Raw genomic sequence first — 57,671 nt, 5'->3', positions numbered from 1 at the left:
GAGATACCGGCCGCGTGGGACAACCTGCCGGTGCGGATCGTCGCGCTCGCCTACGCGATTCCCGCCCTGCGGCTGTACATGAACATCTTCGCGGACATGACCCCGCATTCGGCGATCCGCCGGCGGGGATGGACGGGCGTACGCACCGCGGCGGCCTCGTTCATGATGAGGGGCACGGCGATCTTCCCCACCGTGTACATCCTGCTGCCGACACTGGTGCAGCGGCGGTGGTGGGTGATCTTCAGCCCCATCGGGATCATCACGGTGGCGACGATGATCTCGGCGTGCCTGTGGTTCGCGCTCGACGCGAACCGGCGGGCCCGCGCCTGGCACAACGGGAAAGGTCTCTCCACCGTCCCCAAGAGAGACATCATGACGCTGCAGCGCTTGGAGTCCTGGCAGCCCGCGGCCTGGCTCTACGCCCTGCCGGTGGTCATCATCGGGATCTTCCTCTACAACGACCGGCTGCAGGACGAGCTCATGTACGCGATCGCGATCGCGCTCATCAACATCGGCATCTGGACCTTCAAGAACACCGGCTCCGACGCGCCGTACGTGCGGGCCGGGCTGACGCGGGCGATCCTCGCGGCCGAACGGCTCGACGTGCTCGAGGCGAGGGACGAGAAGCGGAAGGCGCCGCAGCCCCGCGCCGACGAGCCGGTGAAGACGGCCGAGACCGGGGCGGTCGCCTAGACCGCGTCCTCGCCGTGCGTCATGATCCAGCAGTCCGAGAACCCCCGGGCGTAGTCCCAGGTCACGTAATGGGCCGGATCGGGGTCGAAGGCCGGTTCGTGGACCTGCGCGCAGTTCGCCTCCAGGAGGCCGCGCAGGTTCGCCATGAGCAGGCCCCACGTGAAGTAGTGCGGTTCGTCGCAGTCGGCGCAGTCGACGACGACGCCCCGGTAGCCCTGCGGGTGCAGGACCTTCTCGAACAGCTCCAGTTCGTGGAGGTCTTCGAGGAGGTCCGCGCGGTCGTCCTCGTCCAGTTCGGGCTCGAACGGGGCGAGCGCGTCCGCGTGGTCGGGATCGTCGGCGAACGGGTCGCGTGGCTCCTCATACACATTTCCCAGCCTAACCCTTGGCAACGACCTTGCCGGGCGTGCGCGGTGGCGGGGTGGTGACTCCCGGATGCGTGCCAGCCTCGCCTCCGCGTGCTGACAGTGCGCGTCCCGCTCGTTAGCATGGGCCGCAAGTCAACCCGCAACACTGAGGAGACGGCCATGGACGGCTTCGGCGAGAACGTAGAAGAGATCTTCGACGATGTGGTGGACGGTGTCGCGGACACCGTGACCGACATCGACGCCACCGAGGTCTGGGAGGACGTCAGCGAGAGCGCCGGCGACGCCTGGGACTCCGTCTCGGAGTCCGACGCCTTCGAGACCGCCTCCGATGCGGTCACCGACGCCGTGGAAGACGTCTTCTAGGGCATACCGGCATATTCCGCAACGAGTCTGACGGTGCGGCGGGTGAGCGGGGCGACGCCCCGCTCACACCCGTCCGGTCATCCCCTGAATCCGCCGCGTTTCCGCTGCGAATCACACCTCAAGGGGACGTGTGCGCTTCGGAGCGACGCACGTTACGGCTCTACGATTGACCCATGGCGTTCTCAGGGGATTTCGGAATTCAGGGGCACGAGGGTGCCACCGGTGGGCGAGTCGGCGGCACGACGGTGCCGATGGGCGCGGCCGGTGCGATCCCGCTCGGTCTGACGTTCGACGACGTACTGCTCTTGCCCGGTGAATCCGATGTGATCCCGTCCGAGGTCGACACCTCGACCCAGCTCACCCGCAACGTCCGCATCTCGCTGCCGCTGCTCACGGCCGCGATGGACACCGTCACCGAAGCCCGCATGGCCATCGCCATGGCCCGCCTCGGCGGCCTCGGGATCCTGCACCGCAACATGTCCGCTGAAGAGCAGGCCCAGCAGGTCGACCTCGTCAAGCGCTCCGAGTCCGGCATGGTCGCCGACCCGGTCACGTGTTCGCCCGAGGACACCCTCGAGCAGGTCGACAAGCTCTGCGGCAAGTACCGCATCTCCGGCCTCCCCGTCACCGACGAGGACGGCAAGCTCATCGGCATCGTCACGAACCGCGACATGCGCTTCGAGAGCGACATGTCCGTGACCGTGGCCTCCGTCATGACCTCCCGCAACCTGGTGACCGCCCCCGAGGGCGTCTCCAGCGAAGAGGCCCTTGAGCTGCTCAAGCGCAACAAGATCGAGAAGCTCCCGATCGTCGACGCCGACGGCCGCCTGCGCGGCCTCATCACCGTCAAGGACTTCTCCAAGCGCGAAGAGTTCCCGAACGCCTCCAAGGACGACGTCGGGCGCCTCCGCGTCGGCGGCGCCATCGGCGTCGGCGACGACCAGTACGCGCGCGCCGGGCAGCTCGTCGAGGCCGGGATCGACATCCTCTCCGTCGACTCCGCGCACGGCCACTCCCGCGGCGTGCTCGACATGATCGCCCGCGTCTCCAAGGACTTCGGCGACAAGGTCGACATCATCGGCGGCAACATCGTCACCGCCGAGGCCGCGAACGCGATGATCGACGCGGGCGCCGACGGCGTCAAGGTCGGCGTCGGTCCCGGCGCCATCTGCACCACCCGCGTCGTCGCCGGCGTCGGCGCGCCGCAGGTCTCCGCGATCATGGACACCGTCCGCGTCGCCCGCGAACGCGGCGTCCCGGTCATCGCCGACGGCGGCATCCAGTACTCCGGCGACATCGCCAAGGCCATCGTCGCCGGCGCCTCCACCGTCATGATGGGCCAGCTGTTCGCCGGCTGCGCCGAGAGCCCCGGCGACCTCATCTACATGAACGGCAAGCAGTTCAAGCAGTACCGCGGCATGGGCTCGCTCGGGGCCATGCAGTCCCGCGGCGAGGCCAAGTCCTACTCCAAGGACCGCTACTTCCAGGGCGGCGTCGAGTCCAACGACAAGCTCGTCCCCGAGGGCGTCGAAGGTCAGGTCCCCTATCGCGGCACCCTCGCACAGGTGGTCTACCAGCTCGTGGGCGGACTGCGCAGCGCGATGGGCTACACCGGGGCCGGTACCATCGAAGGGATGCATGAACGTGGCCGTCTGGTCCGGATCACCGCTGCGGGCCTCAAGGAGAGCCACCCGCACGACATCCAGATGACCGTGGAAGCACCCAACTACCACACGCGGTAGTCCGGGCCCTGTAGGAGGAGTGACTGTGCGGGAATTGGTCGAGATCGGCCCCGGCAAGATCGTGGCGCGCGGCTGGCGGCTGTCCGAAGTGGCGCTCGTGCCGACCCGGCGGACCCGGGACATCGACGACGTCTCCACCGAATGGCAGCTCGACGCCTACCGGTTCGAGATCCCGGCCGTGGGGCACCCGTCCGACGCGACGATGAGCCCGACGTCCGTGATCGAGATGGGCCGCCTCGGCGGCCTCGGCGTGCTCAACGGCGAAGGGCTGTGGTGCCGCTACGTCGACCCCAACTCGCTGCTGAAGGAGCTCGCGGACACGCCCGCCGAGAACGCCATCGAGCGGCTCCAGGAGATCTACGCCGAGCCGGTGAAGCCCGAGCTCATCGCCGAGCGGATCGCCGAACTGCGCGCCGGCGGCATCACCACCGCCATCCGCTTCAGCCCCCAGCACACCGCCGAACTCGCGCCGCTCGCGGTCGAGGCCGGGGTGGACCTGCTGGTCATCCAGGGCACCATCGTCTCCGCGGAGCACGTCTCCTCCGGCGGCGACGTCCTGAACCTGAAGCAGTTCATCGCGGACCTGGACGTCCCCGTCGTCGTCGGCGGGGCCACCAACTACAAGACCGCGATGCACCTGATGCGCACCGGCGCGGCCGGCGTCATCGTCGGCGTCGGCTCCGACGACTGGTCCACCACGGACACCGTCCTCGGCATCGACGTCCCGATGGCCTCCGCGATCGTCGAAGCCGCGGCCGCGCGCCGCGACTACCTCGACGAGACCGGCGGGCGCTACGTGCACCTCATCGCCGACGGCGAGATGACCAACTCCGGCGCGATCGCCAAGGCCATCGCCTGCGGCGCCGACTCGGTCATGCTCGGCTCGATCCTCGCGGACGCCGCCGAGTCCCCGGCCGCCGGCGCCTGGTGGCACTCCGCCGCCTCCCACCCGAAGCTGCCCCGCGGCCGCTTCCGCCCGGGAGACTCCGGTGACGTCGAGGTCCCCGACCTCGAGGCGATCCTCTACGGCCCCAGCAATTCCTCCGACGGCTCCCAGAACCTCTTCGGAGGCCTGCGCCGGGCCATGGCCAAGACCGGCTACACGACGGTCAAGGAATTCCAGAAGGCCAGCCTGGTCACCGCGTAACCAGCAGAGAAGGGCCCGGAGCGCTGCCGCGTTCCGGGCCCTTTGTGCTGCAAGGACTTCCGTGAACGCCCCGGCTTGTGGGAGTATCTCCCGATGCTGAAACTCACCGATTTCATCATCGACTGCCCCGAGCCCATGAAGCTCGCCGCGTTCTACGCCGAGGTCACCGGCCGCCCCGTCAATGACAACAGCACCGACTGGGTCAGCATCACCTTCGGCGAGATCGAACTCGCCTTCCAGCGCGTCGACGACTACCGCGCGCCCTCCTGGCCCGACGACGAGCACCCCAAGCAGTTCCACCTCGACTTCGAAGTCGACGAGTTCGAACCCGAACACGAACGCCTCACCGCCCTCGGCGCCACCCTCCAGAAACGCTTCAGCAAAGGCGAAGGCTACGGCTGGCACATCTACACCGACCCCATCGGCCACCCCTTCTGCCTCTGCCGCAACAAGGGAGTCGTCTGGAAAGACGGCAACCCCATCCACCCCTCGTAACCCCGCCGCCGAGCAGACCGGGTTCAGCGCATCTCACGGACGGACGCCGTACGCTTGAATCCGACCACGCAAAGGGAGGTGTCGACATGACGAGCAAGGAACTGCTGCACCGTCTGGTCGAGGATCTCGGCGAGCCGCAGGCCGCCGAGGCGCTCACCTGGATTCGGGCACGCTACGCCATGCCCGATCCGGCCCGGAACGAAGCAGCTCTGCCCGACTGGATCGGGTCCTTCTCCTCCGGCCGCGGCGACCTCGCCGAGCGGCACGAGGAGATCCTGCGAGACGAGGGCGAAGCGCGTTGATCGTCGTCGACACCGGCCCGCTGGTGGCGCTGATGGACAACGATGACGATCACCATGCAAGATGCGTGGAGTGGTTTCGCACGGTGCGGGTACCGCTGTTGATTCCGGCGCCGGTGCTCACCGAGGTCTGCTGGCTCCTTGACCGGAACCGCGGTTCCAAGGCCGAGGCGCTGTTCCTGCGGGCGCTCGCCGATCCTCGCGGACCGCTGACGCTCAGCCCGACCACTGACGAGGAGCTGCTCCGCATCGCCGAACTGGTCGAGCGGTACGCCGACCTCCCGCTCGGGGCAGTGGACGCTTCAGTCGTCGCGCTCGCCGAGCGCCTGGGTATCGGTGAGGTGGCCACGATCGACCACCGTCACTTCAACATCGTCCGGCCCGCTCACGTCGGAGCTTTCACCCTTCTGCCTTGAACCGGTCGAGGAAGCCGGGCCGGGGCGGGGTCGTGATGCTTTTCGGCCATCCGTCTCAACGCTTCCCGGGGCCGTGTCGAGCAGGGTGTCGGCAAGGCCGCGCCAGTCCTCTCGATTTCCCCACCAGCAGGTGTCAGCACCCGGCGGCGCCTGCCGTCAGTGGCGACCTCGTAGATCCGGGCGTCGTGGGTGTTGCTCGGTGGCAGGGGGGTTCACTGCGCTCGCTCCTGGATGAGGTCGGTGAATCGCTTCCAGTCCTTGGGGTTCATGGCCCATTTCGGGATGAGGCTGTATCGCCTGCCGTCGGCGCGGACTTGGTAGAGGTTGCCGAGGCGCGTCGAGTATGGCGGGGCTTTCAGTTGTGGAGCCGCGGTGGGGGTGCTCGGCTCTGGTGGGGTGATTCTATCGAGGATGGTGGGCTGCGTGGGTTCTGAGCTGGTGTCCTGTTCGGGGGTGAGCGGGCTCGTACTTTCGGGCCAGGGACGGGTCGTGCTCTTGGGGAATTGTGCCTCTGCACACAGGTATCTGTCAGCTAGGCCACGTATCCTTGCGAGCGTGAAGCGCAAGAACCACCCCATTCCCACAAGGAGTGGGGAACAACACACCCTGCCCTCGGCGTTGGTGCTGCTGTGACCTGCCCATTCTGCTCCGTGCCCACCGTGCCCGGCGCGCGCTACTGCCATAACTGCGGAGCGCCCCTCTCCCCGGAGGCGACCGCCCCGCAGACCGAGCGCCGGTATGTGACGGTGCTGTTCGCCGACCTCTCCGACTTCACGACCTGGTCTGAAAGTCTCGACCCCGAGCGGGTCTCGTCGGTCACCGACCGGCTGCTCGCCGAGTGCGTGTCCGCGGTGAACGAGTTCGGCGGGCACGTCGACAAGCTCATGGGCGACGGCCTCATGGCCGTCTTCGGCGCTCCGCTCTCCCATGAAGACGACGCCGAGCGGGCCGTTCGTGCCGCTCAGGCGATGCAGAAACGGGTGCGTCGTCTCCTCAAAGCCGAGTCCGGTGGTGGTCTTCCCATCGGACTTCGCATTGGGCTGCGCTCCGGCCTCGTGGTCGCCGGCATGCAGGCGAACCTCGAGTACACCGTCATCGGCGACACCGTGAACACCGCTTCACGCATCTGCGCGATCGCCTCGGTCGGCACCATCTGGGCCGGCGAGGAGACCATGCGCTCCACCAAGCACGCCGCCGCCTGGCGCCGCCTCACGCCCGTGCGCCTCAAGGGCAAGCGTGAGCCCGTCGAAGTGTTCCAGCTCCTGGGTCTCGAGGACGAGCCCGGGACGCGCGCGAGCCTCGGCGACACCGCGCCGTTCATCGGCCGCGACGCCGAGATCGGCCGCGTGAACGGCCGCCTCGAAGCCGTCATCGACCGCGGCGAGCCGCTGGTCCTCATCCACACCGCCGAAGCCGGCATGGGCAAGACCCGCTTCGCCCGCGAAGTGCGGACCGTCGCCTCCGAACGCGGCGCGCGGGTCCTGACCGTGCGCGTCGCGCCCTACGGCGAAGGCCGCCGGTTCGGGCCGCTCGCGGACCTGGTGCGCAAGGCCGCCGGTCTGCGTTTCGACGACGACCGCGCGACCGCTGAAGCGAAGCTCCGGCGCATCGCGGACGGGCACGCCGACCACGGCGAGTGCCGACTGAACATCACGCTTCTCCTCGGGCTCCTGGGGCATGGGCGTCCTGGGGCGGCGGACCGCGTCGGCGGGTTCACCGGCCAGCAGTCCGACGCCTACACGATCCCCGAGGCCGTCGCCGAGCTCATCACGCACATGGCGACCCAGGGCCCGCTCGTGCTCAACATCGACGACCTGCACACTGCTTCCGCAGCAGGTATCGATGCTCTCGGCGTCGCGCTCTCGAAGATCCACGGGCCGGTGCTCGTACTGCTCTACGGCCGTCCCGAACTCACCCGCTCTTCCGGTGTGCTCACCCGCATCTCCGAAGCCGAAGTGCACCCCCTGCCGCCGCTCGCCGGCGCCGACGCCGCGCGCCTCCTGCGCGAATTCCTCGGCGGCGGGCGCATGCCCAAGCCCGACGAGGACCGACTCCTCGGCTTCGCGCAAGGCAACCCGTACTACCTCGCCGAGCTCGTCACCCTCCTCACCGAGCAGGGCCTGCTCTCCGGCGACGGCGACCACTGGCGCCTCGCCGCCGGGTCGCTCACCGGCCGCGTGCTCTCGCGCGACCTCGCGCAGGTCCTCGGCGCCCGCATCGACGCCCTGACGCCCTCGGCCCGCGCGCTGCTGCGCGCCGCCTCGATCTTCGGCGACGCCGTGCCCCCCGAGGCCGCGCAGCTCCTCGAGAAGGAGGTCCCCGGCGAGTTCGACACCGCGCTCCAGGAACTCCTCGACCGCCGCATGCTGCGCCGCCGCTCCTACGGCGGCTACCGCTTCGTAACCCCGCTGCTGCGCCAGGCCGCCTACGCGCCCATCGGGAAAGCCGACGCCGCGCACGCGCACGCCGAGATCGCCCGCTGGGCCGCCGACACCGAACTCGAAGGCCAGAGCGCCGACGACCTCGTCGTCTTCCACGCCGAGCAGGCCGTCACCCTCGCCAAGGAAGTCGAGATCGAAGCGCTCGACGAGGTCTGGAACGTCCTCCCGCTCGCGGTCGAGGCCGTCCGCAAGCAGGCCGCCCGCGCCATGGACGCCTCCGAGCCCGAGCGCGCCGTCGCCCTCCTCAACGGCGTGGAACGCCTCGCGCCCCTCTCCTACGACGACCGCCTGCTCCGCGGCCGGGCCCTCACCCGCCTGGGCCGCACCGAAGAAGCCGAGTCCGAGATCGAAGGCCTCGCCATCGACATCGGCCTCATCGTCCCCGCCGACGAGCCCGGCGAGCACGAGGAGCACCCGTCCGGGCGCCTCTTCGGCGACGACTTCGCCGAGGACGAGGCCGAACTCGTCGCCCAGCTCCTGCTGCTGCGTGGCCGCCTCCACCGCTACAAGGGCGAACTCCAGGACGCCCGCACCGCCTGGACCGCCGCCCTCGCGCTCTCCCGCCGCGAAGGCCTCGCCGGCCCCCGCTGCGACGCGCAGTGCCGCATCGGCCTGCTCGACTTCCTCGCCGGCCACCTCAGCGAAGCCGAGACCCGCTTCCTCGACGCCTACGACACCGCGTTCGGCGTGGGCGACGACAAGCGCCTCGCCTGGGCCCTCCAGCACCGCGCGTGGGTCCTCGTGGCCCGCGGCGACTTCGACGGCGCCGACGACGTGCTCCGCGAGGCCGCGAAAGCCTTTGCGCGCCAGATGGACCTGGTCGGCCGGGCCTGGGTGCGCGGCGTCTCCGCGTTCGCGCTCCTCATGGCCGGGCGCTTCACCGAGGCCAAGCGACTGTCCGATGTGTTCATGCCGATCGGCGAGCGCTCGGGCGACGTGTTCGCCGTCGGGCTCCTGCGCGCCATCGGCGCCGCCGCACAGGTCTCGCTCGGCCACCCCGAAGGCGCCGACGCGGCCGCCCGCAAGTCCTTCCGCGACTTCGAACGCATCGACGACGACTGGGGCCGCGGCTTCGCCAAGTACGTGCGGGCCCTCGCGGCCCGCTCGATCGGCGCGCTCGACCACGCCCTCGACCTCGCCCAAGGCGCCGAGGAATACGGCACCCAGACCGGCCACCCGCTCCTGATCTCCTTGGCGCACAACCTCAGAGGCCAATGCGCCCTCGAACTCGGCGACACGGCCACGGCCGAGGCCGCCGCGGAGGAGGCGCTGGCGCTCGTCACCGACGACGTGCTCGAGCCGGGCCGCGCGGCCAACACCGCGCTCCTGGCCGACGTGCGCGCCGCCAAGGGCGACCGCGCCGGAGCCCTCGCGATGCTCGAACCCCTTGCGGCGCACTACGACGAGCCCGCGCTCGGCCGTCCGCGCCGGGCGATCGTGGCCCGCTACGCGCGCCTCCTCGACGAGGAGGGCCGGCTCGAAGCGGCCCGCCAGTGGGCCGGCACGGCCCTGAAGTCGTTCGGAGAGGACCCGGCGTCCACCGCCTGGGCCGAGGGCTACCTCGAGGCCGCAAGGGTCTCATGAGCAACGCCGCCTCGTGAGGAGCGCCTCTCGTGAGAAAGACCGTCTCGTGAGGACGCACACCCTGTACGCCGGCCCCGCCCTCGACGCTGCGATGCTTGACGCGGTGGGGGAGACGCAGCGGGTGGACGGGCGGCCCTTTCAGGCCGGAGCCTTGCGGCACGGGGCCCGTTCCAGTCGGACCGCCCGTCCTCCCGCGCGCCACACGGGGGATGCATTCACTATGGGCTACCGACAGTTCGCCCAGTGGAAGCGACATATCAGCCGTTCGGCCAGTTATCGCTGGCTCTTCGTCCAGGGGTATACAGAATCGTGGGCGCGTTGCCGTAACGTTATGCGTCAAAGGTCCCATGACTCGGATCCCCCAGGCCCGAGCACTATGACCTAGGTTCGGTACGTCCCCCACGCGCAGATCGCCCCGATCCGCGCACCGACCTGCATCAGCACCGACGCCCGGCCAGCGCATGGCCGCAGGCGCCGCCGAGAACGGAGGCTGTATCAAAGTGGACACCATCTCGTCCTACGGTGCTCCAACCGGTCCCCACCTCGCAACGACCGTCCCCGCCGAGCCCCTGAACAGCACCGATCCCGAAGCACTCTTCCAGGGCATCGAGCGCCTCACCGGCTTCCGCGAGATCGACCGCGGCGCCTTCTCCATCGTCTACAGCGCCACCCGCTACGACGACGGCTCCGAAGTCGCCGTCAAGGTCGAGGCCCGGCCGCTGACCGACGACGCCGCCCGAGAGCGCTTCCGCCGCGAGGTGCAGACCGCCGGGCGCCTCTCCGACCACCCGTGCGTGGTCAAGATGCTCTCCGCCGGCCTCACCCACCAGGCGAACCCGTACGTCGTCATGGAGCGCTGCCGCGGCACCGTGGCCGACCTCCTCGACCGGCACACCACGATCCCCCCGCACCGGACCATCGAGATCGGCATCCGCATCGCCGACGCGCTGGCCGCCGCGCACGAGGCCGGCATCGTCCACCGGGACGTCAAGCCCGCGAACCTCCTCGTCGACCACCACGGCCACGCCGTCCTCGGCGACTTCGGCCTCTCGAGCCTCATCGCCGCGCCCCGCCCGGGCGAGCCCGTGTCGACCATGGCGACGCCCGCGTACGCGCCCCTGGAGGTCTTCCAGATGCGCGAGGTCGGCCCGAGCGCCGACGTGTACTCGCTCGCGGCGACGCTCTACACGATGCTCTCCGGCACGCCGCCGCGGTTCCCCGTGGACGGGGTGCTCGACATCAACGACGTTGCGGCCCTGTTCGATCAGCCGATCCCGGCGATCCCCGGCATATCGCCGCTCCTGCTCGAGATGCTTCGCACGGCGCTCATCAACAACCCGGACGGGCGCCCGACCGCGGTCGAGTTCCGCGAGTTCCTCGCGAGCATCCCCGAGGCCTCCACCGGCATCCTGCCCCGCGTCACGGACGACCCGCCGCCGAGTTCCCCTGCGCCCCAAGGCGTCGGCGTCTTCGGCGCGTACTCGTCCCCGCCGCAGGAGGCGGTCCGTTCGGCCTCGCCTCCCGGTTACGCGCAGCTCGACCCGGCCTCGTTCCCGGACACGCCTTCGACGCTGCGGCTCGCGCCGAGCAAGCGCCGCGGCCGCGCCCAGGAGCCGCCGCAGCCGTTCACGTCCCCGGTCGTGCCGGATGTGAACTCGCGCATGCCGAGTCCGCCGGTCAGCCCGGCCGTCACCCCGGTGACCCCGGCCGCCCCGGCCGAGCAGGACTTCGGCTCCGAGACCACCGCCTGGAAGTCCTTCGCCTCCGGCGGCTCCCGCGACGACCACGATTCGCGCCTCCCGGTTCCCGTGCCGCGCAATGAGACCGGCCTGACCCGCCGCGAGCGCCGCCTCAAGGAGGGCGACACCGGCTCGAGCATGGGCCGCCTCGTCGGCATGGGCGCCGCCGCCCTGGTGATCCTCGGTCTCCTCGTGGGCGGCGCGATCTGGCTGTTCAGCGGTGAAGAGGCCCCCGACCTCGCGGAGCAGTCCGCCGCCGCCGATTACGTCGGCGAGTGCAAGCTCCAGACCGACGGGGTCCGGTGCGTGACCGAGCCCGCGTGCTTCGACGCCTCGTTCGCCGCCACCGATTGCGATGCGGCGCACCAGTGGGAGGCGTACGCGACCGGTGAGCTCCCCGAGGGCGTCTCGGACGCCGACGGGGCCCGCGCCGACGCGACCGTGGCGGGCGCGTGCGTGGACGCGCAGGTCGAAGGCGGCCCGCTCTCGCAGCTCATCGGCAGCGACTCGCTCGACTGGGTCACGGACGTCTACGTCTCGGGCGACGGCACGTTCCAGTGCGTCGCGTCGTTGGAGGACGGCGCCCAGGCGGAGGGTTCCACCTTCGCCCGCGCCGGCTAGCAGGCATAGGGGAAGGGCCCGGCGCCATCAGGTGCCGGGCCCTTTACCGCGCATGACTGGACACATTCACGGCTCGCAAGCTTCGCCGTGTACATTGCGCGGCTTCAGATCAGAACTCCTCGTCGAGGTCGACCTTGCCTTCCACGGCCACTTGGTAGGCGGTCGGGCGACGTTCGAAGAAGTTCGTCAGCTCTTGCACGTCCTGGAGCGCCATGAACGGGAACGGGTTCTCCGAGCCCCACTTCTTGGGCATGCCGAGGCGCACGAGGCGCTGGTCGGCGGCGTACTCCAGGTACGACTTCATGTCCTTGACGGTCATGCCGGGCATGCCGTCGCCGATGAGGTCCTCGGCGAACTGGAGCTCGGCCTCGACGGCCTCCTCCAGCATGTCCGTCACTTCCTGGCGCATCTGCTCGTCGAACAGCTCGGGCTCCTCCTGGCGCACGATGTCGACCACGCTGAACGCGAAGTTCATGTGGCAGGACTCGTCGCGGAACACCCAGTTCGTGCCGGTCGCGAGGCCGTCGAGCAGGCCGCGGCTGCGCAGCCAGTACACGTACGCGAAGGCGCCGTAGAAGAACAGGCCCTCGATGCACGCGGCGAAGCAGATGAGGTTGAGCAGGAACTTGCGGCGGTGGTCCGCCGTCGTCAGCTCCTGCATATCGAAGACCTCGTCGATCCACTTGTAGCAGAAGTCGGCCTTGCGCTTGATCGAGGGAATGTTGTTGACCGCGTCGAAGGCCTTGGTGCGCTCCTCCGGGTCGGGCAGGTAGGTGTCGAGCAGCGTCAGGTAGAACTGGACGTGCACGGCCTCCTCGAACAGCTGCCGCGACAGGTACAGCCGGCCCTCGGGGGAGTTGACGTGCTGGTACAGGTTGAGCACCAGGTTGTTCGCGACGATCGTGTCGCCGGTGGCGAAGAACGCCACGAGGCGGTGGATGAGGTGCTGCTCCTGGGGCGTGAACGAGGCCAGGTCGGTCAGGTCGGACGCGAGGTCGACCTCCTCGACGGTCCACGTGTTCTTGATGGCGGCCCGGTACTGGTCGTAGAAGTCCGGGTACTTCATCGGTCGCAGGGTCAGGTTCATGCCCGGGTCGAGCAGCATGGGCGGTCCTCTCTCGTCGTCAAGTGTTGCGATGGAGCGCAAGGGGTGTAGAAGGCGGGGTCCCGGAGGACCCCGCCTCACAGGGTCTTACTGGCAGGCCTCGCAGGTCTCCGGGTTCTCCAGGGAGCACGCGATGTCGGCCGGGATGACCTCGAGCTCGGTCGGGACGACGGCCAGCTCGGCCGGCTTCTCGGCGGCGCCCGCCGCACTGACCGTGGTCTGGTTGATGCGCGTGGCCGGGCGGCTGCGCAGGTAGTACGTGGTCTTCAGGCCGGACTTCCAGGCGTACCGGTACATCGACGAGAGCTTGCCGATGGTCGGCGCGGCCTGGAACAGGTTGAGCGACTGGGCCTGGTCGATGAACGGCGTGCGGGCCGCGGCCAGGTCGATGAGCGCGCGCTGCGGCAGCTCCCAGGCGGTGCGGTACCGCTCCTGGAGGTCGGCCGGGATCGCGGCGATGCCCTGCACGGAGCCCTCGGCGACCACGATCGCCTGGCGCACCTGCTCGTTCCAGATCCCGCGCTCCTTCAGCTCGGTGATCAGGTGGCGGTTGACCTGCAGGAACTCGCCCGAGAGGGTCTCGCGCTTGAAGACGTTCGAGACGACCGGCTCGATGCACTCGGCGCAGCCGGCGATCGAGGCGATGGTCGCGGTCGGCGCGATCGCGATCATCAGCGAGTTGCGCAGGCCGTGCTCGCCGATCAGCGCCCGCACCGCGTCCCACCGCTCGCCCAGGGTGAGCCGGGCGTCCGCGTAGTGGTCGATGTGGAGCACGCCGTCGGCCGCGCGGGTCTCGGAGTAGTTCGGGTGCGCCCCGAGCTCGGCCGCGAGCTTCGCGGACGTCTCGTACGCCACGATCGAGATCCGCTCGGCGATCGCCGTGGAGAGCGCCAGCGCCTCCTCGGAGTCGAACGCGAGCTTCAGCTTGAAGAACACGTCGGCGAGGCCCATGCAGCCCAAGCCGATCGGGCGCCACTTGCGGTTGGCCTTCTCGGCCTCCGCGGTCGGGTAGAAGCCGAGGTCGATGGTCCGGTCGAGGAACTTGACCGCCGTGCGGACGGTCTCCTCGAGGCGCTCGAAGTCGAAGCCCGCGGGCGTGGTGTGCTCGGCCAGGTTCACCGAGCCGAGGTTGCACACGGCCGTCTCGGAGTCGTTGGTGACCTCGAGGATCTCGGTGCACAGGTTCGAGAGGTGGATGACGTTCTCTTTGCGCGCCGTCTGGTTCGAGGTGCGGTTCGCGGTGTCGGAGAAGGTCATCCAGCCGTTCCCGGTCTGTGCGAGCGTGCGCATCATGCGCCCGTACAGCTCTCGCGCCGCGACGGCCTTCTTGGCCTTGCCCGCGGCCTCGGCGGCCCGGTACGCCTGGTCGAAGTCGTCGCCCCACAGGTCGACGAGCTCGGGCGTCTCCTTCGGGTCGAACAGCGACCACTGCTCGTCGTTCTCGACGCGGCGCATGAACTCGTCGGGGATCCAGTTGGCGAGGTTCAGGTTGTGCGTGCGGCGCTCGTTGTCGCCGGTGTTGTCGCGCAGCTCGAGGAACTCCTCGATGTCCGCGTGCCACGACGCGAGGTACACGCACGCGGCGCCCTTGCGGCGCCCGCCCTGGTTCACGGCCGCCACGGACGAGTCGAGGGTCCGCAGCCACGGCACGATGCCGTTCGAGTGCCCGTTCGTGCCCCGGATCAGCGACCCGCGCGAACGCACCCGCGACCACGCGATGCCGATGCCGCCGGCGTACTTCGAGAGGCGCGCGACCTGGCTGTACCGCTCGTAGATCGAGTCGAGCTCGTCCTTCGGGGAGTCCAGGAGGAAGCACGAGGAGAGCTGCGCGCGCTTGGTGCCCGAGTTGAACAGGGTCGGCGACGACGGCAGGTACGAGAGCGTCGAGAGCAGGCGGTAGAGTTCGGCGGCCTCCTCGACCGACTGGCTCAGCCCGCACGCGACGCGGAGCATGAAGTACTGGGGGCGCTCGAGCACGGAGCGGTGCTCGGGGTGGCGCAGCAGGTACCGGTCGTAGACGGTGCGCAGGCCGAAGTACTCGAACCGGTCGTCCGCGGCCTCGTCGATCACGGCGTCGAGGGCCGCGGCGTTGGCGTCCACGAACGCCACCAGGTCGTCCGCGAGGAGCCCGTTCGCGTTGCAGGCCGCGATGGACGACGTGAACGAGGTGACGCCCTCGCCCGCGGTCTCGTCGGCGATGTGCTCGGCGAGGAGCCGCGCCGCGAGCTTCGAGTACGTGGGCTCGGAGGCGACGGTGGCCGAGGTGATCTCGATGGCCCGCTCGCGCAGGGCCGACTCGGTCGCGCCGGGCCAGAGGCCGGCCTCGATCTGGGCGATGACCTTCTCGGCGTCCACATCGGGCAGGCCGGCGGCGTGAGCGCGGAGGCGCTCGGCGATGAGGGCGGCGGGACCCTGCTCGGGTTCCCGCTGCTGCGGTGCGGTGCTGGTGGCGGATGGCGTGGTGGCGAGCCCGGTCATCTCTGCATCCCCTCGGTCTGTGTCTTTGAAAGACGCGCGATCTGCTGCGGATCGCGCTGGCGGCGCGGCGGCGCCGCCCTCCCCACGCAGTGGGAACGGGAGCTGACAGCACCGACCTGACAGAGCAGAATCATACATGTAGTGGTCGGTCGTTGGGGTCGCCCCAAGATGTTGCGGTTTTCCGGTGTTTCGGACACCGAACCCCCAGCGTGTCAGCTAGGCTCGGGGGTTTCCGCCGGGTCAGCCTAGACCCGTCGGCCGACATTCCTCCCGCGAAACGGCGGCACTCGCCCGGGTGTGATCCTCACCGGCCAAACCGCCTGCGACCCCGCGCCCGGAGACTGGTAGCATCGTCCCGTCCGACGCATCGGACAGCGCCTCCGTAGCTCAGTGGATAGAGCACTGGTTTCCGGGACCAGGTGTCGCAGGTTCGAATCCTGCCGGGGGCACAGCAGGGGATCCGCCCGAGTCGATCGACTCGGGCGGATCCTTTTTTGTGCCCTGGGTCAGGTGGCGAGCAGGTACACGATCGCCACCGTCCCGATGGCGGCGATGGCCCCGCGGAGTACGGGTGCGGGGAGTCGCCGTCCGATGCGGGCGCCCACCAGGCCGCCGAGGGCGGATCCGACCGCGATGAGGGCGACGACGAGCCAGTCGATGCTGGCGGGGGAGATCACTAGGAACGCAACGGCCGCGATCAGGTTCACGGCCATGACCAGCAGGTTCTTCACGCCGTTGAGTGACTGCAGGGTCTCGACGGTGAGCAGACTGAGCAGGCCGACGATGAGGATGCCTTGAGCGGCACCGAAATAGCCGCCGTAGACGCCCAGCGCGAACATGCCCGCGAGCGTGACGGCGGTTTTCCACAGCGGTGTCCCAGACGGCCCGGTCCGTCCGGCCGCCCGCCGGGCCGCGTTCCGCTGCACGAGCGGCCCCACCAGCACCATCGCGATGCCGACGGCGATGAGCACCGGCACGATCAACTCGAACGCCGCCGCCGGCAGCAGGAACAGCAGCGAGGCGCCCAGGATTCCCCCGGCCATCGAGGCGGGCACCAGCATCCGCGCCAGACGCCCGTTCGCTTGCAGCTCACGGCGATAGCCGATGGTCCCTGAGAGGCTGCCGGGGACGAGCCCGAGCGTGTTCGAGACGTTCGCGACCACCGGCGGATACCCGAACAGGAGCAGCACCGGGAACGAGATCAGGGTCCCCGAGCCGACGATGACGTTGATCATGCCCGCGCCGAACCCGGCGGCCAGGATCGCGGCCGCCTCGAGCCAGCCCACCGACCCCACCGCCGCTAGGCCGGCTGCGCGGCGCGCTCGGCCGCCAGGAACTCGTCCTTCTTCGCGTGGTGGAAGAAGAACGGCGCCAACGGCACCACCGAGCAGATCAGCGCGACGAGCGTCGTGCCGAAGCCCCAGTCGAGGCGGCGGCGGATCAGGAACGTGCTGAGGACCAGCAGCACGAACAGGGCGCCGTGCAGCGCCCCGAGCGGCATCACCAGGTCGATCTCCGAGATCCGGCTCAGAAGCGAGCCGAACACGAGGAGCAGCACGAACGACCAGCCCTCGGCGAGCGTCAGCATGCGGTAGCGGAAGACGGGGTTTGCGAGCACGGCGGCGTGTCCCTTCGACGGTGTTCCACGGGGTGAGACGGGGTTTCCTGCGGTCGACCTTAACGACGACGCCCCCGGGTCGGCAATGGGCGCCGCCACTGCCGACCCGAGGCCCGCTGTGATCCTCGCCGGACCCGAAGCGCCGCCGCGGAGCCCGGCGGCCCCGGCCGTGTCGAGGACTCCGGCGGGTGTCCGCGACGGCATAGGATCGGGCCATGCGAACGACACCCCTCGTGGCCACCGCCGCGCTCGCCCTGCTCGCGGCCGCCGCCTGCTCCGGCAGCGGGGACCTGCCCGCCGCCGACGAGATGCTCCCCGACGCCGCCTCCGCCATGCGCGACGTCGAGAGCGTCCGCTTCGACCTCGCCGTCGACGGCGACGTCCCCGGGCTCGACATCAAAGCCGCCGACGGCACCGTCACCGCCGACGGCTCCGCCGAAGGCACCGGCACCCTCACCGCGTTCGGCATGGACATCGAAGCCGAGTACGTCATCATCGGCGAGGACGCCTGGGTCAAAGGCCCCACCGGCGGCTTCCAGCAGATCCCCGTCGGCGACGACATGCTGCCCTACGACCCCACCCTCCTGCTCGACCCCGACGCCGGCGTCGCCGCCCTCCTCGAAGCCGCCGACTCGGCCGAAGCCGAGGACACCGAGAAGGTCGACGGCGTCGAGACCTACCGCTACACCGTCGAATTCGACCCCGCCGCCTTCGCCACCCTCATCCCCGCCGAAGGGGACTGGAACGCCGCCACCGTCTGGTTCGACCAGGACACCTCCCGCGTCGTCAAAGCCGAGTTCTCCCAAGGCGACGCCACGGTCACCCTCCTGCTCTCCGACTACGACGAATCGGTGACGATTGAGGCGCCCTGACCTGAAGCAGGCCGACCCGGGCCGCCGCAGGCTCGCCATCGGCGCCGCCGGGGCCGCCGTCCTCATCGGGTCGATCGACGCGTACGTCCTCGTCACGGTTCTCGTCGACATGATCGGCGAGTTCGACATCCCCGTCAACCACCTCGAACGCGCCACACCCCTCGTCACCGGCTACCTCCTCGGCTACACCGCCGGGATGCCGCTCCTCGGGCGCCTCTCCGACCGCTTCGGCCGCAAAGCCCTCATCCACGCCTGCCTCGCCGCCTTCGCCATCGGCTCCGTCATCAGCGCGCTCGCCACCGACCTGTGGCCCCTCGCCGCCGGACGCACCCTCCAAGGCCTCGCCGGCGGCGCCCTCCTGCCCGTCACCATGGCCCTCGCCGCCGACCTCTTCACCGCCCGCCGCCGCCCCGCCGTCCTCGGATGGGTCGGCGCCGCACAGGAACTCGGCGCCGTCCTCGGCCCCCTCTTCGGCGCCGCCGTCGCCGCCCTCGTCGGATGGCGCGGCATCTTCTGGATCAACGTGCCGCTCGCGCTCCTCGCGGCGCTGGCGATCCAGTTCGCCCTGCCGAAGACGGAGGCGCGGCGCGACGCGGGCCGCATCGACTTCCTCGGCGGACTGCTCCTCGCGCTCGCCCTGGGACTCTTCACAGTCGGGCTCTACAACCCCGACTCCGCGGCCGCCGTCCTGCCCTCCTGGGGGCTGCCCACGGTCATCGCCGGAGCCGTGGTCCTCGTCGTCTTCGGCCTCCAGCAGCGGTACTCGGCCACCCGCCTCCTCGACCCCGCCGGGGTCGCCTGGCGGCCCTTCGCCGCCGGACTCGCCGCGAGCCTCGCCGCCGGCGCGGCCCTCATGGTCACCCTCGTCGACGTGCAGCTCCTCGCCCAGACCCTCCGCGGCCTCGACGCCACGGGAGGCGCACTCCTCCTCCTGTGGTTCCTCGCCGGCCTCCCGGCCGGCGCGCTCCTCGGCGGCTTCATCGCCTCCCGCTACGGCGAACGCCTCCCGGCCGCGATCGGCTTCGCCGCCGCGGCCGCCGCCTACTTCTGGATCGCCCGCACCGTCCCCGACATCGAACCCGGCCTCGCCCTCGCCGGAGCCGCCCTCGGCGCCACCATCGCCCCGCTCTCCTCCGCCGCCCTCCGCACCACCCCCGAGGACAGCCACGGCACCGCCTCCGCCGCCGTCGTCGTCGCCCGCATGATGGGCATGCTCATCGGCGTCGCCGCCCTCACCTCCTGGAGCCTCCACCGCTTCCAGCAGGCCACCGCCGACCTCGACACGCCCCTCCCGTTCGGCATCTCCGAAGCCGAATACCTTGCGCTCCAAGCGGACTACCTCAAAGCCCTCAACGCCGCCCTCGCCAACCAATACGCCGAAGTCTTCACCGCCGCAGCCTGCATCTGCGCCGCCGCCGCCCTCGTCTCCCTCGCTATTCCCGGACGTGTGCGAGCACGCACTCATTCGCTGATCAGGGGCTTACCTGGATAGGGTTGGCCGCATGGCGGATCTTTCTGTGGTCGAGAATGTCGACGAGAACCGGTACGAGCTGCGCGACGACGCCGGAGGCGTGCTCGGCTACCTGGAGTACCTCACCCGCGAGGACTTCGTCGTGCTGCCCCACACCGAAGTGGACCGCTCGCTGCGCGGCCAGGGCTGGGGCGACCGGCTCGTGCGCCACGCCCTCGACGACCTGCGGGAGAAGGGCGCGAAGGCGTACCCGACCTGCCCGTTCGTCGACCGGTGGATGCAGCGCCACGAGGAGTACGAGGACCTCCGCTACCAGCCGTAGACAGCTCACAGGTCGCGAGCTTCGCCGAGGGCGACGGCTCCGCCGCGGACTGTTCACCCCCGGTTCACCTTCGGCTTCATCCACAGTTCACTCAAGGATGAAGCATCTTCAATATGCGTCTCCCGGTTGCCGTGCCCCGGCCCTCGTCCCGCCTCCGCGCGAACGGGGGCCGCTGATGCTCTCAGCGCTCATCCTCCTGCGGCACGTCGCCCTCCCCGCGACCGCACCGGCGCCCCTCACCGACGAGCAGTCCCGCCGCGCCTGGGCGCTCGCCGACTTCCTGCAGCTCTACAACCCCACCAACCTCCTCAGCGGCCCCGCCCGCGCCTGCGCCGACACCCTCGCGCCCCTCGCCAGCCGCCTCGACCTCCGCGTCACCGTCGCCGACGACCTGAGCGCCCACGCCCCCGAACTGCCCGGCCCGGCCCACACCGCGGTCTGGCTGGCCGCCAAGGCGATCCGCGCCCTCCCCGACCCCCGCCGCACCACCGTCGTCTGCGCCGAAGGCATCGTCCTCGCCGCGCTCCTCGTCGCCGTCGCCGCCCGCGACGGCCACGACCTCGCCGGCCACGACCTCACCCTCCCCCTCGACACCCCCGACACCGCCCCGCCCGGCACCGGCTGGGTCCTCCACCGCGACGACGGCCGCCTCGTGGACGTCAAACCCCTCGCCGCCCGGTAAATCGATTGCTCCCGCAGGTCAAGGTTCAGTAAGCTCGACGGCTCGTCTGCTTCAATCCTGTACAAATCCACCGGGAGACAAGCTGTGTCCGAAACCGAGCTCCAAGCCGAACTCCAGCACCACGAGCACGCCCGCGCCCAGATGGCCGCCATGCGCGACCTCACCGAGGGCATCCACAACATCTACTCCGGCGACTTCGACGAGTCCACCAAGAACCTCGGCCTCGGCGACGTCCGGTCCGACCACCTCTTCGGCTGGGCCATGGCCAACTACACCGTCCCCCGCCTCGCCGACCTCGCCGACCGCGACATCGCCCTCTTCTTCGGCCGCATCTGGATGGACGACGGCGAGGACTTCCACATCGGCCGCCGCCACATCCGCGACGAGCACAACGACCCCATCGTCCTCGACTGGCGCGCCCCGCTCTCCGAGCAGTACTACCGCGCCTCCGCCCACGACCGCCGCGACGTCGCCAAACGCCGCCGCTTCGGCTTCCAAGGCGCCCGCATCACCGGCTTCGAAGACGAGAACCTCCTCCTCGGCGAAGAGGTCGCCTCCGACATCCTCACCGAAGAGATCGAACGCCCCCGCACCGGACCGATGCGCGACATCGTCGCCACCATCCAGCCCGAGCAGGACGAGCTCATCCGCCGCGAAGCCGCCGTCAACCTCTGCGTCCAAGGCGCCCCCGGCACCGGCAAGACCGCCGTCGGCCTCCACCGCGCCGCCTGGCTCCTCTACAACTACACCGAGAAGCTCGACAAGGCCGGCGTCCTCGTCGTCGGCCCCAACGAAGGCTTCCTCTCCTACATCTCGGGCGTCCTCCCCACCCTCGGCGAATCCTCCGTCTGGCAGGTCACCGTCCAGCAGCTCACCGGCGCCCACACCGCCCTCGCCGCCGACACCCACGCGGCCGCCCTCGTCAAACACGACGCCCGCATGGCCCTCGTCTGCGAACGCGCCGTCTGGGGCCACGTCGGCACCGCCGTCGACGGCGGTATCACCCCCGACGAAGGCCTCCTCATCACCGACGGCGGCTGGCGCTGGCGTCTCGGCCTCAGGTACCTCGACGAGGCGATCACGAACGCCCGCAAGCACACCCGCACCTACACCGCCGGACGCAAAGCCGTCGAGGACGCCATCGTGCAGGGCGCCCGCCGCCAAGCCGAGATCCGCTCCGGCCACTCCCCGGACAACAAATGGGCCACCAAGCTCAAGCGCACCGAGTCCGTGCGGGCCTTCCTCGACGCGGTCTGGCCCAAGCTCAACACCAAGACCGTCATGAAGAAGCTCCTCACCGACGCGGCCTTCCGCGCCGACGCCACCCGGGGCATCCTCACCGAAGAAGAGGCCGCGCTGCTCGCCGGGAAGCCCGCCAAGCCGACCGCCGGGGACCTCCTCATCGCCGACGAGATCGAGTCGCACATGAAGCTCCGCGAACCCTCGGAGTCCTTCGGCCACATCGTGATCGACGAAGCCCAGGACCTCTCCCCGATGCAGTGCCGCGTGATCGCCCGCCGCTCCGGCAAAGGCTCCGTGACCGTCCTCGGCGACCTCGCGCAGGGCACCACCCCCTGGGCCGCCGCCTCCTGGACCGACCAGATGCGCCACCTCGGCAAAGAGCAGGTCGAGCACACCGAGCTCACCACCGGCTTCCGCGTCCCGGCCGTCATCATCGCCCTCGCCAACCGGGTCCTCCCGCACCTCGGCGTCGACGTCGCGCCCGCGCGATCCATCCGCTCCGACGGCTCCTGCGACCGGATCGAGACCGCCGACCTCCAAGCGGGCGTGCGGGAGGCCGTCACCAAGGCGCTGGCGGAGGAAGGCCTCGTCGGCGTCATCGCCGCCGACGACCTCGCCGCCGAACTCAAGACCCTGCTCGACGGCACCGGACGCGTCGAAGTCGTCGCCGCCAGCCTCGCCAAGGGCCTCGAGTACGACCACGTCGTCGTCGTGGAGCCCGCCGAGATCGTCGCGGCCCCCGCGACCGGAGGCGCCACCATCGACGGCGTCGGCCTGCGCCACCTCTACGTCGCCCTCACCCGCGCCGTCTCCCGCCTCACCGTCGTCCACTCCCGACCGCTCCCCGCCGAGATGGAGGAGTGACGCCCCGCCGTTTGTCCCGAACTTCCCGAAACCGGCCCTTCCAGGTGTAACGATGATCCCGGGCCCTCGGGCCCCACAGTGGAATCGGACACGGGGGAGTGGTCATATGCGACCTGCAACAGCGAGGACCTGGGCCCTCGCCGGAACGGCGCTGCTGGCCGCCGGGGCGCTCGCCGCCTGCGGCGGCGGGAGCGATTCGGGCGGCGGGGACACCGACGTCACCTGGGCGATCAGCTCGGGCTGGGAGTCGTGGAACGAGAACACGGCCGACGGCAACACGTCCTACCTGCACCAGGCCCTGTACCCGGGCACCACTGCGCTCGGCGACTTCAACCAGGACGCCGAGTGGGTCTACAACGACGCGCTCCTCGCCAAGGCCCCCGAGCTCACGGGCGAATCGCCGATGACCGTGGCCTACACGCTCAACGAGAACGCCCAGTGGTCCGACGGCGAGCCCTTCGGCGTCGACGACTTCGTCTACGTCTGGCACCAGATGTCGGGCAAGGCCGAGCACTGCGACCAGACCCAGTGCCTGCCCGCCTCCACCGACTGGGGCGCCAACGTCGCCTCGATCACCCAGGAGGGCGACGTCGTCACCATGACTTATGTGGACGGCTACCTCGACCCCGAATGGCAGTTCTTCCAGACGCCGATGTACCCGGCCCACATCGCCGCGGACAACGGCTTCCCGAACTGGGAGACCGACCCGGCCCAGATGGGCGGCAGCGCCACCTGGTTCACCCAGAACCCGCCCACCTGGGCCACCGGGCCCTACAAGCCGGTCGACGCCGTCGCCGGCGATTACGTCACCTTCGAGCCCAACGAGAACTACCAGGGCTCCACCAAGCCCGCCCTCGAGAAGCTCCAGATGAAGGTCGTCGAAGGCACCGAGGCGATCATCACCGAACTGCGCCAGGGCTCCATCGACGGCTCCTGGCCCTCCGAGTTCAGCCAGGAGGAGCTCGACAAGGTCGCCGACGACGACGCCGTCACCACCGAGGTCTACGACGGCTCGATCTGGCTCCACATCGACACGAACACGAACAACGAGTTCCTGTCCGACCGGGTGCTGCGCCAAGCGGTCTTCGCCGCGATCGACAACGCGGACATCATCGCCAAGGCCTACCCGGACACCGATGTCACGCCGCGCACCAACCACTTCTTCAACAAGGAGTCCCAGTACTTCGAGGACCTGCTGGCGGCCTCCAAGCCGGTGCAGGGCTCAGGCGCCGCGGACGCGGCCAACCAACTGCTCAAGGGTGCCGGGTACACCACCGGCGACACGCTGATGACGCCCGACGGCAAGCCCGTCAAGTTCAACTTCCGCTACGGCGAAGGGGACGCGACCCGCACGCTCGCCGGTGAACTCGTGCAGTCCTATCTGGCCGAGATCGGCATCGACGTCTCGCTCGACGCCATCCCGGACGGCGAGCTCGGCACCGTGCTCTCCGAGGGCGACTTCGACCTCGTGATCTACGGCTGGTCCGGCACGCCCGCGTTCACGACCGCGCCCGCGCAGTACTTCGGGTCCGACTCGTCCTCGAACTTCGGCAAGTACCGGCTCGACGGCCTCGACGAGGCGATCGCCAAGGTGCGCTCCACGACCGACATCGGCGAGGCCGCGGGCTTCGCGAACGACGTCGGCGCGATGGTGGTGCCGCAGGCGTTCACGCTGCCGATCTTCGACGAGCCGCAGTCCGTGGTCTACCTGAACGGCGCGCTCGACGGGATCGTCGCCAACGGCAACAGCCAGGCCGGTCCCATGTGGAACATCCAGGAGTGGAAGCCCGCGTAGTCCGGCGGCATTCGCGAGGGGACGGCCCGTTTCGGGCCGTCCCCTCCGCGTATCGGTCCGGTAACAATGATCCGGCAACTTCGTACCGATGCGTTCCCTTCACCCCCCATGCATGGCACTGTGGCTCCCAGCACTGCCGAGCGGCCGCCTGGCCCCTCCGCGACCCCCGTGACGGCGACGAAGCCCCCCGCGGCGCATCGGGCGAACCCCTCGGCCGGAACACCCTATGGAGGAGACACAGCAATGGCTCTGACACGTAGAGCACTCGGCGGCCTCACGATCGGCGGTTCCTCCGCCCTCATGCTGGCGGCCTGCGGCGGCAACGAAGACGGCGGCGGCGCCCAGAACGACGAGCTCGTGTGGGCGGTCTCCTGGCCGTGGGAGGCCTGGAACCAGACCACCGCGCTCGGCAACACCAGCTCCTGCAACGAGGCCACCGCCCCGATGAACCCGGTCGGCGGCGGCGGCACCAACGCCGGCTACGACTTCGACCCCGAGGGCAACGTCTTCTACGACACCAACCTGTTCTCGGGCCCGCCGGAGCTGGTCTCCGAGGAGCCGCTGGCCGTGAAGGTCCTCCTCAAGGAGGGCGTCAAGTGGTCGGACGGCAAGCCGGTCCGCCTGGAGGACTTCATCTTCCTGTGGCACGCGATGTCGGGCCTGCCCGAGCACGCGAACCAGGAGAAGGCCACCCCGACCAGCACCGACTGGGGCTCGAACGTCGAGTCGATCACCCAGGAGGAGGACGGCTCGATCGTCACCACCTACAAGGCCGGGTACAGCACCGCCGAGTGGGCCTTCTCCGGCGGCGTCTACCTCCCCAGCCACGTCGCGGAGGCGAACGGCTTCCCGGACTGGGCGACCGACGCGGAGCAGATGGGCGACGCCATCCTGTTCTTCAACAACGACCTGTGCCCGGTGGGCCTCGGCCCGTACAAGCCGGTCGACTCCAAGCTCGGCGAGTTCGTCATCTACGAGCCCAACGAGCACTACCAGGGCGACAAGAAGCCGGTCTTCAAGAAGCTCACCATGCAGATGGTCGACGGCCTCGAGGCGATCGTCACCGAGATGCGCCAGGGCACCGTCGCGGGCTCGCGCCCCAGCGACTTCGACGTCGAGATCCTCGCGCAGCTCGACGACGACCCGAAGATGAAGTACGAGGTCTACTCCGGTGCGACCTGGTCGCACGTGGACATCAACATGAACTCGGCCTTCTTCAAGGACATCGCCCTGCGCAAGGCGTTCTTCACGCTCGTGAACATCAAGGACATCACCTCGAAGATGTTCCCGGGCATCGAGGTCCCGTGGAAGGGCAACCACTTCTTCTCGGAGTCGAGCCCGTACTACGCGGACTACACCACCGACGCCGGGTACGGCTCCGGCGACGCCGACGCCGCCAAGGCGCTCCTCACGGCCGCGAACTACACCTGGAACGGCGACGGCAAGCTCGTCAGCCCCGACGGCGACGTCGTGACGACGGACTTCCTGTTCTCCGCCGACAACGTCGTGCGCAAGGACACCGCCTCGCTGCTCCAGGCGTACGCGGCCGAGATCGGCTGGGACATCACGCTCAACGGCGTCGTCGGCGACGACCTGTTCTCGAAGATCGAGGCCGGCGAGTGGGACACCTGCATCTTCAGCTGGGTGGGCAACCCGGCCTTCACCGGCTCGCCGCAGCAGTTCTTCGGCTCCGACTCGTCCTCGAACTACGGCAAGTTCAACGACCCGGCCGTGGACGCGCTCATCGACCAGGTGAACAGCACCCTGGAGCTCGACGAGGCGGCCGAGTTCGCCAACCAGATCTCGAAGGCGGTCGTCGACGCGGCCTACACCCTGCCGATCTACGACAGCCCGCTGTCGTACGCGTACAACACCACGATGGTCGGCAACCTCCAGGCGAACGGCATGGCGCAGCTCGGCCCGGAGTACAACCTCGTGGAGTGGACGGCCGGCGAAGAGGGCTAGCCGCCTCATGCCGAGACCGAATGGAGCCGCTACGGTTTCGATACCATCCGTCCAGATAATTCACTGAATTCCCCCGTGGGGCCGATGCCATATCGGCCCCACGGTCCATGCTGGGCACTGCTTTCGAGGCGCAAAGTCACGAATACATCACGAATAAACTCCAGTTGGTGCCTCGGCCATGTCAATCCCCTCACGTCTGTGCAAGTGTTTGTCACAACACCGCCGAGGGCACCTGACGCCTTCCCCACCCCGCTCACACGGACGCGAGGCATCGGCGCCTTCGCGAAGGCCCCTCGGCATCGACACCTGGAGGAGAACACTCATGGCTCTGACCCGTAGAGCTCTCGGCGGCCTGACCATCGGCGGAACGGCCGCCTTCACCCTCGCCGCGTGCGGCGGCAACGAAGGCAACGGCGGCTCCGGCGCCACCGAGCTCACCTGGGCGATCCCCTCGGCGTGGGAGTCGTGGAACGAGAACACCCAGGCGGGCAACAACTCGTACGGCCACCAGGCGATGTACCCGATGCGCTACGGCCTCGACGGCAACACCTCGGGCGACTGGGACGAGAACGGCGAGTTCCACCTGAACGACGCCGTGTTCGCCGACGCGAAGATCGTCAGCGACGCCCCCCTCAAGGTCGAATACACCGTCCAGGAGAACGCGCAGTGGTCGGACGGCAACCCGATCCGCGTGGAGGACTTCATCTTCCAGTGGTACAGCATCTCCGGCCTCGAGGAGCACGCCGACCAGACCAAGGCGCTCCCGGCCTCGACCAGCTACGGCCCCAACATCGCCTCGATCGAGGCGTCCGACGCCGGCTTCGTGGTGACCTTCAAGGACGGTTACCTCGACCCCGAGTGGCTGTACAGCCCCACCATCTACCTGCCCTCGCACGTCGCCGAGGCCGAGGGCTTCGCGACCTGGCAGACCGACCCGGCCGTCATGGGCCAGGCCATCGAGTGGTTCGAGAAGAACCTCAGCGACGTCGTCTGCGGCCCGTACAAGCCCGTCGACTTCAAGATGGGCGAGTACATCAAGTACGAGCTCAACGACAAGTGGAACGGCTCGGTCAAGCCGACCGTCAAGAAGCTCACGATGACGGTCGTCGAGGGCACCGAGGCGGTCGTCACCGAGCTGCGCCAGGGCACCATCGCCGGCGCGTGGCCGAGCGAGTTCTCCCAGGAGGAGTTCGACAAGGCCGCTGAGGACCAGGCCCTCGCCCAGGAGATCTACGAGGGCGGCGTCTGGCTCCACATCGACACCAACCTGAACTCCGAGCCGCTGAAGGATGTGGCGCTGCGCCAGGCGATCTTCACCGCCATCAACGTCGCCGACGCCATCTCGCGCGTCTACCCGGACACCGAGGTCTCCCAGCGCCTCAACCACTTCTTCGGGCAGAAGAGCGAGTACTTCACCGACCTCCTCACCCCGACCAAGCAGGGCTCGGGCGACACCGCCGCGGCCGCCGCGATCCTCACCGAGGCCGGCTACACCGGTGCGGCCGAGGGCCAGGCGCTGACCAAGGACGGCGCCGCGGTGCCGAACCTGGTCTTCCGCTACGGCGACGGCGACGCGACCCGCACGACCATCGCCGAGCTCGCGCAGGCGCAGCTCGCCCTGATCGGCATCACCGTCGAGCTCCAGGCCATCCCCGACGGCGAGCTCGGCACCGTGCTCTCCGAGGGCCAGTTCGACCTGGTCATCTTCGGCTGGTCCGGCAGCCCGACCTTCGTGGCGGCGCCGAACCAGTACTTCGAGACCGGCGTCAACTACGGCAACTACTCCTTCCCGGAGGTCGACGAGGCCATCGCGAAGATCAAGTCGACCACCGACGTCGCCGAGGCGGCCCAGTTCGCCAACGACGTCGAGGCGATCGTCGTGCCGCTGGCGCTGACCCTCCCGCTGTTCGACGAGCCGCAGGGCATCCTGTGGAACAAGAACCTCATCGAAGGCGTCAAGGGCAACGGCAACAGCCAGGGCGGCCCGATCTTCAACTGCGCCGAGTGGAAGTCCCTGTAGGCTCCACCGGTTCGAGCGGCGAGGCCTTCCGAGGCCTCGCCGCTTCCCTGCTTTTCAGGGCCCAGGTTTCGGCGGTGTCGCTCCCGTGTGAACGGCCGTCGACACCGGTGGGACCTGAGTTAGTGCAGGCAGACGGTGAATTTTCCACTTATCGCCTTCATTCACGGAATGAACGTCACGGGAACATAACGAACGAAACTCATCTCGTGTTCGGTCGTCCGAAACCCGGGATTCCCGTGGAAGGCTGTACCTCGCGTCACCAGACCGCCGCCCCGGCCGCGCCATGGGAACTGCGCCCGCGAGCGCCGTTCCGACAGCGCGGCCCGGCGGCTCGGCCCGGATCCACCGAACCCACCGCGGTGCCTCCCGCCGGACCGGTCGGTGGCGCAAACCTTCGAGAGGAACCATGAAGCGACACCACATTGCTGCCGTCGCCGCCCTCGCCTGCTCCGCCCTGGCGCTGACGGCTTGCGGCCGAGGCGACGACACGACCGCGTCGAGCCTCGACGCGTGCATCGACGACCCCGCCGGCTGCAACTCGGGCGCGCGGGCCGACGGCGGCGAGATCACCTGGGCCCTCGACAGTTCGTGGGCCTCCTGGAACCAGAACACCTCTGAAGGCAACAACGCGTACGCGGCCGTGGCGCTCGTCGGCATGTGGCCGGCCACCGGCCAGTTCAACCCCGAAGGCGAGTACATCGTCAACGAAGGCGTCTTCGCCTCCGCGCCGACGCTCGTCAAGGAAGACCCCGTCACCGTCGAGTACACCCTCCAGGCGGGCGCGAACTGGGGCGACGGCACCGACATCAGCGTCGACGACTTCATCTACCACTGGTACGCGACCTCCGGCGACGCGTCGCTGTGCGAGGGCTGCGACCCCGCGAACATCACCCGCGGCTCCCAGGTCGAGTCCATCACCGGGGACGGCTCCAAGGTCACCGTGACCTACAAGGAGTCCTACCACTCCGCGGAGTGGCAGTACGAGGAAGTGCTCTCCGAGCCCGCCCACGTGGCCGAGGAGCAGGGCTTCGACTGGCAGAACGACCCGAAGGACATGGCCGCCGCCGAGGACTACTTCTCGAAGACGGTGCCCACCTGGTCCACCGGGCCGTTCAAGATCGAGGACGCGAAGGTCGGCGAGCACGTCATCTACGTGCCCAACGAGGACTGGGCCGGGGAGACCGAGGTGACCCTCGACAAGGTCACCTTCCGCGTCATCGAGGGCCTCGACAACATCACCACCGCGCTGCGCAACGGCGAGATCGACGGCGCCTCGCCGTTCTCGGTCAACGCCGAGACCGTCACGCAGCTCCAGGGCGCCGCGGGCCTCGAGTACCAGGTCGCGGGCGGGCCCTCATGGGAGCACATCGACCTGAACACGCAGAGCGAGTTCCTCTCGGACCCGGTGCTGCGCCAGGCCGTGTTCACCGCGATCGACGTGGAGAACATCATCGGCCGCACGTACGCGTACGTGCAGTCCGACATCGAGCGCAAGGGCAACCACCTCTTCCGCAACGGCTCCGAGTACTACACGGACTACCTCTCGGCCACCGGCCAGGGCACCGGCGACATCGAGCTCGCGTACGACATGCTCGACGAAGCCGGCTACAAGCTCGAGGACGGCGTGCTCCACACCCCGGACGGCGACCCGGTCGAACTCGACTTCCGCTACTCCGAGTCCAAGGAGAACCGCCGGATCACCGGCGAGCTCGTGCAGTCCAACCTCGCCGACCTCGGCATCGACGTCGAGCTCAAGTCCATTCCCGACGCCGATCTGGGCTCGGTCCTCGGCGAGGGCGAGTTCGACATGATCGACTTCGGCTGGAGCTCCGAGCCCACGTTCGTCGCCGCCGCGTCCCAGTACTGGGAGACCGGTTCCGGCTCGAACTTCGGCGGGCTCTCCGACCCGGCCCTCGACGCGCTCATCGCCGAGGTCAACGGCACCCTCGACCTCGACGAGGCCGCCGTCCGCGCCAACGTCGCGGTCCAGCAGGTCGTCCAGGACGCCTATTCACTGCCTATCGTGGACACACCGGTCGTGGTGATGGTCTCCGATAGGTTGGTGAACGTCCGCGACAATTGGGCGTCGCAGCAACGCGCCGCCTACAACATCGCCGAGTGGGGGGTCGCTGCTGAGTGATCCGAAACGGGGCAGTGATTTTTGGCAGTGCATTTGCAAGAACAAGTGCCAGGGGCTCACGAACGCAGCAATGGGGCGCCAGTGAGCCGTAGGAGAAGCCGCGTCACGACGCGGCCGGGCCGGTCGGCAGGCGAACCGGTCCACACCAGAGAAACCGTTAACGAGGCATTATGGTTGTATTCATAATCCGGCGCATCCTGCTGATGATCCCGGTGCTGCTGGGCGCCACTATCTTGTGCTTCGTCCTGGTCGACGTCGTCAACGACCCCGTCCAGGACAAGATCTTCGAGATCTCCCAGTCCACCGGCGAGCCGGTACCCCAGTCGACCATCGACGCCCTTGAGTCGTCGCTGTACTACGACCGCGGCATCCCCGAGCGCTATTGGATCTGGCTCACCGGCATCGGTGACACCAACGGCGACATCGGCCTCCTCCAGGGCAAGTGGGGTCCCTCCATCGAGGGCTCCGCCATGGACATCGGCTACGAGATCTCCACCCGCTTCTGGATCACCCTGCGGCTGGTGCTGTTCGCGACCATCGCCTCGATCGGCATCGCCATTCTCGCCGGTGTCGTCAGCGCGGTCAAGCAGTATTCGCGCACCGACTACACCCTGACGTTCCTGGGCTTCCTGTTCCTGGCCATGCCGATCTTCTGGCTCGGCTCGCTGTTCAAGGAAGGCGCGGTGCAGCTCAACAAGATCCTCGGCTCCACGGTCTTCCAGACCTACGGCTCCGGCACCACCGGCTTCAGAGGCAACGGCTGGGAGGTCTTCATCGACTCCCTGCCCTTCCTCATCGTGCCCACCCTGGTGCTCATGCTCGGCGGGTACGCCGCGATCTCGCGGTACCAGCGCGCCTCGATGCTCGAGGTCATGAACTCCGACTACGTGCGCCTCGCCCGCGCCAAGGGCGTGCGCAACCGCACCGTCATGCGCCGCCACGCCCTGCGGACCGCGCTCATCCCCGTCGCGACCTTCGCGCCCCTCGCCCTCTCCGGGGCCATGGGCGGCGCGATGGTCACCGAGAGCATCTTCGGCTGGCGCGGCCTGGGCGTGTACTCCCTGGACGCGATCAACGCCGGCGACACCTTCGCCGTCATGGCCTACGTGCTCATCTCGGGCGTCGTCGTCCTGATCGGCGTCCTGATCTCCGACATCCTGTACGGCGTGCTCGACCCGAGGATCCGCTATGAGTAACACCGCATCGCCCCGCCTCGAAGCCGAGGCCATCAGCAGCAAGGAGCGCGGCCAGTGGGAGATGGTCGGCCGCCGCTTCTTCCGCCACCGCGCCGCCGTCGTCAGCCTGGTGATCTTCATCCTCGTGGTGCTGTTCGCCTACATCGGCCCGTTCCTGTGGAAGTGGGACTACAAGATCCACTCGGAGATCCCCTCATGGGCCGCTCCGAGCCTGGACCACCCCTTCGGCACCGACAAGGCCGGGCGCGACATGCTCGGCGCGATGATGCAGGCGACCAAGCAGTCGCTGAACGTCTCGCTCGTCGTCGCCATCGGCTCGACCGTGCTCGGCGCGCTCTACGGCGCCGTCGCCGGCTTCTACCGCGGCTGGGTCGACTCCCTCATGATGCGCTTCCTCGACATCATGTTCGTGATCCCGTTCCTGGTCATCACCGGTGCCCTCGCGGGCGCGATCGACACCAGCGTCCGCTGGTACCACATGGCCATCATCCTCGCCGTCTTCGGATGGACCTCGATCGCGCGCGCCGTGCGCGCCGAGGTGCTATCCCTGAGGGAGAAGGAGTTCATCGAGGCCGCCCGCTCCGCGGGGGGCTCGGACTGGCATATCATCGTGAAGCACCTGATTCCGAACACGATGAGCGTCATCATCGTCTCGGTGACGCTGCAGATCGCCTTCGCCATCCTGTCGGAGACGACCCTGTCCTTCCTCGGTCTGGGCATCCAGAGCCCCGACACGTCCCTGGGCCTCCTCATCGAGGCGGCGGGCGCGTCGGCGTTCAACGAGCACTGGTACCTGTTCTACATCCCGGGTCTCATGATCATCCTCATCGCGCTCACCATCAACTTCATCGGTGACGGCCTGCGCGACGCGATGGACCCGCGACAGACGATGGTGAGGCGATAGCGTTGTCGAACATCTCAGTCAGCACCAACGGGGGTGCCCAGCGCGCCACCGGCGCCAGGGGCGACTCCGTCCTCCAGGTGAGCGACCTCAACGTGTCGTTCCCGACCGACGACGGGCTCGTGCACGCTGTCCGCGGCGTCTCCTACGAGCTGCGCCGCGGCCAGAGCCTCGGCATCGTCGGCGAGTCCGGCTCCGGCAAGTCCGTGACCTCCATGGCGATCATGGGCCTCCTGCCCAAGACCGCCGAGATCACCGGCTCCGCGAAGCTCGAAGGCGAAGAGCTCCTGGGCCTCGGCGACGCCGAGCTCTCCCGCATCCGCGGCAAGAAGATCTCCATGATCTTCCAGGACCCGCTCACCAGCCTCAACCCGGTGTACACGGTCGGCTTCCAGCTCGCCGAGGCCATCCGCGTCCACTACCCGGACGTGAACAAGGCGGAGGCGCGCAAGCGCTGCATCGACCTGCTCGACTCGGTCGGCATCCCGAACCCGCAGCAGCGGGTCGACGCCTACCCGCACGAGCTCTCCGGCGGCATGCGCCAGCGCGTCGTCATCGCGATCGCCATGGCCAACAACCCGGACGTCATCATCGCCGACGAGCCCACCACGGCCCTCGACGTGACGGTCCAGGCGCAGGTCCTCGAGGCGCTCGAGAAGGCCCGCGAAGAGGTCAACGCCGCGCTCATCCTCATCACCCACGACCTCGGGGTCATCGCCGGGCACACCGACGACGTCCTCGTCATGTACGCGGGCAAGCCGGTCGAGCAGGGCACCGTCGACGAGATCTTCTACGAGCCGCGCATGCCCTACACGCTCGGCCTGATCGGGTCGCTGCCGCGCATGGACGAGGACCGGGGCCACCGCCTCACCCCCGTCCACGGCACGCCGCCGTCGATGCTCAACCTGCCGCCGGGCTGCCCGTTCCGGCCGCGCTGCCCCATGCACCAGGACATCTGCTCCGAAGTCGAGCCCGACCTGCTGCCGGTCAACGCCTCGAGCCACGTGTCGGCCTGCCACTTCTCGGACCAGCTCGAGGGCAAGGCCCCCGACGACGTGTTCGCGCCCGTGGCGACCGACCTGTCCGTCGAAGCGGAAGTCGAGGCCGCCGAGGCCGAAGCCGCCGCGAGCAATGAGGAGGACGAGAAGTGAACGCCATGCTCGACACTCCGCAGACCGCGGCCAGCCCGGTCATCGCCGGGCGCAACCTGGTCAAGGAGTTCCCCGTGCGCTCCAAGGGGATCCTCCGCCGCAAGGTGGGCGCGGTCCACGCAGTCTCGGGTGTGAGCCTCGAGATCGGCCAGACCGAGACCCTCGCGCTCGTCGGCGAGTCCGGCTGCGGCAAGTCCACGACGGCGCGGCTGATGATGAACCTCATCCCGCCGACCTCGGGCGAGATCCTGTACGAGGGCCGCGACCTGACGAAGCTCTCGCGCAACCAGATGCGGCCCATCCGGCGGGACCTGCAGCTCGTGTTCCAGGACCCGATGGCGTCCCTGGACCCGCGCATGACGGTCTTCGAGATCATCGCCGAGCCGCTGCGGGTGCACAACCTGTTCAAGAACGGCGGTCGCGACCGGGTCAACAGCCTGATCGAGATCGTCGGCCTGAACCCCGAGCACCGCAACCGGTACCCGCACGAGTTCTCCGGCGGTCAGCGCCAGCGCATCGGCATCGCCCGCGCGCTCGCCCTGCAGCCGCGCGTGCTCATGCTCGACGAGCCGGTGTCGGCTCTCGACGTCTCGATCCAGGCCGGCGTCATCAACCTGCTGGAGGACCTGCAGGACGAGCTGGGGCTGTCGTACCTGTTCGTCTCGCACGACCTCTCGGTGGTGCGGCACATCGCGGACAAGGTCGCGGTCATGTACCTGGGCAAGATCGTCGAGGAGGGCACCACGGACCAGCTCTTCGCCGGTCCCGCCCACCCGTACACGCAGGCCCTCATGTCGGCGATCCCGCTGCCGGACCCGCGCAAGGAGCGGACCCGCGAGCGCATCGTCCTCCAGGGCGACGTGCCCAGCCCGTCCAACCCGCCCTCGGGCTGCCGCTTCCGCACCCGCTGCCCGCTGTTCAAGGAGCTCGGGGAGTCGGAGCAGGCCAAGTGCATCGACGTCGAACCGCTCCTGCGGTCCGACCACGCGGGCCTGACCCGCGCGGCCTGCCACTACGCGGAGCCGAAGCAGCTCGTCTAGCGAACACCGCACAGGGCCGCCCCGCTGTTCACGCAGCGGGGCGGCTCCGTCTCTTCTTGGCTCCGTCTCTTTCTCCCTTGTCGGTTCGCGCGCCCCGCCCTCCCAGTGCGAGACTTCGGCCATGACCGCATCTGCCAAGGCCACCGTCACCGCCCTGCTCGCCGAACTCGGCGACCGGTGGGAGACCCGCGAGAAGATCGCCGCCGCCCGCGAGCGCATCACCGCCGACCTCCCCGGCTGGAAGGTCCCGGCCGCGTACGGCCTCGGGATCTACGACGTCTCCGGCGAACTCGTCTTCGGCCACAAGAACACCGGGGACCATCCGCTCCCGGCGGTGGTCATGGCGGCGGTCCTCGGCCACTCCGGCGGCTCCGACTCCTACGACGTCGACGCCTCCACCCTCCAGCAGGCCATCCGCCTCCTCGAACCGGCCGGCGCCTGCCGGGCCTACGACCACCCGAACCTCGCCGACTGGAAGCGCGTCCTCAAGCTCCTCAGGGGCGACCGGCAGCTCGAGGCGAAGATGGTGTTCGTCGCCGACTTCGACGACTGGCGCGACAACGACGACGTGGACGACCTCTGCGAGGCCGTCTACTACGCCGCCAAGGACAAAGCGAAGCCGGACCGCGGCTGATTCCCGCGATCCGGCCTTCGACGGCTGTGCATTTGACGAGCGCTGTGCATTAACGACCGCTGTGCATTGAACGACGGGCCTTCAACGACCCGGCCCTCAACGACCAGGTCAGTCGACGTAATACCCCTGGAGGCAGCCGACGTGCGCGAAGCCCCACGTGTCGGCCCAGTTCACGACGATCCACACCTTCGACCAGGAGCCGCAGGTCGTGTGCTTCCCGCCGTCCGTGAACGGGGAACACCAGGTCCCGTCGACCCAGGTCCCCGCCGGAATCTTCGGCCCGATCTGCCCCGCGCTCGCGCTCGGGTACTCGCGCACCACGGTGTCCACACTGAACGCCGCACTGCAGTACACGCTCTCGGTGTCCCCGGCTGCCTGGATCGGCACCTCGGACTCGACCGTTCCCGCCGCAGCGGGAGCGGCCCACGCCGCACCGATTGCGAGAGCAGCGGCCGCACTGGCCAGAATTCGTCGCATTTGACCACCTCGTTGTAGGACGACAATGCCGCTTCATCTTGCAGCGGAGGCAGTGTCAAAGTGGACGAATCCTCTGCGCCCGTTTGTCGGATAGCCGATAGCGGGGGTCTGGCACTGCACGTGGACCGGTCTGTCGGGCCCTGCGAGTACGGTTCCTATTCGTGGCGGATCTGGAGCGTGATGTGGACGAGAAGGCCGACTTCGATCGGAGGATCGAGCCGTTTCGGGGTGAGCTCATCGCGTTCTGCTACCGGATGCTCGGGTCGGCCCATGACGCCGAGGATCTGGTCCAGGACACCTACCTTCGGGCTTGGCGTGCGCGATCGCAGTACGACGGGGCCCGGGCTTCGCTGCGCACCTGGCTTTACCGGATCGCTACGAACGTCTGCCTTACGGCCCTGGAGGTGCGCGGCCGTCGGCCTATGCCCGCCGGGTTCGTCGCCGCCTCCGATCCGCTTGGGCCGCTGGTGCAGCGCGAGCACGCGACCTGGCTCCAGCCGCTGCCGGACGCGATGCTGCGCGATCCCGCCGGGACCGTGATCGACCGGAGCAGTCTGCGGCTCGCATTCTCCGCCGCCCTTCAGCACCTGTCGGCTCGCCAGCGCGGCGCCCTGGTGTTGCGTGAAGTGCTCGGCTTCTCGGCGGCCGAGACCGCTTCGATTCTCGGCACGACCGTCGCATCGGTGAACAGCTCCCTGCAGCGGGCGCGCGCCCGCATGAAGGCGGTCGAAGGCGCTGAGGCGCAGACGATCGAGCTGACCACGGCCGAGGAGCGGGCGTGGGTGGACCGGTATGTGAAGGCGTTCGAGGTCGCCGACATCGAGGGTCTCAAGCGCCTGCTCACCCAGGACGTGATCCTGGAGATGCCGCCGATGGTCAACTGGTTCGCGGGGCGCGACAACTACGGCCAGTTCATGGGCTGGGTCTTCGACCGGGCGGGGAGCGACTGGCGCTTCCGGGCGGTCTCCGCGAACGGCGGCCAGCCCGGGTTTGCGACGTATCAGCCTGACGGCGGCGGATATCGGCTGCATCTGGTGCAGGTCTTCACCGTTACCGCCCAGGGCATCAGCCGGATCTCGGCCTTCCAGGACGCTGCGGTCTTCGAGTCGTTCGGCTTGGCGGCTCGGCTTGAAGGTCCGTCTGGAATTTCTTGACCGCGACGCGATGAGTTTCCACTTGCTCGCCGGTATGTATCCCTGAGCCCGCCGACCAGGGCGGGCCGCTTCAAAGGGAGAGAACGATGTCGAACACGCACGCGGCGGACGAGGCTGCGATCCAGGCAGTGCTGACCGATTCCTACAAGGCCTGGGACGCCGGCGACGCCGACGGGATGGTCGCCGACTACACCGAAGACGCGACCGCGATCCTGCCCGGCTCACTGCGCGACGGACGCGAAGCCATTCGCCAGAGCATGGCCGCCGCCTTCGCGGGGCCGCTCCAGGGAAGCTCGACCTGGAACCGGCAGCTGGGCATCCGGTTCGTCGGGGCCGACGGCGCGATCGTCATCAGCGAAGCCGCCATCCTCTTCGCGGGTGAGACCGAGGCCCCGGAGTCTCGCAAGGTCAACGCCACCTGGGTCTTCGAGAAGCGGGATGGGCGTTGGATGGTCGCGGCCTACCACAACAGCCCGGTGGTGGCAGGGGCTGAGTAGTCGCGCAGCAGGGGCGCGGCGCGGGTTCGGGATGGGCCGGACTCGCGCCGCGTCTTTGGCTTTCGGGACTGGTTGGGTTGCCGTTCAGGCGGGCAGCGACGAGGAGGTGGGGAGGGCGGCGGGGTGGATTGCGGGGCTTGTGTTGGGGTGGGTGCTGGTTCGGGCAGACAGCGACAGAGGGGTGGGGGTTGGGGCGGCTGGTTCTTCGGGGTTCGGGTTCGGTTGGGCCGAGCTTCAACCTGGCGGCGACAACGAGGTGGGAGCGACGCAGGGCGGCTCTTCGGAATCCGGCCCGATCGGGCCTCAACTTCAAGCCCGCAACGACAAAGGGGTAGTGGGAAGGGCGGGGTTTCGTGTTCGGAGCGGGGGCGGTTCGCCCAGAGCCGGGCCTTGGACATGGTGAGGGGCCCGGTCCCTCTTGGGGAACGGGCTGCGCTTGGTTTGACCTGCGCTCCCCTCAGCAGTCGCCCGCTGAGGGCGGGTTAAGAACGGGGGATCGCCCGGGTCTTCCTGAGGGGCGGGGACCAGTGGTTCTTCATTTGCCGTGCAGGCCTTGACTTCTGCGGCATCCTTTTCCCTGAACCGCTCTCGGGTTCTGGCGATGCTCGCTTCCATGTTCTTCTGGGCGAACCAGGTCGCGTAGTCGTCCAACTGGCGCTTCAGATTCGGGGAGAACTCCTCGGCGGACTGGCCGCTGGGGAGGTCCGCCTCCCATTCGGCATCCGTTGCGCCGGTGCGGAGGTGGCGGATGACTGCCTTGCCGGGGGCGGTCTTCGTGATCTCCCAGGTGTCCAGGTGGATCCTGCCGTGGTGGAACCGGCAGAGGAGGATCAGGTTCTCAGCGGTCGTTTCGCCGCCGTTCGCCCAATGTTCGATGTGGTGCGCCTCGGTCCAGGAGATCGGGGCCCGGCAGCCGGACCAGGCGCAGCCTTCGGGCTGCTCGAGCTCCAGCTTGTGGCGCAGGGCCACGTTGGGGAGGCGCTTGGCACGGCCCAGTTCGATCGCTTCGCCAGTGCTGTAGTCGAAGACCGAGGGGATGACCCCGGCCTCGCAGGCGAGGAGGCGGGCCTTGGAGACCGAGATCGTCTTGCCGTCGAGCTTCGGGAGCCGCCCGGTCTTGTCGCCGCGAAGGGTCTCGACATCGCAGGTGAGGTTCAGGGTCGCGGTGTGGCCGTGCCGCTTCGGGGCGTCGGGAGCAGTGCCGTAGGCGGCGACCATCTGGTGCAGGGCCTCTGCGTTGCGGCCGGAGACTCGGGGGAGCAGGCCGTCGGCGTCCTTGTCCTCTTGGCGAGGCGGGGGGACTGCGGTCCGCAGGGCGTTGCTGAGGAGCTTGCCGGTGTCGTCGGTGAGCAGGCCTTCGATGTCCCACATGCCATCGGGGCGCTGGTTGACTTCCAGCCAGGCCAGGGACTGCTGGCTCAGTTCGGTGAGGAGCGCCTGCTGGTCGAAGAGCTCGGCGCAGATGCGGTCCAGGTGCTCGGCGAGTTCGGAGCGGGTGGCGTGGACGCAGTACTCGCGGATCAGCTCTTCGGGAGTCCGGCAGGTGGCGCCATAGGGGGACTCGACCGGGGTGGGGTAGGGGACCCGGGAATAGACGGCCAGGCCTTCACGCTCGATGCGGCGCATGGCGTAGGCGATGGCGTCGATGCGGGCGGCGCCCGAGAGGGCGGCTTCGGTGAGGTGCTTGAACTTCGGGGAGAGGCGGGCAATGGAGGCGATCTGCCCGGCGCAGGCCTCGTTGAGACTGAAGGACTCTTTGATCCAGTCGCGAATGCCGGAGAAGCCGTCGCACTCTTTGTGAAGGCCTTGGGAAGTGTAAGCGATGACTGCTTGCAGGAGATTTGCCTCGACTGCGCAGAGCTGAGTGGTGAGGGAATCGATCTGGGGGCGCAGGGCGGCCGCTCGAGAGTTGTTGTCTGTGCCATTCATCCTGCTCACCCCCCTTGGGAGTTATCCGATTATCGGTGTGGCCGTTATAGGTCAATGATGACAGGTGTTCGAAGGATTGGCATCACCTGAAAGAGTGAATATAGGTCCATAGTAGAGGTGAGAAAGATTCACGCCGCACCACCGCACACCCTAAAGCCCAAGGGGGACAAGGACCCTCCACCTGCCTCTTTGTCGCCGCCGCCTGAACCTTGTGTACTGACGACCCGAACCCGAAGTGGGACAGGAGAAGCGGCATCCTTCGTCGCTGCCGCTTGAAGCGCAAGGGAACAGGACTCCGAAGTGTCGTGATCCCGACACTTCGCTGTTCTCAGAGGTGAAGGGCCACAAGGCCGCAACCGGGGGTGACCACAGGAGCCCGTTTCCCGCTAGCGTGGCAGCATACGGGCCCGAGTGGTGGAATCTGGTAGACACAGTCGGCTTAAAACCGGCCGTCGTGAGACTTGCGGGTTCAAATCCCGTCTCGGGCACGCGGGTGGTGAACGAAGTTGCGGCGCAACGAGGTCGGACGGAGGGGGGCCGTCCGGTCCGCAAGTGGTGTTCCTCGCATTCCGGTCAACACCTCCCGAACGAGTGAAGATTCACCGCCCGTAGGCGAGTGCTCACGATCGCCGCCCGGTCGCCTCCTGACCAGCCTATTCGGACCCCCGCAGAGGGGTTTTCATGCGCCAGTCCTTATGCATCGGCAGGTTGACTGCGCAGGGCCACCATGCTATCCAGGGAACTGAACGCTGATACCATTCTGTCGAAACAGCCGGTGGGGACATGGCTTTCCCTTCTGCTGCAACGACTTTGTCACTTCCCGGTATCGCGGAAGCCGATAGGCCAGTGTCGTGAGGATGGCGATGCCCGAAACACCCCGGTCCACAGCCCATACGTTTCCATCCGGGCCCCCGCCCTCGATCCAAGGTGTAGCCGCCGGCGAGGAGTCCGGCGTCCCGACCGATCTGAAAGCCCGTCTGCGGCGTATCGCCCTACTGCCGTTGGCGGCCGCCGTCGCGCTCGGCGCCGGCGTCGCCGTCTATCTCGTGCAGGCGCCCGCCGACCGCGCCGCATGGATGGACCCCGTCGTCTTCGGCGTCGTCGTGGCCATCGTGCTGCTCGTCGGCTACCTGGCGTCCAGCGCCGCCTCGGACGCCGACGCCGCGCTCAGCCGCCAGGTCGTCGCGGTCCGCCGCTCGACGGTGGAGACGCACTACAAGGTCTGGCAGATCCTCGACGATCTGCAGCGCGACCTGCCGATGGAGCAGCGCTGGTCGGTGCCGCTGCCCAACCCGAACATCAGCGCCCCTTCGTCGGTCGAGTCGCTGCGCCTCCTGGCGAGCGAGGCCCGGCACCTCCGGGCGGCCGCCGAAGCCGTCGCCGCGCGCGGCGATCGCCCTGTGCGGCAGGCGCCTCCGGCGAAGGCCCCCGTGACGATGACCTCGGGTCCGATCGACGCGGTGAACGTGAACTCGCGCGTCGGCATCTTCGTGAACCTGGCCCGCCGCCTGCAATCGTTGGTGCACCGGGAGATCGAGCAGCTCGACGAACTGGAGAACCAGGTCGAGGACCCCGATCTCCTCAAGGGCCTCTTCTCGGTCGACCACCTGGCGACGCGCATCCGCCGCCACGCCGAGAACCTCGCGGTCCTCGGCGGCGCGACCTCGCACCGGCAGTGGTCGCGACCGGTCAACGTCTACGAAGCGCTCCGCAGCGCCGTGGCCGAGGTGGAGCAGTACGCCCGCGTGAAGCTGGTGCGTCCCATCGACGGCACGCTCAAGGGCCACGCGGTCGCGGACGTCATCCACCTGGTGGCGGAGCTGGTGGAGAACGCGACGACGTTCTCGGCGCCGAACACGCAGGTGCTCATCCGGGTCGCCCGGGTCCGCACCGGCCTGGCCGTCGAGGTCGAGGACCGCGGCCTAGGCATGGAAGCCCATGAGCGCGACCGGTTCAACAAGATGCTGGCGACCCCCGACCAGGTCGACCTAGACGAGCTCCTGGCGGACGGCCGCATCGGCCTCTACGTCGTGTCCTCGCTGGCGCACCGCCACGAGCTGACGGTGCAGCTGCAGTCCAACATCTTCGGCGGCACGCAGGCGATCCTGGTGATCCCCGAGGTGCTGCTCGGCGACGACACGCCGAAGGCGCCCGAGCCCCGCGAGCTGCCCGCCCCTGCGCCGCAGGCGATGCCGGTGCGCCAGCCGGGCGCCGGTTCGCCGCACCTGCCTTCAGTGCAGTTGCGCCCCTTGCCGAGTGCGGGCACCGGACATTACGGTAATGCGATGCCGCAGCCTCGCATGGACAACCAAGGGAACGGCTACACCCCGGCGCGCTCGCGGGTCGACACCGGTGCGCTGCCGGTGACGGCCGAGCTGCAGGCGGTGGAGGCCGATCCCGAGTACGGGTACGCCCCGGGAGGCCCCGACGGCCGCCCCGAGCTGCCCAAGCGGAACAAGCAGACGCACCTGGCCCCCCAGTTGCGTGACATGCCCTCGCACGGTTCGCGCGGTTCGGACGCGGGTCACGACCCGGGTCTGATGGCCGCGTTCCAGCAGGGCCGACAGCGCGCGGACGACGCTCCGCAGATCCCCACATCCGATGGTTCCGTTTCTCCGTACAGGAATGAGGAGTAGCTAATGGCAGGCGATGAGGCAGGCGCGCAGTCGGATCTGAGCTGGCTGCTGGCCGGGCTGGTCAGGAAGGTCCCGCACACGCGGAGCGCGCTCCTGCTGTCCTCGGACGGCATCAAGAAGGCGTTCCACGGCATGGGCGTCGACCAGGCGGACCAGCTCTCGGCGATCGCCTCGGGCATGTTCTCGCTGGCGCGCAGCGCGGGCACGCAGTTCGGTTCGGCCGGCGGGGTCCGCCAGGTGGTGGCGGAGCTCGACGACACGCTCCTGTTCGTGTCGACCGCGGGCCAGGGCGCGGTACTGGCCGTGGCAGCGGGCCGGGACGCCGACGCGGGCGTACTCGGCTACGAGATGTCCATTCTCGTCAAGAGCGTGCGTCCCTATCTCGAGACGCCCGTGCGCAGGTCCCCGGCCCCCAATGGTGAAATGGTCGGCTGATGTCCAGTTTCGAGCACCCGCTGCTCGACGACGACGCGGGGCCGCTCGTGCGGCCCTATACCGTCTCGAACGGCCGCACCGCCCCGACCGCGAAGCTCGACCTGCTGTCGCTGGTCCGCTCGACGGGGCAACTGCGACCCTCGCAACTGGAGGCGGAGCACGCCGAGGCGCTGCTCCTGTGCCGGGAGCCGATCTCGGTCGCGGAGGTCTCGGCGCACCTGCGACTCCCCGCGATGGTCATCAAGGTCCTCCTCTCCGACCTCGTCGACGTCGGGGCGATCATCGCCCAAGCACCGGATCCCGCCGTCGACACCACCGACCAAACCGTATTGGAGGCACTCCTCAATGGCCTACAACGGCGACTCTGACCACTCGCCTGCACAGCAATCCCGCATGCCCACCCCGATCAAGCTGCTCGTCGCCGGCGGGTTCGGGGTCGGGAAGACCACGTTCGTCGGCTCCGTCTCGGAGATCGAGCCGCTGAGCACGGAGGAGACGATCACCGCCGCCTCGATCGGCACGGACGACCTCACCGGCGTGGGGGACAAGGTGACCACGACCGTGGCCCTCGACTTCGGCCGGATCACCCTGGACCCGCAGCACATCCTGTACCTGTTCGGCACGCCCGGCCAGGACCGCTTCTGGTTCATGTGGAACGAGCTGTCGGACGGGGCCTTCGGCGCGGTGGTGCTCGCGGACACCCGCCGCCTGGAGGACTGCTTCCCGGCGCTGGACTTCTTCGAGCGCCGCGGCACGCAGTTCATCGTGGCGGTGAACGAGTTCGACACCGGATTCCACTACGAGCCCGAGGAAGTCCGGGCCGCATTGGACCTCAAACCGAATATCCCGATCGTCTGCTGCGACGCACGCGATCCACGTTCCGCAACGTTGGTGCTGGTCACCTTGACCAAGCACCTCATGTCGGCCGCCGCTTCGAGCGTCCGGTGAAGGAGCCCAGCATGTCCAGTCCCGAGAACGAGTTCCGACTCACGATCACGCCCGAGGACCCGGGCGCCCCCGAGCGGGCCAAGCGCCTGCGCGATCTCGGGATCGGCAATCTGCCCGACCCCGAGTTCGACGAGCTGGCCAAGGAGTTGACCGAGCTCACCGGCGCGCCTTACGCGATGGTGAACTTCATCGACTCGGACCACCAGTACTTCGCGGGCCTCGCGGCGCCGGCCCCCGATGCGGCCAGCCAGGCGCTCTCGGGCGCTTCCGAGGCGCCCGAGGTCGGCCGCGAGATGGACCGCGACCACGGCTACTGCCCGCACGTCGTGGTGCGCGGCAAGGCGCTCGTGCTCGGAGACGTGTGCGACTACCCGCGGTTCGCGGGGAACCCCGTGGTCGACAAGATCGGGATCCGCTCCTACCTGGGCGCGCCGCTGATCGACGACGACGGGAACACCTTGGGGACGGTGTGCGTGGTCGACACGGAGACGCACGACTGGGGCCGGCCGGGCCTCGACATCATCAAGGGCATGGCCGAGAAGGTCATGGAACGGATCCGCGAGCGCAGCGCCGCCGACCCGCACCACCCGCTGCAGGGGTAGACGAATGAGGAGGCCGCTGACGCCGCCTCCTCACCGTCTTCTCTTCAGTGACGCGCTCGAGTCTCCGGCCGATCCTCCGGACATCGAGCGCGCTAGTGCACCTGGACCGCCTCGCCGCGGACGATGCGCTCGGACCACTGGCCCTTGGTCCGTCCCATCGCCGCCTCGGCGAGGCGCACCCGCTGCACGTCGGAGGTGCCTGCGGGAGCGTAGATGTGGTACGCGTCCCGCAGGAACCGCTCGATGGGCCGCTCGGTGGTGAGCCCGATGGCCGCGTGGATCTCCATCGACTCCCGGGCGGAGTCCAAAGAGGATTCCACGTTGACGAGCTTGGCGTTCATCAACTCGATGTCGCAGGGCAGGCCCTGGTCGAGCAGGTACGCCGCGTGGTACGCGGTGATCCTGGCCGTCATGAGCCGGGAGGTGATCTGCCCGATCTTCTGCTTGACGTTGTCGAGCTCCGCGATGGGCTTGCCGTAGAGCTCCCGCCGCGACGCGTACGCGACGGTCTCGTCGAGGATCGCCTGGTGGATGCCGAGCGACACGGCCGTCAGGTTCGCGCGGCCGTAGAGCGCCGAAGAGGAGTACGCGACGGCGAGGCCGTCACCTTCGCTGCCGAGCCGGTTGGCAGCGGGGATGCGGCAGTTCTCGAACAGCAGCTCGCCGAAGCTGAAGCCGTGCAGGCCCATCGTGGACTGCTGCGGCGCCAGCGCGAACCCGGGCCGGTCCGCCTCGACGAGGAACGCGGTGAGGCCCTTCGGGCCCAGCCCCGTCCGCACGACCACGCCGTGGAGGTCGCCGACGTGGCTGTTTCCGACGAAGACCTTGTGGCCGTTGAGGATGTAGTCGTCGCCGTCGCGGACGGCCCTGGCGCGCATGCCGAGCACGTGGCCGCCGGAGGCGGATTCGGTGACGGCGATCGTCGGGAGACAGTCGCCGTCGGCGATCTTGGGCAGCCAGGTCTTCTTCTGTGCGTCGGATCCGAAGTGGATGATCTTGGCGACGCCGAGCTGGGAGGCTTGGACCATCGCGCCCATGGCGCCGGAGACCCGGGCGAGTTCTTCGATGATGATGGTTTTCGCCAAGTGGCCCATGCCCATGCCGCCGTATTCGCGGGGGATGGTGACTCCGAGCCAGCGCTGGGCGGCGATGAGGCGGGACAGCTCGTGGTGGACGGTTCTCTGGGTCTCCATTTCGGGGACGCGCGGGCGGACCTCGCGCTCGGCGAAGGCCCTGACCTCGGCTCTGAGGGCGTCGTGCTGGTCAGTAGTGAAGTAACCGGTCGTCAACGGGTAACCCCCTGTGGGCGTCTTGCTCGTCTATGACCGCTCCGCAGCAGTCCCCACCAGTGACGAGCTGTATATGCGAGTTGTATTCGCAGTGACTGTAGCAACCGTTTACGCTCTGGGCAAGAAACTGCATTGTGGACATATTGCCGTGACCCTCGAGTAACAAGTCTTTGCCCTGCAAGCGATCACGTGCGGCTTTGCTATTCCCGTATCGCGAGAGTGAGGGTGTGCTGACTGTCGCCGTATGCTATGGCCGGGCCGCCCGCACCGTTATCAGTGCTTTGTGAAGGCGTTATGCTGCGTTGACTCCAATGCAATCGTCCCATGATTGGATCAGCTCGGGCGTCCCCGGCCCGCACGCTTCCCATCGACCCCCTACGGAGAGCCATGTTCACCATCAGACGCAAGCGGATCGCGGCGGCCGGCGCCGCCGCCGCGCTCGCCGCGACCACGCTCGCCGTCGGCGCGTGGTCGGCGAACGCCGGTCAAGAGGACCGCCACCGCGAGGTCGACCTCCAACTGCTGGCGCTCAACGACTTCCACGGCCACATCGAGGCCACCGCCGGCGACACGTACCCGGTCGACGGCGTGAACGTCCCCGCGGGCGGCGCCGAGTACCTCGCCACCCACCTCGAGCAGGCCCGCGAGGGCCAGCGCTACTCGACTACCGTGGCCGCCGGCGACCTCATCGGCGCGAGCCCGTTCATGTCCGCGATCTTCGACGACGAGCCGACCATCGAGGCGCTCAACGAGATGGGCGTCGAGGTCTCCTCGGTCGGCAACCACGAGTTCGACGCCGGCATCGACGAACTCGACCGCATCATCGAGGGTGACGACGACTTCGAGGGCGCGGACTTCCCGTACCTCGGCGCGAACGTCGTCGACGAGGCCACCGGGAAGCCCGTGCTCGACCCGTACTGGATCAAGGACTTCGGCAGGGGCGTCAAGGTCGGCTTCATCGGCATGACCCTCGAGGGCACCGGCGACATCGTCTCCAAGTCCGGCATCGAGGGCCTGGACTTCCTCGACGAGGTCGAGACCGCGAACAAGTACGCGCAGGAGCTGAAGCGCAAGGGCGTCAACTCGATCGTCGTGCTCCTCCACGAGGGCGGCGTGCCCGTCGCCGAGGACACCGGCCACGACTGCGAGTCCCTGGACGGCTCCGGCGTCGGCATGTCCGGCCCCATCGTGGACATCGCCGAGACGATGACCCCGCTCGTGGACATCCTCGTCACCGGCCACACGCACCAGGAGTACGTGTGCTCGGTGCCGGACCCGGCCGGGAACCCGCGCATGGTCACCTCCGCGTCGTCCTACGGCCGCGTGTTCACCGAGATCGACGCGACCTATGACAAGCGCACCAAGGACATCGTGCGCTCCTCGGTCACCGGCTCCAACACCGTCGTCACCCGCGACGTGGACGCCGACGAGGACCAGTCCGACATCATCGCCGAGTACGCTCCGGCCGCTGAAGAGGCGGGCGGCCGCGAGGTCGGCTACATCGCCGAGGACATCAAGCGCGGCGCGACCCGCGCCGAGGAGTTCCCGCTCGGCAGCCTCATCGCCGACGCGCAGCTGTGGAACACCGCCTCGGCGGACACCGGCGGCGCCGAGATCGCGATCATGAACCCCGGCGGCGTCCGCGACGACCTCATTTACACCGAGGGCGATCCCGGGGTGGTGAGCTACCGCGAGGTCTTCGACGTGCAGCCGTTCAACAACTACGTCGTCACCCTCGACCTGACCGGCGCGCAGCTCCTCGAGGCGCTCAAGCAGCAGCTCCCGATCCCGGGCGTGCGCTCGACGACGCTGTTCCTGCAGGTCTCCGAGGGCTTCACGTACACATGGGACAAGACGAGGACCGGCACCGACCAGATCGTGGCCGACTCGCTCATGCTCAACGGCGAGCCGATCGTCGCCGACCAGACCTACCGGGTCACGACGAACTCGTTCCTCGCCGAGGGCGGCGACTCGTTCACCGCGTTCAACGGCGGCACGAACCGCCTCTTCGGCGAACTCGACGTGGACGCGTTCGAGGACTACATCGCCGAGTTCGGCACCCAGGCGACGCCGCTCCAGGCGCCGGAACTGGGCCGGGTCACAGTGATCTCCTAGCTACCTGAGCGGATTCACAGCGCCGGAGCAGGGGAATGCTCCGGCGCTGTGTCGTGTTTGCGCCTATGACCGGATAGGCTGAGATTCACCCTTGAGATTCCAACGGAGGACCGCAGGTCATGGCAATGCAGAGCAGGAACTCATCCCTTCGAAATATGGTGAAGACCCAGTACAACGAGCAGCACATGGGTGCCGCGTACGGGCCTTACGGGCAGATGACCCAGGCTCCGCAGGCCGAGACCATGCGGATCGACGACGTCATCGTCCGTACTGTCGCGCTCGTCGCGGCGACCTTCATCGCCGCGCTGCTCACGTACGGCATGGTCGCGGACGGCATCGCCAACAGCGACGCCGACGCGATCGGCACCGCGATGATGCTCGGCACGATCGGCGCCGTCGTCGGCCTCGGCATCATGATCTTCTCGATGTTCAAGCCGGTCACGAACCCGTTCGTGGCGTTCCTCTACGCGATCGGGCAGGGCCTCCTGCTCGGCGGCGTCTCCGCGGTCTTCGAGCAGCAGTGGCCCGGGATCGTCGTGAACGCCCTCCTCGCCACCATCCTCGTGTTCGGCGCGATGCTGGCGCTCTACAAGTTCCGCATCCTCAAGAACTCGCCGATGTTCACCAAGGTCATCGTCGGCGCGGGCATCGGCATCTTCCTCCTCAGCATGGCCAACCTCCTCTTCAGCGCGTTCGGCGTGGACCTCGGCCTGTTCGCCGGCCCCGGCGAGTCGGTCTCGGCCCTGCAGTGGATCATCGCGATCGGCATCACCCTGTGGGCCGCGTTCTCGTTCATCCTCGACTTCGACATGATCGAGTACTCCGCCCAGCACGGCGCCCCGAAGAAGTACGCGTGGGCCGGGGCCTTCGGCCTCACCGCGGGCCTCATCTTCCTGTACTGGAACCTGCTGCGTCTGCTCTCCTACTTCCAGGGCGACTAGGCATCTTGAGCACTGAACTCGAGCGGGCGATCGGGCGTGTCGTCGAAGGCACGCGCCACTGGTCGCCCGCTCGCTGGTCTTCTCAAGGCGGCACCGCCAAGGCCGGGGTCATGCACGTCCTCGTCCAGGCCCTCGCCGACCTCACCGCCGACGCCGAAGGCCGCGAACGGCGTCCCGTCCCGCGCCTCCCGAGCGACATGCACCTGCCCGACCAGCTCCAGGTGATCGGCCTCGACCTCCTCGAAGCCGACCTCACCGAAGCGCAAGCGGCCGAAGCCGAAGCGGTCATCCGCACCGCCCGCGCGGCGCTCTTTTAAGAAGAACGGCCTAGTCGTTCCAGCCCGCCATGAGCAGGGCCGCGTCGTCCAACGCCTCCACGAGGTTGTCCGACTCCCAGCGCAGCACGCTGCGGCGCGTGCGCGTCTCCCGGTCGTCCACGGCCGCGAGCCGCAGGTCCAGACGCTGGACGGCGTCGCTCAAGTCGATGCCGCGCGGCGGCGCCGCACCCCGGGCCAGCGCGGCCAGCCGCAGGTAGGCCGTGTCGAGCGAGTCCGCGAACGCGTCGACCCCCGCGAGCCCCTTCGCCTGCTCGTCGCGGCCGAGCGTCGCGTTCACCGCGACCAGTGCCCTTCCGGCCCTTGACAATGCGGCCTCCGCGCCCAGCGCGTCCGCGGAGAGCGGGCCCGGGCCGGTGACCGGTTCGGCCTTCGCTTGATCGGCGGCGCTGGTGAGCGCGGCCCGGCGCGCGCGGATGCGGTCGATCGCGGCGTGCATGACCTTCCGGTCGTAGTCCGCCGGGTGCGCCTGCCGGTCGAGCGAGAGCCGGGCGTAGTCGCGGTAGGCGTCGACGAGGTCCCCGAGGAGGTCGCCGAGGCGCCGCGTCTGCCAGGTGGGGACGAGCACGTAGAAGCCGATCGCGAGGGCCGCGCCGACGAGGGTGCAGGCGCCTCGGTCGAAGGCGGCGGCGACCGGGCTCTCGCCCGAGAGGTCGATCTGGAACACGGTGAAACCCGAGACGGCTGCGGCGAACACGAGCATCGACACCGGCCGCGTCAGGTAGGCGATGAGCGCGTACGCGAGCACGGTCAGGCTGAGCCACAACTGGTCTTCAGGGAGGAGCAGGCCGAGGAGCGAGGCGAGGACGACGCCGCCGGTGGTGCCGACGGCGCGGGTGACGCCGCGCGTGAGAGTCCCGGCGAAGTCCGCTTGGAGCACGAGCCAGGCGGTAAGGGGGATCCAGTAGCCGTGCCCGGTGGGCCAGGCGAGGCCGACGGCCATGGCGAGGGCGATGACGCCGGCGCGGCGCAGGGCGTGGTGGATGACCGGGTCGCGCCGGTGCAGGCGGGCCCGGAGCTGGCCGATCGCCTGGCGGGCGGTGCTGGTGGCGTGCGCGAGGGCGGGGTCGGGGGGGGGGGCGGGGGCGCCGGCGGGGGGGGGGGGGGGGGGGCCGCGGGGGGGGGGCCGCCCCCCCCGCCCCCCCCCCCGGCGGTGATGCGCTCGGCGAACCCGCCGGTCTCGTGGAGGGTGCGCAGGAGGCCGCCGATCTCGGTCGGCATCGTGCCCGTGGCGGTGGCCATGGGGTTCTGGGAGAGGCCGTCGAGGAGCGCGTCCCAGTCGAGGTCGACCTGGCCGCGGGAGGTGATCTGCTCCGCGAAGTGGGTGAGGAGCCGGGCGGCGAGTTCCAGTGCCTCCGAATAGAACTCGACGGTGTCGCGGTCCTGCGCGTCGGCGCGGGCGCGCGCGGAGGCGGTGCGGCCGATCGCGGACGACACGGCGTAGATCTGGCGGCGCGCCTCGAGGATCGCGGCCGGGAGGGCCCGGCGGCGGTCGAGTTCCTGCGCGGCCTCGAACAGCGGCTCGGTGTGGAACGGCGCGTTCGGGTCGGCGGCGAGGGCGTCCGCTTCGGCCGCGAGCGCGAGCCACGCGTCGGCGAGCGTGCGCCGGTCCTCGGCCCACCGGTAGTACGGCGGCAGGAGCGCCGTGAGCGCCTGCACCGCGCCGCCCGCCGCGACGGCGATCGCCGCGTACAGGACCCCCGCGTGGGCGGTGAGGTGGTCGGCGAGGAAGAACACGATGCCGGAGACGGTGAAGGTGACGCCCGCGACGTGTGTGACCGAGCCGATGAACGTGAGCGTGAACGCGTAGGCCGCGGCGGCGGCGATGAGGATCACGGGCTGGTCGATCGAGCCGAGGACGACCCCGAGGGACCCGGCCGCCCCGACGACCACCGGCAGCGACGGCCCGGTCCGCGTCCCGGGGGTGAGGAGGGCGACGCCGCCGAGCCACGCGCCCATCACTGCCGCTGGGCCCCAAGCAGGATGGTCGAAGAACGCGACGACGCTCATGGCCGCGGCGATCCCGAAGGCGGCGCGCACCGCGAGCACGGGGACGGCCTCGCCCGGGGTCCATGACCGCAGGTCCCGGCCGACCCGGCGGAACGATTCGCGGACCCCAGGGTTGAGCACGTCATCAGGGTAGCCGCGCCTTCAGGTGTGAGGCCCCTTACCGGTTACGCTGGTGTCATGCGACAAACGGTGCTGGTGGTCGACTTCGGGGCCCAATACGCGCAGCTCATCGCGCGCCGCGTACGCGAAGCCAACGTCTACTCGGAGATCGTGCCCTCCTCGATGCCCGCGAGCGAGATGCTCGCCAAGGAGCCGGCCGCGATCATCCTCTCGGGCGGTCCTTCGAGCGTGTACGCCGAAGGCGCGCCGCAGGTGGACAAGGCCCTGTTCGAGGCCGGCGTGCCGGTCCTCGGCATCTGCTACGGCTTCCAGGCCATGGCGAACGCCCTCGGCGGCACCGTCGCCAAGACCGGGCTCTCCGAGTACGGCGGGACCGAGCTCGACGTGGTGTGCGCCTCGAAGCTCCTTGCGGGCCTCCCCGAGCACCAGTCGGTGTGGATGAGCCACGGCGACTCCGTGACCGAGGCCCCCGCCGGGTTCGAGGTCGTCGCCCGCACCGCCGGCGCGCCCGTCGCCGCGTTCGAGAACCTCGAGTCGCGCCTCGCGGGCGTCCAGTACCACCCCGAGGTCGCCCACACCCCGCACGGCCAGGCCGTGATCCGCCACTTCCTGCACGACATCGCCGGCATCAAGCCGAACTGGACGAACTCGGCGATCATCGACGAGCAGGTCGCCGCCATCCGCGAGCAGGTCGGCGACAAGCGCGTCCTGTGCGCCCTCTCCGGCGGCGTCGACTCCTCCGTCGCGGCCGCCCTCGTGCACCGCGCCATCGGCGACCAGCTCACCTGCGTGTTCGTCGACCACGGCCTCCTGCGCGCCGGCGAGGCCGAGCAGGTCGAGAAGGACTACGCGCAGCTCACCGGCATCGACGTGCGCGCCGTGGACGTCTCCGAGCAGTTCCTGACCGCCCTCAAGGGCGTCACGGACCCCGAGGAGAAGCGCAAGATCATCGGTCGCGAGTTCATCCGCACCTTCGAGGCCGCCGCCCGCGAGATCGCCGAAGAGCAGGGCATCGACTTCCTCGTCCAGGGCACCTTGTACCCGGACGTCGTCGAGTCCGGCGGCGGCACCGGCACCGCGAACATCAAGAGCCACCACAACGTGGGCGGCCTCCCCGACGACCTGCAGTTCGCGCTCATCGAGCCGCTGCGGACCCTCTTCAAGGACGAGGTCCGCGCGATCGGCCTCGAACTCGGCCTCCCCGAGGCCATGGTGTGGCGCCACCCGTTCCCCGGACCGGGCCTCGGCATCCGCATCGTCGGCGAGATCACCCGCGAACGCCTCGACCTGCTCAAGGCCGCCGACGCGATCGCCCGCGCCGAGCTCACCGCCGCCGGCCTCGACCGGTCCGTGTGGCAGTTCCCCGTCGTCCTCCTCGCCGACGTGCGCTCCGTGGGCGTCCAGGGCGACGGCCGCACCTACGGCCACCCGATCGTGCTGCGCCCGGTCTCCTCCGAGGACGCCATGACCGCCGACTGGTCCCGCCTGCCCTACGAGCTGCTGGCGAAGATCTCGACGCGCATCACCAACGAGGTCGCCGACGTCAACCGCGTCGTGCTCGATGTCACCAGCAAGCCCCCGGGGACCATCGAATGGGAATAGGCCCTGCCGATTTACGGCTTGCAAGCGTCGCCGAGAGTCTGTGATCACGCCGTACAGTTGAGGGATGCAATTCCGGATAGCTGCGTACGGGGAGGTCCGTGACGAGAACGGCCGGGTCCTGCTGACGAGGAGGACCCGCGGACGCGAAGCGGGCCCCTGGCACCTGCCGGGCGGCGTGATCGACCACGGCGAGCCCCCCAAGCGGGCCGCCGGCCGCCTGGTCGGCGAGCACACCGGCTACGAGGTCGCCGTCGGCGCACCCCGCGAAGCCGTCGCCGTCGCCAGGCGCGGCGTCCACACCAACGCGATCATCTACGCCGCCACCGTCGTCAACGGGCCCGGCGGCGACTTCGACGGCGACACCGCCGAATGGGTCGAACCGGCCCGCGCGGCCGCCGAATCCCATTCGCCGTTCGTCTCCGCGTGCCTGCACCTCGCCGACGACCGGCTCGCCGGCCGCGTCGACAAGGCCCCGCAGGAGACCCGTCCCGTCCCGCCCGCGAAGGCCAAGAAGGGCCGGCGCCGGCGCGGCCAGCGCTTCGGCGCGTACGGCGTCGTCGCCGACGGGGACGGCCGCATCCTGCTCGCCCGCATCGCCGAGGGCTACCCCGGCGGCGGCACCTGGCACCTGCCCGGCGGCGGCGTCGACTTCGGGGAGTCCCCGCGCGCGGCCGTCTCCCGCGAGATCTACGAGGAGACCGGCCAGGCCGCGCAGGTCGGCGAACTGCTCAACGTCACGTCGTTCCGGCACCGCCGCGCGATCGGCCCCGAGGGGTACCCGCTCGACTGGCACGGGGTGCGCGCGATCTACTCGGCCACGGTCGAGGACCCGTCGGCCGCGCAGGTCGTCGAGGCCGCAGGCGGTTCCACGAGCGAGTCGCGCTGGTGGAACGCGGACGCCCTCGACGACCTGCCGCTGTCGGCGGCCGTCGAGGACGCGCTCCAAGTGGTCGACCTGAAGAACCTAGCGGCTCAGGCTTAGCGCCATCTGGCTACGACGGTCTCTCCGGCGCGGATCGCCTCGCCGGGGACGACCGCGGATTCCGCGGCCCCGGCGGGCAGGTACACGTCGGTGCGGGAGCCGAAGCGGATGAGGCCGTACCGTTCGCCCTTGGCCACGGCCGCACCGGGTTTGGTGCGGTTGACGATGCGGCGCAGGAGCGCGCCGGTGCGCTGGGCGACGACGACGCGGCCCCGCGGGGTCGACAGGACGGTGTAGCAGGCGGCGTTGTGCTCGGCTTCGGGCGCGCTCACCTTGGAGTAGCCGCCGCGTTCGGTGAACACGTCCACGACCTCCCCGGCGACCGGTGCGCGGTTGATGTGCACGTCGGTGACCGAGAGGAACGCGCTGATGCGCAGCCATTCGGACCCCGCGGTGCCGGTGGCGGCGCCGAACCGCTCGTCGACGACGGTCTCGACGGCCATGATGCGGCCGTCGGAGGCGGCCAGGACCGCTTCGGGCTCGTCGTCCTCGCCGCGCAGGTCGGCCTCGCGCTGCGGGTCGCGGAAGAACGCGGCCACGGGCACGGCGGCGAGCGCCGGGAGCGCCCACGCTTTCGAGGAGGGCCGGATCTTCTTTGCGGCCCAAGCGGTCCCGAGGAGCAGACCGGCGGCGATGATGCCGTTGGAGTCGAGGTGCATGGTGGGCGTGACGGCCACGGAGGAGGCGCGCCAGGCGGGGGCGAGATCTTCGGCGGGGGCGACCGCGTGCGGTTCGCCTTCGCGTTTCGCGGCGGATCCGATGCGGAGCTTGTGGATGCGCACGGGCGGCAGGGACCGGACGATGAGGTCGGTGCCGATCCCGTACTCGGCCACGAGTTCGGCGATCTCCTCGCGGGCGGGGGCCGTCAAGGTCGCGGCGAAGGAGAGGACGCCGCCGGGGACCACTTTGCCCCGCAGCAGTTCGATGTCGGCGATGAACGCCTCGGCCTCGACGGTGACGGGCGCGGCGAGCATCACCTCTTCGGCCGGTTCGGCGTCGGCGAGGGCGGCGACGGCGGTGACGTTCCCTGCGGTCCAGGAGCCTTCGGCGGCGAGCGAGGCCTTCAGGTCCTCAATGGAGACCGCGTCGGCGACGACGGTGAGCCTGTCGGCGGGCATGAGCGCTTCGAGCGCGGCCGTGAGCACCGGGTTCCCCCAGGCCGCGCCCACGACCAGGCCGGTCTTGGGCCCCCTCCGGCGAGCGAATTCGTCGGTGATGCCGCGAGCGGCGGCTTTCGAGATCGGCATGACTCCGACTATAGAGCGCCGCGCTGGCGGGTCCGGGCCGCGCTCGCGTGTTGCCGGAGGGCGGGACGCGTCCCTTGTCCTGGTTTGGGCTCGTACTTTCGGTGGGTTCTGCACATCGTTCGGACCAGTGGCCGCGCCGTGACTCAGTGTCCTCTCGTTTCCCCTGCAGAGAAGACCTCACACCTCACGTCCGCTCCCAGGAGGACCGAACCACGATGAGACTCAAGACGATCCGCACGCCGCTCGCGGCGGCAGCCGCGCTCCTCGCCACGGCGTTCACGAGCGCCGTGGCCGGCGCCCCCGCCTTCGCCGAGGAGCCCGAGCCGGTCTCCGGCGACATCGTCACCGCCCCCGGCCTGGAGCTGCGCGGGCGCTTCGACGAGGAACGCTACGACGTGTGGGCGAACATCCTCGGCCTCAAGCCGCACGGCGGCGAGGAGACGCTCGTCGTCTACTGCATCGACATCCACACCCCGCTGGACACCGAGAGCCCGTACACCGAGGGCGAGTGGGAGGAGTCGGGGGTCGCGAACCTCGAAGAGGTCCGCTGGGTCCTGTTCAGCGGCTTCCCGAACGTGGCCGCCGAGGACCTGATCGAGGCCGCCGGCGCGGAGGTGAACCCCGACTGGTCCGATGAGGAGGCCGGCGAGGTCGCCTACGCGGGCACGCAGGCCGCCGTCTGGCACTACACCGACGGCTGGGACCTGCTCGAGGACGACCCGGTCAAGGGCGGCAACGACGGCAAGGACGACGCGGTCCTCGCGGTCTACCAGCACCTGACCGAGGAGACCGGGCGCGTCCCGGACCCGTCCGAGTTCGCCGTCGACCTCGAGGGCGAGGAGACCGCGACCTATGAGGACGGCCGCTTCGGGCCGTACACGGTGCGCTCCAACGCCGGACCGGTCGAGCTGAGCGCCGATGGCGGCACGCTCGAGACCGAGGACGGCGGGGCGGTCGAGTCCCTCAAGGACGGCGAGCAGTTCTGGATCGTCCTCGACGAGGGCGCGGACCAGGTCACCGTCAACGGCACCGCCGGGTACGACCTGCCGGTGGGCCGGGTCTTCGTCGCCACCAGCGAAGAAGCGCTCTCGGGCGACGCGGCGAACCCGATGACCTCCGGCGACTCGCAGAAGCTCATCCTCGCGCAGCCGCGTGAAGGGGAGGTCCCGGCCGAGTGGAAGTTCGCCCTCGACGCCCCCGAGGCGAGCGCGCCGCCGAAGCCGCAGCTGCCCACGACCGGTTCGAGCCTGAGCATCGCCTTCGCGGCGGGTGTGGCGCTCCTGGTCGGCGGCATGACGGTGATCGTGTTCGCCAAGCGCCGCAAGGTTTCTGAACACTAAGACCTGAAGGACGCGGGAGCCCGCTCGCCGATGGCGGGCCCCGCTGCCGCAGGAGCGTTCCGGACCACGTCGAACGGTCCGGACCCGGGCGCGCTCCGCGGCTCGCATCAACGCCCGGTGCATGGTGCGGCCGGGACTGGAGGAAGCGATCCCCTCCGGTCCCGGCCACTCGCGTCCCACCGGTATCCACTCGTCACCGTTCGAACACGACAGCGCGGTCGATACCGAATCGTTATAGTGGCGCGGCTCTCTAGGGCCGCGCCATTTCCCTTGCCTCCCAAGTGAAGTGCAGCTCCAGGAATTCGTGCCGCGCGATGCAACCGGCACCCTGCCGCTAACGTGTCGCATGAAGAGTCAACGCGTCAATCCCTCGGAAAAGCAAAGGGACTTCCACCAATGATGACCAAAGCCCTGAAAGGGACGATGGCCGCTGCCGCGGGCATCGCGCTCGGCCTCACCGGCGTCGCCGCCGCACAGGCCCAGGAAGAAGAGGCGCCGAGCACCCTCGCCGCCGGCAACGTGATCATCGAAGACGGCGGCATTCAGCTGTACGGCGAAGCCGACGGCGTCGGCAAGAAGCCGCACGCCTCGATGATCGCCCTCGACATGGGCGACGGCGAGTACCGCACCGTCTACTGCATCCAGCTCAACGTCAACCTCGAGGAGCAGTACCTCCACGAGGAGCGCCCGTGGGACGACGTCCCCGTCGAAGACCTCCCGATGGTCCTCGGCGTCCTCCTCGAGGGCTACGACGGCACCAACGCCGACGAGCTCCTCGAAGCGGCCGGCGTCGCCAGCGACGACTACGGCGACGTCACCGCCGACCAGCTCGCCTACGCCGCGACCCAGTCCGCCGTCTGGTCGCTGACCGACGGCTGGGTCCTCGACACCACCGACCCGACCGAGAACGACGTCGCCGACGCGATCGTCCCGGCCGTCCAGGACTACATCCTCGAGAACGCCGAGCCCGTCGACGAGCCCGAGCTCGAGCCGCGCTTCGACGTCGACGACTCGCAGTCCAAGACCGAGGGCACCACCGTCGGTCCGTTCACCGTCGAGACGAACGTCGACGCGATCAACTTCTCGCAGCCCGAGGGCGCGACCATCGTCGACGAGAACGGCGAGGAGCTCACCTCCCTCTCCGACGGCCAGGTCTTCTACGTGAAGTTCGACGAGGCCAAGACCTCCACGGTCACCCTCGTCACCGACACGTTCACCTGGACCACCCCGGCCGGCCGCACCTTCGTCCCCGTCGATGAGAACGGCGCCGACGTCGAAGGCCAGCGCCTCATCCTCGCCGAGGAGCACACCGAGGAGTACACGGCCGAGGTCGAGTTCGAGATCACCGTCGAAGAGGTCCCGAGCGAGTCCCCGAAGCCGCAGCTTCCCGTCACCGGCTCCAGCCTGACCACCGTCGCCTCCATCGGCGGTGCGGTCCTGCTCGCCGGCGTCGTCTCGCTGGTGCTCATGCGCCGCCGCCGCGCCGCCGCGAACTGGGGCTCGGACGCTTAAGAACGACTGAACACTGCGATAACGAACACACGCCCGCTGGTCAGACCAGCGGGCGTGTGGCATACTTGCGGCGTGACTCAGAGCGCGCGATTTTAC

General features: G+C 69.2%; 47 protein-coding genes and 2 tRNA genes (1 of these 49 cut by a window edge). 39 read left to right on the top strand and 10 right to left on the bottom strand.

Annotation, left to right across the window (positions count from 1 at the left end; translation table 11 throughout):
- Nucleotides 1-693: the 3' portion of a protein kinase domain-containing protein gene (locus O2L01_RS11230; protein ID WP_270122018.1), read on the top strand. Its footprint begins 1,653 nt before the window's first position; 693 of the gene's 2,346 nt are visible here — the last part of the coding sequence; its start codon lies beyond the left edge, outside the window; the stop codon is at nt 691-693.
- Here the strand turns inward: O2L01_RS11230 and O2L01_RS11225 are convergent.
- Nucleotides 690-1,061 (bottom strand): DUF5319 family protein, encoded by a 372-nt coding sequence (locus O2L01_RS11225; protein ID WP_270122017.1) that lies wholly within the window; start codon nt 1,059-1,061, stop codon nt 690-692. The genes O2L01_RS11230 and O2L01_RS11225 overlap by 4 nt on opposite strands.
- Before the next feature lie 120 nt (nt 1,062-1,181).
- Here O2L01_RS11225 and O2L01_RS11220 point away from each other — a divergent pair, with 120 nt between their 5' ends.
- The 8 genes from O2L01_RS11220 to O2L01_RS11185 all read left to right on the top strand — a co-directional run bounded on the left by O2L01_RS11220 (nt 1,182) and on the right by O2L01_RS11185 (nt 11,908).
- Complete coding sequence (locus O2L01_RS11220; protein ID WP_270122016.1) at nt 1,182-1,424, top strand: hypothetical protein; 243 nt, start codon at nt 1,182-1,184, stop codon at nt 1,422-1,424.
- A gap of 173 nt (nt 1,425-1,597) precedes the next feature.
- Nucleotides 1,598-3,166 (top strand): IMP dehydrogenase, encoded by a 1,569-nt coding sequence (gene guaB / locus O2L01_RS11215; RefSeq protein WP_374727642.1) that lies wholly within the window; start codon nt 1,598-1,600, stop codon nt 3,164-3,166.
- 25 nt (nt 3,167-3,191) lie between these two features.
- Complete coding sequence (locus O2L01_RS11210) at nt 3,192-4,313, top strand: GuaB3 family IMP dehydrogenase-related protein (RefSeq protein WP_270122015.1); 1,122 nt, start codon at nt 3,192-3,194, stop codon at nt 4,311-4,313.
- A gap of 93 nt (nt 4,314-4,406) precedes the next feature.
- Nucleotides 4,407-4,808 (top strand): VOC family protein, encoded by a 402-nt coding sequence (locus O2L01_RS11205; protein WP_270122014.1) that lies wholly within the window; start codon nt 4,407-4,409, stop codon nt 4,806-4,808.
- Between the two features lie 86 nt (nt 4,809-4,894).
- Nucleotides 4,895-5,110 (top strand): hypothetical protein, encoded by a 216-nt coding sequence (locus O2L01_RS11200; protein ID WP_270122013.1) that lies wholly within the window; start codon nt 4,895-4,897, stop codon nt 5,108-5,110.
- Nucleotides 5,107-5,523: a type II toxin-antitoxin system VapC family toxin gene (locus O2L01_RS11195; protein ID WP_270122012.1), complete on the top strand. Its 417-nt coding sequence runs from the start codon at nt 5,107-5,109 to the stop codon at nt 5,521-5,523. The genes O2L01_RS11200 and O2L01_RS11195 overlap by 4 nt, the downstream gene beginning before the upstream one ends.
- 629 nt (nt 5,524-6,152) lie before the next feature.
- Nucleotides 6,153-9,548 (top strand): adenylate/guanylate cyclase domain-containing protein, encoded by a 3,396-nt coding sequence (locus tag O2L01_RS11190; RefSeq protein ID WP_428834370.1) that lies wholly within the window; start codon nt 6,153-6,155, stop codon nt 9,546-9,548.
- 500 nt (nt 9,549-10,048) lie between these two features.
- Nucleotides 10,049-11,908, top strand: coding sequence for a serine/threonine-protein kinase (locus O2L01_RS11185; protein ID WP_270122010.1), 1,860 nt, complete (start codon nt 10,049-10,051; stop codon nt 11,906-11,908).
- A 109-nt stretch (nt 11,909-12,017) separates the two neighbouring features.
- Here the strand turns inward: O2L01_RS11185 and O2L01_RS11180 are convergent, their stop codons facing one another.
- Together O2L01_RS11180 and O2L01_RS11175 are read right to left on the bottom strand one after the other, a co-directional pair.
- Nucleotides 12,018-13,013 carry a ribonucleotide-diphosphate reductase subunit beta gene (locus O2L01_RS11180; RefSeq protein WP_270122009.1) on the bottom strand — a complete coding sequence of 332 codons (996 nt, stop codon included), beginning with the start codon at nt 13,011-13,013 and terminating at the stop codon, nt 12,018-12,020.
- 87 nt (nt 13,014-13,100) lie between these two features.
- On the bottom strand, nt 13,101-15,491 hold the full coding sequence (locus O2L01_RS11175; protein ID WP_270122008.1) for a ribonucleoside-diphosphate reductase subunit alpha: 2,391 nt from the start codon (nt 15,489-15,491) through the stop codon (nt 13,101-13,103).
- Nucleotides 15,492-15,867: 376 nt separating this feature from the next.
- On the opposite strand from O2L01_RS11175, the gene O2L01_RS11170 reads away from it, so the two are divergent.
- A tRNA-Arg gene (locus O2L01_RS11170) sits at nt 15,868-15,940 on the top strand.
- A gap of 57 nt (nt 15,941-15,997) precedes the next feature.
- Here O2L01_RS11170 and O2L01_RS11165 read toward each other — a convergent pair.
- On the bottom strand, nt 15,998-16,777 hold the full coding sequence (locus tag O2L01_RS11165) for a sulfite exporter TauE/SafE family protein (RefSeq protein ID WP_270122007.1): 780 nt from the start codon (nt 16,775-16,777) through the stop codon (nt 15,998-16,000).
- Nucleotides 16,778-16,791: 14 nt separating this feature from the next.
- Nucleotides 16,792-17,109: a DUF3817 domain-containing protein gene (locus O2L01_RS11160; RefSeq protein ID WP_270122006.1), complete on the bottom strand. Its 318-nt coding sequence runs from the start codon at nt 17,107-17,109 to the stop codon at nt 16,792-16,794.
- 215 nt (nt 17,110-17,324) lie between these two features.
- Between O2L01_RS11160 and O2L01_RS11155 the strand changes: the two genes are divergently transcribed.
- The 14 genes from O2L01_RS11155 to O2L01_RS11090 all read left to right on the top strand — a co-directional run bounded on the left by O2L01_RS11155 (nt 17,325) and on the right by O2L01_RS11090 (nt 35,404).
- Nucleotides 17,325-17,981 carry an LppX_LprAFG lipoprotein gene (locus O2L01_RS11155; RefSeq protein ID WP_270122005.1) on the top strand — a complete coding sequence of 219 codons (657 nt, stop codon included), beginning with the start codon at nt 17,325-17,327 and terminating at the stop codon, nt 17,979-17,981.
- Nucleotides 17,968-19,473, top strand: coding sequence for an MFS transporter (locus tag O2L01_RS11150; protein WP_270122004.1), 1,506 nt, complete (start codon nt 17,968-17,970; stop codon nt 19,471-19,473). The genes O2L01_RS11155 and O2L01_RS11150 overlap by 14 nt, the downstream gene beginning before the upstream one ends.
- 10 nt (nt 19,474-19,483) lie before the next feature.
- Entirely contained in the window at nt 19,484-19,774 is a 291-nt protein-coding gene (locus tag O2L01_RS11145) for a GNAT family N-acetyltransferase (protein WP_270122003.1), read from the top strand.
- A 175-nt stretch (nt 19,775-19,949) separates the two neighbouring features.
- Nucleotides 19,950-20,456, top strand: a complete 507-nt coding sequence (locus tag O2L01_RS11140; RefSeq protein ID WP_270122002.1) for a hypothetical protein — start codon at nt 19,950-19,952, stop codon at nt 20,454-20,456.
- A 141-nt stretch (nt 20,457-20,597) separates the two neighbouring features.
- The gene (locus tag O2L01_RS11135) at nt 20,598-22,562 is read left to right on the top strand and encodes a HelD family protein (RefSeq protein WP_374727671.1); all 1,965 of its coding nucleotides are present in this window, start codon (nt 20,598-20,600) and stop codon (nt 22,560-22,562) included.
- Between the two features lie 106 nt (nt 22,563-22,668).
- Entirely contained in the window at nt 22,669-24,357 is a 1,689-nt protein-coding gene (locus tag O2L01_RS11130) for an ABC transporter family substrate-binding protein (RefSeq protein ID WP_270122000.1), read from the top strand.
- Between the two features lie 243 nt (nt 24,358-24,600).
- Entirely contained in the window at nt 24,601-26,322 is a 1,722-nt protein-coding gene (locus tag O2L01_RS11125) for an ABC transporter substrate-binding protein (protein ID WP_270121999.1), read from the top strand.
- 322 nt (nt 26,323-26,644) lie between these two features.
- Entirely contained in the window at nt 26,645-28,342 is a 1,698-nt protein-coding gene (locus tag O2L01_RS11120) for an ABC transporter family substrate-binding protein (RefSeq protein WP_270121998.1), read from the top strand.
- Nucleotides 28,343-28,748: 406 nt separating this feature from the next.
- Nucleotides 28,749-30,482, top strand: a complete 1,734-nt coding sequence (locus tag O2L01_RS11115) for an ABC transporter family substrate-binding protein (RefSeq protein WP_270121997.1) — start codon at nt 28,749-28,751, stop codon at nt 30,480-30,482.
- Between the two features lie 170 nt (nt 30,483-30,652).
- The gene (locus O2L01_RS11110) at nt 30,653-31,678 is read left to right on the top strand and encodes an ABC transporter permease (RefSeq protein ID WP_270121996.1); all 1,026 of its coding nucleotides are present in this window, start codon (nt 30,653-30,655) and stop codon (nt 31,676-31,678) included.
- Nucleotides 31,671-32,582, top strand: a complete 912-nt coding sequence (locus O2L01_RS11105) for an ABC transporter permease (protein ID WP_270121995.1) — start codon at nt 31,671-31,673, stop codon at nt 32,580-32,582. Before O2L01_RS11110 ends, O2L01_RS11105 begins: the two co-directional genes overlap by 8 nt.
- 2 nt (nt 32,583-32,584) lie before the next feature.
- Nucleotides 32,585-33,730 (top strand): ABC transporter ATP-binding protein, encoded by a 1,146-nt coding sequence (locus tag O2L01_RS11100; RefSeq protein WP_270121994.1) that lies wholly within the window; start codon nt 32,585-32,587, stop codon nt 33,728-33,730.
- A 5-nt stretch (nt 33,731-33,735) separates the two neighbouring features.
- Nucleotides 33,736-34,770 (top strand): ABC transporter ATP-binding protein, encoded by a 1,035-nt coding sequence (locus tag O2L01_RS11095; protein ID WP_270122128.1) that lies wholly within the window; start codon nt 33,736-33,738, stop codon nt 34,768-34,770.
- Nucleotides 34,771-34,891: 121 nt separating this feature from the next.
- Nucleotides 34,892-35,404 carry a hypothetical protein gene (locus tag O2L01_RS11090; RefSeq protein ID WP_270121993.1) on the top strand — a complete coding sequence of 171 codons (513 nt, stop codon included), beginning with the start codon at nt 34,892-34,894 and terminating at the stop codon, nt 35,402-35,404.
- A gap of 108 nt (nt 35,405-35,512) precedes the next feature.
- On the opposite strand, the gene O2L01_RS11085 is transcribed toward O2L01_RS11090, so the two are convergent.
- Complete coding sequence (locus O2L01_RS11085) at nt 35,513-35,881, bottom strand: hypothetical protein (RefSeq protein WP_270121992.1); 369 nt, start codon at nt 35,879-35,881, stop codon at nt 35,513-35,515.
- Between the two features lie 161 nt (nt 35,882-36,042).
- Here O2L01_RS11085 and O2L01_RS11080 point away from each other — a divergent pair, with 161 nt between their 5' ends.
- Nucleotides 36,043-37,035 (top strand): sigma-70 family RNA polymerase sigma factor, encoded by a 993-nt coding sequence (locus O2L01_RS11080; protein ID WP_270121991.1) that lies wholly within the window; start codon nt 36,043-36,045, stop codon nt 37,033-37,035.
- 86 nt (nt 37,036-37,121) lie between these two features.
- A complete protein-coding gene (locus tag O2L01_RS11075) occupies nt 37,122-37,532 on the top strand; it encodes an SgcJ/EcaC family oxidoreductase (protein WP_270121990.1) in 411 nt (136 codons plus the stop codon).
- Nucleotides 37,533-37,841: 309 nt separating this feature from the next.
- On the opposite strand, the gene O2L01_RS11070 is transcribed toward O2L01_RS11075, so the two are convergent.
- A complete protein-coding gene (locus tag O2L01_RS11070) occupies nt 37,842-39,461 on the bottom strand; it encodes an HNH endonuclease signature motif containing protein (RefSeq protein WP_270121989.1) in 1,620 nt (539 codons plus the stop codon).
- 405 nt (nt 39,462-39,866) lie between these two features.
- Between O2L01_RS11070 and O2L01_RS11065 the strand changes: the two genes are divergently transcribed.
- From O2L01_RS11065 to O2L01_RS11040, 6 genes are all read left to right on the top strand, one after another.
- A tRNA-Leu gene (locus O2L01_RS11065) sits at nt 39,867-39,949 on the top strand.
- A gap of 375 nt (nt 39,950-40,324) precedes the next feature.
- Nucleotides 40,325-42,097 carry a sensor histidine kinase gene (locus O2L01_RS11060; protein ID WP_270121988.1) on the top strand — a complete coding sequence of 591 codons (1,773 nt, stop codon included), beginning with the start codon at nt 40,325-40,327 and terminating at the stop codon, nt 42,095-42,097.
- 3 nt (nt 42,098-42,100) lie between these two features.
- A complete protein-coding gene (locus O2L01_RS11055; RefSeq protein WP_270121986.1) occupies nt 42,101-42,532 on the top strand; it encodes a roadblock/LC7 domain-containing protein in 432 nt (143 codons plus the stop codon).
- Nucleotides 42,532-42,900: a DUF742 domain-containing protein gene (locus tag O2L01_RS11050; RefSeq protein ID WP_270121985.1), complete on the top strand. Its 369-nt coding sequence runs from the start codon at nt 42,532-42,534 to the stop codon at nt 42,898-42,900. The genes O2L01_RS11055 and O2L01_RS11050 overlap by 1 nt, the downstream gene beginning before the upstream one ends.
- Nucleotides 42,878-43,480 (top strand): GTP-binding protein, encoded by a 603-nt coding sequence (locus tag O2L01_RS11045; protein WP_374727643.1) that lies wholly within the window; start codon nt 42,878-42,880, stop codon nt 43,478-43,480. Before O2L01_RS11050 ends, O2L01_RS11045 begins: the two co-directional genes overlap by 23 nt.
- An 11-nt stretch (nt 43,481-43,491) precedes the next feature.
- Nucleotides 43,492-44,082: a GAF domain-containing protein gene (locus tag O2L01_RS11040; protein WP_270121983.1), complete on the top strand. Its 591-nt coding sequence runs from the start codon at nt 43,492-43,494 to the stop codon at nt 44,080-44,082.
- 92 nt (nt 44,083-44,174) lie between these two features.
- On the opposite strand, the gene O2L01_RS11035 is transcribed toward O2L01_RS11040, so the two are convergent.
- Nucleotides 44,175-45,371, bottom strand: a complete 1,197-nt coding sequence (locus O2L01_RS11035; RefSeq protein WP_270121982.1) for an acyl-CoA dehydrogenase family protein — start codon at nt 45,369-45,371, stop codon at nt 44,175-44,177.
- A 387-nt stretch (nt 45,372-45,758) separates the two neighbouring features.
- Here O2L01_RS11035 and O2L01_RS11030 point away from each other — a divergent pair, with 387 nt between their 5' ends.
- The 3 genes from O2L01_RS11030 (at nt 45,759) to O2L01_RS11020 (ending at nt 48,744) form a co-directional block, all read left to right on the top strand.
- Nucleotides 45,759-47,486, top strand: a complete 1,728-nt coding sequence (locus O2L01_RS11030) for a bifunctional metallophosphatase/5'-nucleotidase (RefSeq protein ID WP_270121981.1) — start codon at nt 45,759-45,761, stop codon at nt 47,484-47,486.
- A 155-nt stretch (nt 47,487-47,641) separates the two neighbouring features.
- Nucleotides 47,642-48,427: a Bax inhibitor-1/YccA family protein gene (locus O2L01_RS11025; protein WP_270121980.1), complete on the top strand. Its 786-nt coding sequence runs from the start codon at nt 47,642-47,644 to the stop codon at nt 48,425-48,427.
- Nucleotides 48,428-48,432: 5 nt separating this feature from the next.
- Nucleotides 48,433-48,744: a hypothetical protein gene (locus O2L01_RS11020; RefSeq protein WP_270121979.1), complete on the top strand. Its 312-nt coding sequence runs from the start codon at nt 48,433-48,435 to the stop codon at nt 48,742-48,744.
- Between the two features lie 10 nt (nt 48,745-48,754).
- On the opposite strand, the gene O2L01_RS11015 is transcribed toward O2L01_RS11020, so the two are convergent.
- Nucleotides 48,755-49,705 (bottom strand): FUSC family protein, encoded by a 951-nt coding sequence (locus O2L01_RS11015; RefSeq protein ID WP_270121978.1) that lies wholly within the window; start codon nt 49,703-49,705, stop codon nt 48,755-48,757.
- Nucleotides 49,706-50,949: 1,244 nt separating this feature from the next.
- Here O2L01_RS11015 and guaA point away from each other — a divergent pair.
- Together guaA and O2L01_RS11005 are read left to right on the top strand one after the other, a co-directional pair.
- Nucleotides 50,950-52,494 carry a glutamine-hydrolyzing GMP synthase gene (gene guaA, locus O2L01_RS11010; protein ID WP_270121977.1) on the top strand — a complete coding sequence of 515 codons (1,545 nt, stop codon included), beginning with the start codon at nt 50,950-50,952 and terminating at the stop codon, nt 52,492-52,494.
- Nucleotides 52,495-52,558: 64 nt separating this feature from the next.
- Nucleotides 52,559-53,476, top strand: coding sequence for an NUDIX hydrolase (locus tag O2L01_RS11005; RefSeq protein ID WP_270121976.1), 918 nt, complete (start codon nt 52,559-52,561; stop codon nt 53,474-53,476).
- Here the strand turns inward: O2L01_RS11005 and O2L01_RS11000 are convergent.
- Nucleotides 53,473-54,723 carry a phosphatidylserine decarboxylase gene (locus tag O2L01_RS11000; protein WP_270121975.1) on the bottom strand — a complete coding sequence of 417 codons (1,251 nt, stop codon included), beginning with the start codon at nt 54,721-54,723 and terminating at the stop codon, nt 53,473-53,475. The genes O2L01_RS11005 and O2L01_RS11000 overlap by 4 nt on opposite strands.
- Before the next feature lie 215 nt (nt 54,724-54,938).
- Here O2L01_RS11000 and O2L01_RS10995 point away from each other — a divergent pair, with 215 nt between their 5' ends.
- Nucleotides 54,939-56,063 (top strand): Cys-Gln thioester bond-forming surface protein, encoded by a 1,125-nt coding sequence (locus tag O2L01_RS10995; RefSeq protein WP_270121974.1) that lies wholly within the window; start codon nt 54,939-54,941, stop codon nt 56,061-56,063.
- 396 nt (nt 56,064-56,459) lie between these two features.
- Nucleotides 56,460-57,575 carry a Cys-Gln thioester bond-forming surface protein gene (locus O2L01_RS10990; protein WP_270121973.1) on the top strand — a complete coding sequence of 372 codons (1,116 nt, stop codon included), beginning with the start codon at nt 56,460-56,462 and terminating at the stop codon, nt 57,573-57,575.
- Nucleotides 57,576-57,671 lie beyond the last annotated feature (96 nt).

Origin of the sequence: Glycomyces lechevalierae (assembly GCF_027622945.1) — a bacterium.
In the GTDB taxonomy this organism is placed as follows: domain Bacteria; phylum Actinomycetota; class Actinomycetes; order Mycobacteriales; family Micromonosporaceae; genus Glycomyces; species Glycomyces rutgersensis.
This window is presented reverse-complemented; position numbering and strand designations above follow the sequence as displayed.

Coding starts and splice junctions, on each gene's coding strand:
- O2L01_RS11060 (WP_270121988.1), top strand. CDS start 40,325: ATGCCCGAAACACCCCGGTCCACAGCCCATACGTTTCCATCCGGGCCC.
- O2L01_RS11030 (WP_270121981.1), top strand. CDS start 45,759: ATGTTCACCATCAGACGCAAGCGGATCGCGGCGGCCGGCGCCGCCGCC.
- O2L01_RS11045 (WP_374727643.1), top strand. CDS start 42,878: ATGGCCTACAACGGCGACTCTGACCACTCGCCTGCACAGCAATCCCGC.
- O2L01_RS11015 (WP_270121978.1), bottom strand. CDS start 49,705: ATGGCCGTCGGCCTCGCCTGGCCCACCGGGCACGGCTACTGGATCCCC.
- O2L01_RS11085 (WP_270121992.1), bottom strand. CDS start 35,881: ATGCGACGAATTCTGGCCAGTGCGGCCGCTGCTCTCGCAATCGGTGCG.
- O2L01_RS10990 (WP_270121973.1), top strand. CDS start 56,460: ATGATGACCAAAGCCCTGAAAGGGACGATGGCCGCTGCCGCGGGCATC.
- O2L01_RS11200 (WP_270122013.1), top strand. CDS start 4,895: ATGACGAGCAAGGAACTGCTGCACCGTCTGGTCGAGGATCTCGGCGAG.
- guaA (WP_270121977.1), top strand. CDS start 50,950: ATGCGACAAACGGTGCTGGTGGTCGACTTCGGGGCCCAATACGCGCAG.
- O2L01_RS11110 (WP_270121996.1), top strand. CDS start 30,653: ATGGTTGTATTCATAATCCGGCGCATCCTGCTGATGATCCCGGTGCTG.
- O2L01_RS11115 (WP_270121997.1), top strand. CDS start 28,749: ATGAAGCGACACCACATTGCTGCCGTCGCCGCCCTCGCCTGCTCCGCC.
- O2L01_RS11155 (WP_270122005.1), top strand. CDS start 17,325: ATGCGAACGACACCCCTCGTGGCCACCGCCGCGCTCGCCCTGCTCGCG.
- O2L01_RS11205 (WP_270122014.1), top strand. CDS start 4,407: ATGCTGAAACTCACCGATTTCATCATCGACTGCCCCGAGCCCATGAAG.
- guaB (WP_374727642.1), top strand. CDS start 1,598: ATGGCGTTCTCAGGGGATTTCGGAATTCAGGGGCACGAGGGTGCCACC.
- O2L01_RS11050 (WP_270121985.1), top strand. CDS start 42,532: ATGTCCAGTTTCGAGCACCCGCTGCTCGACGACGACGCGGGGCCGCTC.
- O2L01_RS11075 (WP_270121990.1), top strand. CDS start 37,122: ATGTCGAACACGCACGCGGCGGACGAGGCTGCGATCCAGGCAGTGCTG.
- O2L01_RS11120 (WP_270121998.1), top strand. CDS start 26,645: ATGGCTCTGACCCGTAGAGCTCTCGGCGGCCTGACCATCGGCGGAACG.
- O2L01_RS11105 (WP_270121995.1), top strand. CDS start 31,671: ATGAGTAACACCGCATCGCCCCGCCTCGAAGCCGAGGCCATCAGCAGC.
- O2L01_RS11055 (WP_270121986.1), top strand. CDS start 42,101: ATGGCAGGCGATGAGGCAGGCGCGCAGTCGGATCTGAGCTGGCTGCTG.
- O2L01_RS11175 (WP_270122008.1), bottom strand. CDS start 15,491: ATGACCGGGCTCGCCACCACGCCATCCGCCACCAGCACCGCACCGCAG.
- O2L01_RS11180 (WP_270122009.1), bottom strand. CDS start 13,013: ATGCTGCTCGACCCGGGCATGAACCTGACCCTGCGACCGATGAAGTAC.
- O2L01_RS11130 (WP_270122000.1), top strand. CDS start 22,669: ATGCGACCTGCAACAGCGAGGACCTGGGCCCTCGCCGGAACGGCGCTG.
- O2L01_RS11040 (WP_270121983.1), top strand. CDS start 43,492: ATGTCCAGTCCCGAGAACGAGTTCCGACTCACGATCACGCCCGAGGAC.
- O2L01_RS11220 (WP_270122016.1), top strand. CDS start 1,182: ATGGGCCGCAAGTCAACCCGCAACACTGAGGAGACGGCCATGGACGGC.
- O2L01_RS11145 (WP_270122003.1), top strand. CDS start 19,484: ATGGCGGATCTTTCTGTGGTCGAGAATGTCGACGAGAACCGGTACGAG.
- O2L01_RS11005 (WP_270121976.1), top strand. CDS start 52,559: ATGCAATTCCGGATAGCTGCGTACGGGGAGGTCCGTGACGAGAACGGC.
- O2L01_RS11000 (WP_270121975.1), bottom strand. CDS start 54,723: ATGCCGATCTCGAAAGCCGCCGCTCGCGGCATCACCGACGAATTCGCT.
- O2L01_RS11095 (WP_270122128.1), top strand. CDS start 33,736: ATGCTCGACACTCCGCAGACCGCGGCCAGCCCGGTCATCGCCGGGCGC.
- O2L01_RS11070 (WP_270121989.1), bottom strand. CDS start 39,461: ATGAATGGCACAGACAACAACTCTCGAGCGGCCGCCCTGCGCCCCCAG.
- O2L01_RS11140 (WP_270122002.1), top strand. CDS start 19,950: ATGCTCTCAGCGCTCATCCTCCTGCGGCACGTCGCCCTCCCCGCGACC.
- O2L01_RS11025 (WP_270121980.1), top strand. CDS start 47,642: ATGGTGAAGACCCAGTACAACGAGCAGCACATGGGTGCCGCGTACGGG.
- O2L01_RS11135 (WP_374727671.1), top strand. CDS start 20,598: ATGGCCGCCATGCGCGACCTCACCGAGGGCATCCACAACATCTACTCC.
- O2L01_RS11090 (WP_270121993.1), top strand. CDS start 34,892: ATGACCGCATCTGCCAAGGCCACCGTCACCGCCCTGCTCGCCGAACTC.
- O2L01_RS11125 (WP_270121999.1), top strand. CDS start 24,601: ATGGCTCTGACACGTAGAGCACTCGGCGGCCTCACGATCGGCGGTTCC.
- O2L01_RS10995 (WP_270121974.1), top strand. CDS start 54,939: ATGAGACTCAAGACGATCCGCACGCCGCTCGCGGCGGCAGCCGCGCTC.